This window comes from Cellulomonas sp. EB106-03-03-XG116 (assembly GCF_058792015.1).
The window spans coordinates 1-57,241 of record NZ_JBYTEP010000015.1; the positions used below are offsets into that span (position 1 = coordinate 1).

Annotated in this window: 51 protein-coding genes (1 of these 51 cut by a window edge); 31 read left to right on the forward strand and 20 right to left on the reverse strand. The window is 76.2% G+C overall.

Features of this window, described 5'->3' with window-relative positions; genetic code table 11:
• Positions 1-452 precede the first annotated feature (452 nt).
• The 5 genes from hpf to mtrA form a co-directional block, all read right to left on the reverse strand.
• Positions 453-1,145 carry a ribosome hibernation-promoting factor, HPF/YfiA family gene (gene hpf / locus AC3WUG_RS07895; protein ID WP_492327174.1) on the reverse strand — a complete coding sequence of 231 codons (693 nt, stop codon included), beginning with the start codon at positions 1,143-1,145 and terminating at the stop codon, positions 453-455.
• A 163-nt stretch (positions 1,146-1,308) separates the two neighbouring features.
• Entirely contained in the window at positions 1,309-2,085 is a 777-nt protein-coding gene (locus tag AC3WUG_RS07900; RefSeq protein ID WP_492327175.1) for a ComF family protein, read from the reverse strand.
• A gap of 133 nt (positions 2,086-2,218) precedes the next feature.
• Positions 2,219-3,973 (reverse strand): LpqB family beta-propeller domain-containing protein, encoded by a 1,755-nt coding sequence (locus AC3WUG_RS07905; RefSeq protein ID WP_492327176.1) that lies wholly within the window; start codon positions 3,971-3,973, stop codon positions 2,219-2,221.
• Entirely contained in the window at positions 3,970-5,805 is a 1,836-nt protein-coding gene (gene mtrB, locus AC3WUG_RS07910) for an MtrAB system histidine kinase MtrB (protein ID WP_492327235.1), read from the reverse strand. Before mtrB ends, AC3WUG_RS07905 begins: the two co-directional genes overlap by 4 nt.
• 86 nt (positions 5,806-5,891) lie before the next feature.
• Entirely contained in the window at positions 5,892-6,575 is a 684-nt protein-coding gene (mtrA, locus tag AC3WUG_RS07915; RefSeq protein ID WP_217615566.1) for an MtrAB system response regulator MtrA, read from the reverse strand.
• Positions 6,576-6,742: 167 nt separating this feature from the next.
• On the opposite strand from mtrA, the gene AC3WUG_RS07920 reads away from it, so the two are divergent.
• From AC3WUG_RS07920 to AC3WUG_RS07950, 7 genes are all read left to right on the forward strand, one after another.
• Positions 6,743-8,146, forward strand: a complete 1,404-nt coding sequence (locus AC3WUG_RS07920) for a DUF7847 domain-containing protein (RefSeq protein ID WP_492327177.1) — start codon at positions 6,743-6,745, stop codon at positions 8,144-8,146.
• The gene (locus AC3WUG_RS07925; RefSeq protein WP_492327178.1) at positions 8,143-8,781 is read left to right on the forward strand and encodes a DUF4129 domain-containing protein; all 639 of its coding nucleotides are present in this window, start codon (positions 8,143-8,145) and stop codon (positions 8,779-8,781) included. Before AC3WUG_RS07920 ends, AC3WUG_RS07925 begins: the two co-directional genes overlap by 4 nt.
• On the forward strand, positions 8,778-10,019 hold the full coding sequence (locus AC3WUG_RS07930; protein WP_492327179.1) for a DUF4350 domain-containing protein: 1,242 nt from the start codon (positions 8,778-8,780) through the stop codon (positions 10,017-10,019). The genes AC3WUG_RS07925 and AC3WUG_RS07930 overlap by 4 nt, the downstream gene beginning before the upstream one ends.
• The gene (locus AC3WUG_RS07935; protein WP_492327180.1) at positions 10,016-11,203 is read left to right on the forward strand and encodes an AAA family ATPase; all 1,188 of its coding nucleotides are present in this window, start codon (positions 10,016-10,018) and stop codon (positions 11,201-11,203) included. The genes AC3WUG_RS07930 and AC3WUG_RS07935 overlap by 4 nt, the downstream gene beginning before the upstream one ends.
• A 10-nt stretch (positions 11,204-11,213) precedes the next feature.
• Complete coding sequence (locus AC3WUG_RS07940) at positions 11,214-12,506, forward strand: DUF58 domain-containing protein (RefSeq protein WP_492327181.1); 1,293 nt, start codon at positions 11,214-11,216, stop codon at positions 12,504-12,506.
• A gap of 130 nt (positions 12,507-12,636) precedes the next feature.
• The gene (locus AC3WUG_RS07945) at positions 12,637-13,842 is read left to right on the forward strand and encodes a winged helix DNA-binding domain-containing protein (RefSeq protein ID WP_492327182.1); all 1,206 of its coding nucleotides are present in this window, start codon (positions 12,637-12,639) and stop codon (positions 13,840-13,842) included.
• 142 nt (positions 13,843-13,984) lie between these two features.
• Positions 13,985-14,971: a malate dehydrogenase gene (locus tag AC3WUG_RS07950; protein ID WP_492327183.1), complete on the forward strand. Its 987-nt coding sequence runs from the start codon at positions 13,985-13,987 to the stop codon at positions 14,969-14,971.
• A 62-nt stretch (positions 14,972-15,033) separates the two neighbouring features.
• Here the strand turns inward: AC3WUG_RS07950 and AC3WUG_RS07955 are convergent, their stop codons facing one another.
• A complete protein-coding gene (locus tag AC3WUG_RS07955; RefSeq protein ID WP_492327184.1) occupies positions 15,034-16,920 on the reverse strand; it encodes an ABC transporter ATP-binding protein in 1,887 nt (628 codons plus the stop codon).
• Between the two features lie 70 nt (positions 16,921-16,990).
• Here AC3WUG_RS07955 and AC3WUG_RS07960 point away from each other — a divergent pair, with 70 nt between their 5' ends.
• A complete protein-coding gene (locus tag AC3WUG_RS07960; protein ID WP_492327185.1) occupies positions 16,991-17,473 on the forward strand; it encodes a MarR family winged helix-turn-helix transcriptional regulator in 483 nt (160 codons plus the stop codon).
• A gap of 109 nt (positions 17,474-17,582) precedes the next feature.
• Here the strand turns inward: AC3WUG_RS07960 and gdhA are convergent, their stop codons facing one another.
• Complete coding sequence (gdhA, locus tag AC3WUG_RS07965) at positions 17,583-18,923, reverse strand: NADP-specific glutamate dehydrogenase (RefSeq protein WP_492327186.1); 1,341 nt, start codon at positions 18,921-18,923, stop codon at positions 17,583-17,585.
• A gap of 93 nt (positions 18,924-19,016) precedes the next feature.
• Entirely contained in the window at positions 19,017-19,841 is an 825-nt protein-coding gene (locus tag AC3WUG_RS07970; RefSeq protein ID WP_492327187.1) for an RDD family protein, read from the reverse strand.
• 72 nt (positions 19,842-19,913) lie between these two features.
• Between AC3WUG_RS07970 and AC3WUG_RS07975 the strand changes: the two genes are divergently transcribed.
• Positions 19,914-20,903 (forward strand): stage II sporulation protein M, encoded by a 990-nt coding sequence (locus AC3WUG_RS07975; RefSeq protein ID WP_492327188.1) that lies wholly within the window; start codon positions 19,914-19,916, stop codon positions 20,901-20,903.
• On the opposite strand, the gene AC3WUG_RS07980 is transcribed toward AC3WUG_RS07975, so the two are convergent.
• On the reverse strand, positions 20,879-21,643 hold the full coding sequence (locus tag AC3WUG_RS07980) for a hypothetical protein (protein WP_492327189.1): 765 nt from the start codon (positions 21,641-21,643) through the stop codon (positions 20,879-20,881). The two genes, AC3WUG_RS07975 and AC3WUG_RS07980, sit on opposite strands and share 25 nt — an antisense overlap.
• A 481-nt stretch (positions 21,644-22,124) precedes the next feature.
• Here AC3WUG_RS07980 and AC3WUG_RS07985 point away from each other — a divergent pair, with 481 nt between their 5' ends.
• The 9 genes from AC3WUG_RS07985 (at position 22,125) to AC3WUG_RS08025 (ending at position 31,906) form a co-directional block, all read left to right on the forward strand.
• Positions 22,125-23,759 carry an ABC transporter substrate-binding protein gene (locus AC3WUG_RS07985; protein WP_492327190.1) on the forward strand — a complete coding sequence of 545 codons (1,635 nt, stop codon included), beginning with the start codon at positions 22,125-22,127 and terminating at the stop codon, positions 23,757-23,759.
• A gap of 121 nt (positions 23,760-23,880) precedes the next feature.
• The gene (locus AC3WUG_RS07990; RefSeq protein WP_492327191.1) at positions 23,881-24,903 is read left to right on the forward strand and encodes an ABC transporter permease; all 1,023 of its coding nucleotides are present in this window, start codon (positions 23,881-23,883) and stop codon (positions 24,901-24,903) included.
• Positions 24,900-25,766 (forward strand): ABC transporter permease, encoded by an 867-nt coding sequence (locus AC3WUG_RS07995; RefSeq protein ID WP_492327192.1) that lies wholly within the window; start codon positions 24,900-24,902, stop codon positions 25,764-25,766. Before AC3WUG_RS07990 ends, AC3WUG_RS07995 begins: the two co-directional genes overlap by 4 nt.
• Positions 25,763-26,584: an ABC transporter ATP-binding protein gene (locus tag AC3WUG_RS08000; RefSeq protein WP_492327193.1), complete on the forward strand. Its 822-nt coding sequence runs from the start codon at positions 25,763-25,765 to the stop codon at positions 26,582-26,584. Before AC3WUG_RS07995 ends, AC3WUG_RS08000 begins: the two co-directional genes overlap by 4 nt.
• A 1-nt stretch (position 26,585) precedes the next feature.
• Positions 26,586-27,404: an ABC transporter ATP-binding protein gene (locus AC3WUG_RS08005; protein WP_492327194.1), complete on the forward strand. Its 819-nt coding sequence runs from the start codon at positions 26,586-26,588 to the stop codon at positions 27,402-27,404.
• Positions 27,401-28,477, forward strand: coding sequence for an LLM class flavin-dependent oxidoreductase (locus AC3WUG_RS08010; RefSeq protein ID WP_492327195.1), 1,077 nt, complete (start codon positions 27,401-27,403; stop codon positions 28,475-28,477). Before AC3WUG_RS08005 ends, AC3WUG_RS08010 begins: the two co-directional genes overlap by 4 nt.
• Positions 28,474-29,667: a M24 family metallopeptidase gene (locus AC3WUG_RS08015; protein ID WP_492327196.1), complete on the forward strand. Its 1,194-nt coding sequence runs from the start codon at positions 28,474-28,476 to the stop codon at positions 29,665-29,667. The genes AC3WUG_RS08010 and AC3WUG_RS08015 overlap by 4 nt, the downstream gene beginning before the upstream one ends.
• Positions 29,664-30,935: a pyridoxal-phosphate dependent enzyme gene (locus AC3WUG_RS08020; protein ID WP_492327197.1), complete on the forward strand. Its 1,272-nt coding sequence runs from the start codon at positions 29,664-29,666 to the stop codon at positions 30,933-30,935. The genes AC3WUG_RS08015 and AC3WUG_RS08020 overlap by 4 nt, the downstream gene beginning before the upstream one ends.
• The gene (locus AC3WUG_RS08025) at positions 30,935-31,906 is read left to right on the forward strand and encodes an LLM class flavin-dependent oxidoreductase (protein WP_492327198.1); all 972 of its coding nucleotides are present in this window, start codon (positions 30,935-30,937) and stop codon (positions 31,904-31,906) included. Before AC3WUG_RS08020 ends, AC3WUG_RS08025 begins: the two co-directional genes overlap by 1 nt.
• Positions 31,907-31,980: 74 nt before the next feature.
• On the opposite strand, the gene AC3WUG_RS08030 is transcribed toward AC3WUG_RS08025, so the two are convergent.
• Positions 31,981-33,300 (reverse strand): PucR family transcriptional regulator, encoded by a 1,320-nt coding sequence (locus AC3WUG_RS08030; RefSeq protein ID WP_492327199.1) that lies wholly within the window; start codon positions 33,298-33,300, stop codon positions 31,981-31,983.
• A gap of 137 nt (positions 33,301-33,437) precedes the next feature.
• Between AC3WUG_RS08030 and AC3WUG_RS08035 the strand changes: the two genes are divergently transcribed.
• Positions 33,438-34,421 carry a TIGR03557 family F420-dependent LLM class oxidoreductase gene (locus AC3WUG_RS08035; protein WP_492327200.1) on the forward strand — a complete coding sequence of 328 codons (984 nt, stop codon included), beginning with the start codon at positions 33,438-33,440 and terminating at the stop codon, positions 34,419-34,421.
• Between the two features lie 113 nt (positions 34,422-34,534).
• Here the strand turns inward: AC3WUG_RS08035 and AC3WUG_RS08040 are convergent, their stop codons facing one another.
• From AC3WUG_RS08040 to AC3WUG_RS08070, 7 genes are all read right to left on the reverse strand, one after another.
• Complete coding sequence (locus AC3WUG_RS08040) at positions 34,535-35,122, reverse strand: hypothetical protein (RefSeq protein WP_492327201.1); 588 nt, start codon at positions 35,120-35,122, stop codon at positions 34,535-34,537.
• A complete protein-coding gene (locus tag AC3WUG_RS08045; RefSeq protein ID WP_492327202.1) occupies positions 35,104-35,688 on the reverse strand; it encodes an epoxide hydrolase family protein in 585 nt (194 codons plus the stop codon). The genes AC3WUG_RS08040 and AC3WUG_RS08045 overlap by 19 nt, the downstream gene beginning before the upstream one ends.
• 72 nt (positions 35,689-35,760) lie before the next feature.
• The gene (locus tag AC3WUG_RS08050; protein ID WP_492327203.1) at positions 35,761-37,017 is read right to left on the reverse strand and encodes an acyltransferase family protein; all 1,257 of its coding nucleotides are present in this window, start codon (positions 37,015-37,017) and stop codon (positions 35,761-35,763) included.
• A gap of 121 nt (positions 37,018-37,138) precedes the next feature.
• Positions 37,139-37,405, reverse strand: coding sequence for a hypothetical protein (locus AC3WUG_RS08055; RefSeq protein ID WP_492327204.1), 267 nt, complete (start codon positions 37,403-37,405; stop codon positions 37,139-37,141).
• 94 nt (positions 37,406-37,499) lie between these two features.
• Entirely contained in the window at positions 37,500-38,072 is a 573-nt protein-coding gene (locus AC3WUG_RS08060) for a hypothetical protein (RefSeq protein WP_492327205.1), read from the reverse strand.
• Positions 38,073-38,239: 167 nt separating this feature from the next.
• Positions 38,240-38,905 carry a LuxR C-terminal-related transcriptional regulator gene (locus tag AC3WUG_RS08065; protein ID WP_492327206.1) on the reverse strand — a complete coding sequence of 222 codons (666 nt, stop codon included), beginning with the start codon at positions 38,903-38,905 and terminating at the stop codon, positions 38,240-38,242.
• A gap of 46 nt (positions 38,906-38,951) precedes the next feature.
• Positions 38,952-40,394, reverse strand: a complete 1,443-nt coding sequence (locus AC3WUG_RS08070) for a sensor histidine kinase (protein WP_492327207.1) — start codon at positions 40,392-40,394, stop codon at positions 38,952-38,954.
• Between the two features lie 539 nt (positions 40,395-40,933).
• On the opposite strand from AC3WUG_RS08070, the gene AC3WUG_RS08075 reads away from it, so the two are divergent.
• The 3 genes from AC3WUG_RS08075 to AC3WUG_RS08085 all read left to right on the forward strand — a co-directional run bounded on the left by AC3WUG_RS08075 (position 40,934) and on the right by AC3WUG_RS08085 (position 44,219).
• The gene (locus tag AC3WUG_RS08075) at positions 40,934-42,301 is read left to right on the forward strand and encodes a quaternary amine ABC transporter ATP-binding protein (RefSeq protein ID WP_492327208.1); all 1,368 of its coding nucleotides are present in this window, start codon (positions 40,934-40,936) and stop codon (positions 42,299-42,301) included.
• The gene (locus AC3WUG_RS08080; RefSeq protein ID WP_492327209.1) at positions 42,298-43,197 is read left to right on the forward strand and encodes an ABC transporter permease; all 900 of its coding nucleotides are present in this window, start codon (positions 42,298-42,300) and stop codon (positions 43,195-43,197) included. The genes AC3WUG_RS08075 and AC3WUG_RS08080 overlap by 4 nt, the downstream gene beginning before the upstream one ends.
• A gap of 98 nt (positions 43,198-43,295) precedes the next feature.
• Positions 43,296-44,219: a glycine betaine ABC transporter substrate-binding protein gene (locus AC3WUG_RS08085; protein ID WP_492327210.1), complete on the forward strand. Its 924-nt coding sequence runs from the start codon at positions 43,296-43,298 to the stop codon at positions 44,217-44,219.
• 204 nt (positions 44,220-44,423) lie between these two features.
• On the opposite strand, the gene AC3WUG_RS08090 is transcribed toward AC3WUG_RS08085, so the two are convergent.
• Together AC3WUG_RS08090 and AC3WUG_RS08095 are read right to left on the reverse strand one after the other, a co-directional pair.
• The gene (locus AC3WUG_RS08090) at positions 44,424-45,155 is read right to left on the reverse strand and encodes a TetR/AcrR family transcriptional regulator (protein ID WP_492327211.1); all 732 of its coding nucleotides are present in this window, start codon (positions 45,153-45,155) and stop codon (positions 44,424-44,426) included.
• Positions 45,148-46,413, reverse strand: a complete 1,266-nt coding sequence (locus AC3WUG_RS08095; RefSeq protein ID WP_492327212.1) for a metal-dependent hydrolase family protein — start codon at positions 46,411-46,413, stop codon at positions 45,148-45,150. Before AC3WUG_RS08095 ends, AC3WUG_RS08090 begins: the two co-directional genes overlap by 8 nt.
• A gap of 254 nt (positions 46,414-46,667) precedes the next feature.
• Between AC3WUG_RS08095 and AC3WUG_RS08100 the strand changes: the two genes are divergently transcribed.
• The 9 genes from AC3WUG_RS08100 to AC3WUG_RS08140 all read left to right on the forward strand — a co-directional run bounded on the left by AC3WUG_RS08100 (position 46,668) and on the right by AC3WUG_RS08140 (position 56,960).
• Entirely contained in the window at positions 46,668-48,284 is a 1,617-nt protein-coding gene (locus AC3WUG_RS08100; RefSeq protein ID WP_492327213.1) for an ABC transporter substrate-binding protein, read from the forward strand.
• A 93-nt stretch (positions 48,285-48,377) separates the two neighbouring features.
• The gene (locus AC3WUG_RS08105) at positions 48,378-50,117 is read left to right on the forward strand and encodes an ATP-binding cassette domain-containing protein (RefSeq protein ID WP_492327214.1); all 1,740 of its coding nucleotides are present in this window, start codon (positions 48,378-48,380) and stop codon (positions 50,115-50,117) included.
• Positions 50,114-50,998 (forward strand): ABC transporter permease, encoded by an 885-nt coding sequence (locus AC3WUG_RS08110; protein WP_492327215.1) that lies wholly within the window; start codon positions 50,114-50,116, stop codon positions 50,996-50,998. Before AC3WUG_RS08105 ends, AC3WUG_RS08110 begins: the two co-directional genes overlap by 4 nt.
• Before the next feature lie 73 nt (positions 50,999-51,071).
• The gene (locus AC3WUG_RS08115; RefSeq protein WP_492327216.1) at positions 51,072-52,070 is read left to right on the forward strand and encodes an ABC transporter permease; all 999 of its coding nucleotides are present in this window, start codon (positions 51,072-51,074) and stop codon (positions 52,068-52,070) included.
• 36 nt (positions 52,071-52,106) lie between these two features.
• Positions 52,107-52,748, forward strand: a complete 642-nt coding sequence (locus AC3WUG_RS08120) for a cysteine hydrolase family protein (protein WP_492327217.1) — start codon at positions 52,107-52,109, stop codon at positions 52,746-52,748.
• Positions 52,749-52,757: 9 nt separating this feature from the next.
• Positions 52,758-53,594, forward strand: a complete 837-nt coding sequence (locus AC3WUG_RS08125; protein ID WP_492327218.1) for an urea amidolyase associated protein UAAP1 — start codon at positions 52,758-52,760, stop codon at positions 53,592-53,594.
• A gap of 2 nt (positions 53,595-53,596) precedes the next feature.
• The gene (locus AC3WUG_RS08130; RefSeq protein WP_492327219.1) at positions 53,597-54,271 is read left to right on the forward strand and encodes an urea amidolyase associated protein UAAP2; all 675 of its coding nucleotides are present in this window, start codon (positions 53,597-53,599) and stop codon (positions 54,269-54,271) included.
• Positions 54,268-55,680, forward strand: a complete 1,413-nt coding sequence (locus AC3WUG_RS08135; protein ID WP_492327220.1) for an allophanate hydrolase — start codon at positions 54,268-54,270, stop codon at positions 55,678-55,680. Before AC3WUG_RS08130 ends, AC3WUG_RS08135 begins: the two co-directional genes overlap by 4 nt.
• Entirely contained in the window at positions 55,677-56,960 is a 1,284-nt protein-coding gene (locus tag AC3WUG_RS08140) for an MFS transporter (protein ID WP_492327221.1), read from the forward strand. The genes AC3WUG_RS08135 and AC3WUG_RS08140 overlap by 4 nt, the downstream gene beginning before the upstream one ends.
• Before the next feature lie 104 nt (positions 56,961-57,064).
• On the opposite strand, the gene AC3WUG_RS08145 is transcribed toward AC3WUG_RS08140, so the two are convergent.
• Positions 57,065-57,241 carry the 3' end of a cation diffusion facilitator family transporter gene (locus AC3WUG_RS08145; RefSeq protein WP_492327222.1) on the reverse strand. It continues 747 nt past the right edge of the window, so 177 of the gene's 924 nt are visible here — the last part of the coding sequence; its start codon lies off the right edge, out of view; it ends in the stop codon at positions 57,065-57,067.

Here is a 57,241-nt window from a genome sequence, read left to right on the forward strand (position 1 = left end):
CACCCCACCCCCCCCCCCGTGGGAAGGAGACGGCGACCACCGAGATCGACACTCCACGGCCTTCGGCGGAAGCGTCAGATGGGGAGAAGAGACAGGGCCGCGGGCGGGACGGCGGCGGTCGGCGCGGCGTCGGTGCTGGTGGCCATCGCCCCATCGTGCCGCCCCCCACCGACACGCGCCGCGGGTGACCGAGGGCGCCGGCTGCGAGGTCGTCCCCGCGACGAGGTCGTCACACGCTCGTGAGGTCGTCACACGCTGGTGAGGTCGTCACACGCTGGTGAGGTCGTCACAAGCTCGTGAGGTCGTCACGAATGAGTGCCGACCTCGTCGGCTCGTGACGACCTCACGCCCGCCGCGGCGACCCCGCACCCGCCCGGCGCGCACGACCGCGCCCGCCGACCGGAGGGTCGTCGGCGGGCGCGGTGCGGTGGTGCTGCGGGCGGTGCCGGGCGTCAGCGCTGCGCGGCGGCCCCCGCGGGGGCGGCGACGCCCCCGGCCTGCGGCGCGGCGGCCGCGCGCTCGCCCGCGCCGATGCTGGTCACCGCGGCGTCGAGCTTGATGATCCCGTAGCTCCAGCCGCGCCGGCGGTACGCGACGGACGGCTGCGCCGTCTCGGCGTCGACGAACAGGAAGAAGTCGTGGCCGACGAGCTCCATCTCGTAGAGCGCGTCGTCGATCGTCATCGGCTGGGCGACGTGCACCTTCTCGCGGATGACGACGGGCGAGTCGCCGAGCGTGGTCTCCACGACCCCGTCCTCGGAGGGCTCGGGCGCGGCGGGCTCGGGCTCCAGGTCCTCGAGCGGCGGCAGCGGGTCGCTCACCGGCGTGGGGACCTTGCCGCGGTGGCTCTTGCGCCGGTCGCGGGCCCGGCGGAGGCGCTCCGCGAGCTTGTCGATCGCCAGGTCGAAGGCCCCGTACCGGTCGTCCGCGCACGCCTCGGCACGGATCACCGGTCCCTTGCCCACCACGGTCAGCTCGACCCGCTCGGCGGCCGCGGCCTGCCGGGGGTTGGGCTCGTGGGTCACCTCGACGTCGATGCGCTGCGCCCGGGGGGCGAGCTGCTCGAGCCTGGCGAGCTTGTCCGTCACGTGCTGACGGAAACGCTCGGGGACGTCGGTGTGGCGGCCGGCGACGACGATCTCCATGGGGTACCTCCTGGAGGTCCGGGGGCGGGTCGGTGCCCGCCCGGCAGCATGCTCGGAGCGCCCTCGCGGGGCGCTGGTCTGCGGCACCACCTCCTCGTGCGGGCACGCCCGTCGAGTCCCGGTACCGGGGGACGACGTCGCCTCCCGGTGCTGTGGGACCACGCTAGCCCGGGTCGGCCGAGGCTTCCAACCAGCCGGTCGGCGAACCCGGCGGACGGGTGACGGCCAGCACCGTCGCGCCGACGACCTGCGCCCCCGCGGCCTCCAGCGCCGACCGGCAGGCCGCCAGCGTGGCGCCCGTCGTCAGCACGTCGTCGACCAGGAGGACGCGGGCACCGGCCAGCGCGGCGCGCGCCCGCGGCCGGACCCGGACCCGGCCGGCGAGGTTCGCCGCGCGCCCCCGGACGCCGAGCCCGACCTGGTCCCGACCCGCCCCGGCGAGGCGCAGCGCGGGCAGCGCGACGGCACCGCCGAGCCCCGCGGCCGCCGCGCGCGCCAGCGCCCCCACGAGGTCCTCCCCGCGGCGCGCCCGGCCCCGGGGCGACGCCGGCGCGGGCACGACCAGCAGGGGCACCGGCGCGCCGCCGGCCACCCCGTCCGGGAGGGCGCGGCGCACGGCCGGGCCCGCCCGGCGCAGCACCGCCCCGAACCACGGCGTCACGTCCGCCCGCCCCCGGTCCTTCCACCCGACGACCGCCCGCCGCACGACGCCGTCGTTCTCCGCGAGCGCCCACACCGGCACGGTCGTGCCGTCCATCCGGTCGAGCCGACCCGCCGCGCGCTCGCACCGCCGGGGCGGCCCGGCGAACGCGTGCAGGCAGCCGGGGCACAGCGGCCGGCCGGGGACGCCGCAGCCGGCGCAGGTCACGGGGAGGACGAGGTCGAGGAGCTCGCGGGCGGCGCGCCCGGGCGAGCCGCCCTGCGCGGTGGTGGTCGGCACGGGACCAGCCTCGCGCCGCGGCCCCGGCGGGCGCGGGCCCCGTCCCCAGCCGGGGCACCGGGCGCGCGCCGCCGGCCCCTGTGGACGTCCCGGTGCCCCGGGACGCCGCCGGACGCCGCGGCCCGGCGCCGGGTCAGCCCGCGAAGGACGGGTCCCGCACGCCCGACCCGACCGAGGCCCAGCTCGACCCCGCGCGTGCGAACAGCTCGCCCTCGGCCGTCGCCAGGTACAGCGCGCTGTCGCCCTTGCCGCCGGCGATGTCCACCGCGTCCGCGAGCGCCGGGCGCGTCTGCACCTCCCCGGCGAGCGGGACCAGGTGGTAGACCGCGGTGGTGGTGCTGCCGGACCGCCCGAGCACGCCGAGCGTCGACTCGTCGACCCAGACCACGCGGGTGGCGTCGGTGAGACTCACCCCGGTGCGCGACGCCTCGCCGAGCACCTGGGGCGTCCCGGAGTCGTCGCGCACCACGGAGGCCACGTCGACCCGCACGCCGTCGGACCCCGACGACACCACGGCCACCCGGGTGGCGTCCCGGGCGACGCGGACGGACCGCACCGCCCGGTCCTGCAACCACTCGGCGGCGACGTCGACGACGGTGCCGCGGTCGTCGACGGCGAGCAGCTGCCCGCTCGCGGAGGGCGACGCGGTCCACACCCAGCCGAGCCGGTCGACCGACGGCGCGACCAGCGCGGGGGCCTGGAGCAGCCCGACGGACGAGGCGGTGGCCGTCGGGACGGTCACCAGCCGGTCGGGCCCCGAGAGCATGACCCGGAGGTCGCCGGACCCGTCGCGGGCGGGGTCCCGCGCGTCCAGCCCGGCGAGCGGTGCGACCCCCTCGACGGGCTCGAGCTCGCCCGCGGACATCTGCACGAGCGTGCCGTCCTGGAGCGCCTCCAGCGCCCCGCCCCAGTCCTGCCCGCGCTCCAGCTCCGCCGCCTCGGTGCCCATCGCCACGCCGCCCGCGCTCACCTCCACGGTGCGCACGCGCGCGATCCGCAGGGACGCCTCCAGCTGCGCCTGCATCCGGGCGCGCTCGTCCGGCTCGGTCGGCAGGCCGCCCGCGCCGAGGCTGACGGTCGCGACGCCGTCCGCGTCGACGGACACCGCGTCCGGCTGCAGCACGGCGCCCTCGGGGACCGCGCTGCGCACGGCGTCCCGCAGCCACCCCGACGGGCCGGCGATGATCGCGCGGACGATCGACGTCGCCAGGTTGCGCACCGGGAACCACCGGGTCTCCGGGACCAGGAACTGCTCGTCCTGGGACAGGAAGTACAGGGTCGCGGACCGGTAGATCGCCTCGAAGTTCGGCTCGGAGAGCACCACGCCGTCCTCCAGGCCGGAGATGCGCCACTGCCCCTCGCTGTCCTGCACGAGGTCGAAGGTCAGCGACTCCTTCGCGTCCGGCCCCGCCTGGGCGTACCGCCCGTCGGCGTCCACCCGGGCGGCGACCCGCACGTCCACCTGCACCTGGGACTCCCCGACCAGCTCGATGTCGGGGCTCGACGCGGTCGCGTACACCACCACGCGGTCCCGCGGGCTCCACGACCGCCGGGTCTCGCCGGACAGGTACTCGCGGGCGTTGCGGAAGTCGTCGGTCGCGTCGGCGGACGCGGAGGCGCGGCTGAAGCCCGCGGCGCTCGCGCCGAGGAACCCCCGCACGATGTCCTCGGGCGCGCCGTCCTGCGGCGGCGGGTCGCCCAGCGGCTCGACGACGCCCTGGTCGGTGACACCCTCGACGCCGACGCCGACCGGCCCGGACGTCGGGATGCCGACGCACGCGGACAGTGCGGCCAGCACGACGGCGAGCAGGGCGGCGGCACCCGCGCGGCGCCCGGCGGGGCGGCACCGGGCGACGGACCCGGCGCGGGGACGGGACGGCGCGGTCATCGGGTCTCCCCCGGTCGGTCGGGGCCGCCGCGACGGGCGGGCTCGGGGTCGTGGGGCGTCCCGGCGTCCGGCCGCCGGGACGCCGGCTGCACGGCGTCCGGCGCCCCGTCGGACGCCCCGTCCGGCGTCCCGGGCGCCCCGGCCCGCTCCTGCTCGCGCCGGCGCGCCACCGCACGCTGCGCCTCCCGCGCGCGCTCGACCACGTCGAACGACCCGGTGGTCGGCGGCAGGTCCGGCAGCGCCGCGGGGTCGGGACGGTCGACGTCGCGCTCGCGTGCGACGGGCCGGTCGGGCTCCGCCGGCGGCTCGAGCGGCAGCGGCGAGGACTCCAGGGTGATCCCGGCGCGCCGGGGCAGCGTGAGCCGGAAGCACGCGCCCTGCCGGGGCCGGCCCCACGCCTCCAGCCAGCCGCCGTGCAGGTGCGCGTCCTCCAGCGAGATCGCGAGGCCGAGCCCCGTGCCGCCGGTCGTGCGCGCGCGGGCGGGGTCGGCCCGCCAGAACCGGTCGAACACGTGGGCCGCCTCGTCCCGGGTCATGCCCACGCCGCGGTCCCGGACGGTCACGGCGACCGCGCGGTCGTCCGCGCCGACCGTGACCTCGACGTCGCTGCCCTCGGCGTGCTCGATGGCGTTGACCAGCAGGTTCCGCAGCACCCGCTCGACCCGCCGCGGGTCGACGTCGGCGACGCACGGCGCCTCGGGCTGGGTCACCGAGAGCCAGGAGCCCTTCGCGCCGGCGAGCGGCACGGCCTGGTCGACCGCCGCCGCGACGACGTCGCGCAGGTCGCGGGCCTCGGCGTCCAGGACCGCGGCCCCCGCGTCGAACCGGCTGATCTCGAGCAGGTCGCCCAGCAGGTCCTCGAACCGGTCGAGCTGCTGCTGCAGCAGCTCGGCGGACCGGCGCACCACCGGGTCGAACTCGTCGCGCGACTCGTAGATCATCTCGCCGGCCATCCGCACCGTGGTCAGCGGCGTGCGCAGCTCGTGGGACACGTCCGAGACGAACCGGCGCTGCATCGCGGACAGGTGCTCCATGCGGTCGATCTGGTCCTGGAGGCTCTCCGCCATCTCGTTGAACGACCGGCCGAGCCGGGCCATCTCGTCCTCGCCGCGCACCGGCATCCGCTCGGTGAGGCTGCCGTCGGCGATCCGCTCCGCGACGTGCGCGGCCTGGCGGACCGGGCGGACGACCTGCCGGGTCACCAGCCAGGTCATCGACACCAGCAGCCCGACCAGCGCCACGGCGCCGATGCCGAGGACGCTCTGCAGGAACTCCAGCCGGTCCTGCTCGGCCTGCAGCGAGTACAGGAAGTACAGCTCGTAGGACCCCGCCGCGGGCACGGTGACGAGCTGTCCCACCATGACGCCGGGCTCCACCCGGCCGGTGTCGGTCGACGTCGCGGGCCACGCGACCGACTCCCAGCGCTGCCCCTCGCCCTCGGCGGTGGCGGTGCGCAGCGGCTCCGAGACCAGGCCGACGAGCGTCGACTCGGTCACCGCGCTGGTGACCAGGATCGGCTGCTGCTGGCCGCGGGTGCGCAGGATGAACACCTCGCGCTCCCCCGACCCGCCGGAGCGCAGCGCGCGCACCATGTCGTTGAGCAGGAGCTGGACCTCGGGCGCCGTGGTCGCCGTCGAGGCGTCGAAGGTCTCCTGGGCCTGGGCGGCGCTGCGCGCCGACTCCGCGAGCACCTGGTCCACGCGCTGCGTGAACAGGCCGTCCCGCACGCTGACGGACAGGTAGCCGCCGAGCACCGCGAGCGCGAGCAGCCCGACCACGAGGGTGAGCGTCAGGACCCGCGCCTGCAGCGACCCGCGCCAGGCGCGGACCATCCGGCGCGCGCGGGCCCCGGCCCGCACCGTGGCGAGCCGCCACGCGCGCGCCGCCCGCCCGGCGACGCCGCCGCGGGGGGAACCGGTCACGGGGGCGTCGCGCCCGCCTTGTAGCCGACGCCGCGCACGGTCACGACGATCTCGGGACGCTCGGGGTCGGCCTCGATCTTGGACCGCAGCCGCTGGACGTGGACGTTGACCAGCCGGGTGTCGGCGGCGTGCCGGTAGCCCCACACGCGCTCGAGCAGCACCTCGCGGGTGAACACCTGCCACGGCTTGCGGGCGAGCGCGACCAGCAGGTCGAACTCCAGGGGCGTGAGGGAGATCGGCGCGCCGTCGCGGGTGACGCGGTGCCCGGTCACGTCGATCGACAGGTCGCCGATGCGCAGGTGCTCGGGGGCCGGCTCGTCGCTGCGGCGCAGCCGCGCGCGCACGCGGGCGATCAGCTCCTTCGGCTTGAACGGCTTGGCGATGTAGTCGTCGGCGCCGGACTCCAGCCCGAGGACCACGTCGACCGTGTCGGCCTTGGCCGTCAGCATGACGATCGGCACGCCCGACTCCGCCCGGATCAGCCGGCACACCTCGGTGCCGTCCTTGCCCGGGAGCATGAGGTCGAGCAGCACGAGGTCCGGCTGCGTGGACCGGAAGGCCTCCAGGGCCTCGTCCCCGTCCGCGCAGAAGACCGGCTCGAACCCCTCCGACCGCAGGACGATGCCGATCATCTCGGACAGGGCGGTGTCGTCGTCGACCACGAGAACGCGTCCCTTCATCTGCACATGATCGCATCACGGCGGCCCGCACCGGGGCACCACCGGCGCGGGACCTCCGGACGGAGCAGCGGCCCGCACCCGGACCTGACGTGGCACGATGGCCGTCAGCAGCGCCCGGCGCCCCCGACGGGGGTCCCGGCGCACCCCGCCGCGACCCGAGGAGCACGATGAGCACGCCTCACGACGAGGGCCGCCCCGAGGACGCGCCGCGGCAGGACGAGGACCAGCGGCCCGCGCCCCGGTACGGGCAGTACGCCCCCGCGGGGTGGCAGCCGCCCACGGACCCCGCCGCGGGCGCGCGCCCCGCGAACCCGTGGGGCGACCCGGGCACCCACCCGGGTGGCGGCCGACCGGGTGACGCCGCCGGGCAGCCGGGTGCCGGCCCGGCCGGTCCGACCCCGCCCGGGTACGGGCAGCAGCCGGGGTACGGGCAGCAGCCCGGCTACCCGACCCCGCCCGGGCAGGCGCCCGCGCCGGGGTACGGCCAGCAGGGCTACGGGCAGCAGGGCTACGGCCAGCAGCCCGGCTACCCCGTGGCGCCCGGCCAGGGCCCGCAGGGGTACGGCCAGCAGCCCGGCGCCGCCCCGTACGGCTGGGGCGCGACGCCCTACCAGCCGGCGGCCGCGCAGCCCGGGATCATCCCGCTGCGCCCGCTGAGCATCTGGGAGATCTTCGACGGCGCGTTCCGCGCGATCCGGCACAACCCCGCGACGATGTTCGGCCTCACGGCCGTCGTCGTCGCGGTCGCCACCGCGATCGGCGCGCTGGTCCAGTGGTACCTGGCCGGCATGTTCGCCGGTGCCGTCAACGACCTGTTCACCGGCAGCGCCGGCCTCACCACCGCGGACACCGAGCTGCTGGGCGACTCGTTCGGCACCTCGCTCGCGAGCGTGGCGAGCATCCCGCTCACCGCGCTGGCCACCACGATCCTCACCGGCCTGCTCATCCTGTCGGTGAGCCGCTCGGTGATCGGCCAGCGGATCTCGGCCCGCGACGTCGTGCGCGGCCAGGGCAAGCGCATCGTCTGGGTCATCGGCTTCAGCCTGCTGCTCGGCCTGGCGACGTCCGTCGCGGTGGCGGCGCTGGTCGGCCTCGTGGTCCTCGTCGGGACGGCCGGCGACAGCGTGGGGCTCACCGTGCTGGCCGCCCTGCTGGCGGCGGCCGTCGCCGTGGTCGGCGGGTTCTGGGTGACCATCCGCACGCTGCTCGCCCCCGCGGCGATCATGCTCGAGGGCGGCGGGTTCTGGGCCTCCGTGGCCCGCGCGTGGCGGCTGACCCGCGGGTCCTTCTGGCGCCTGCTCGGCCTGTACCTGCTGGTGTCGATCCTCGTCGGGATCATCGCGCAGATCGTCGTCGTGCCGGTCACGCTGATCTCCCAGCTCGTGCTGAACGACCCGCTGATGACCAGCGGGCCGTCCATCGCGCTCACCGCGATCGGCACCGCGATCGCGACCACGATCACGACCGTCTTCATGGCCGGCGTCATCGCGCTCGCCTACATCGACGTCCGGATGCGCCGCGAGGGCCTGGACGTCGAGCTGGCCCGGGCCGCGGAGGGCGCCGGCCGGTGACCGTGCCCGTCGTCCCGGACGCCGAGCAGGCGCGCCGCTGGCTCGAGCAGGAGCTCGCCGACCCGGTCTACCACCAGCAGCCCAGCCTGCTGCAGCGGTTCCTGGACTGGCTCGGCCGGCTGTTCGACGGCGCCGACGGCCTGCCGATCGGCGACGTCGGCACGCTCCTGGCGGTCCTGGCCGGGCTGGCGGTGCTCGTGACGGTGGCGTTCCTCGTCACCGGCCCGGTGCGCCGCAGCCGGCGGGTCGCGGGGGCGCGGGGCGTGCTCGACGCCGACGACCGGCGCACGGCCGCGGAGCTGCGGGCCGCCGCCGACGCCGCCGCCGCGCGCGGCGACTGGGCCGCGGCCGTCGCCGACCGGTTCCGGGCCGTGGTGCGGTCGCTCGAGGAGCGCGCCGTGCTCGAGGAGCAGCCCGGGCGGACCGCGCACGAGGCCGTCGAGGCCGCCGGTCTCCGGCTGCCCGCGCACGCGGTGGACCTACGCGTCGCCGGGCGGCTGTTCGACGACGTCGTCTACGGCGAGCGCATCCCGCGCGCCGAGGACGACGCCGCGCTGCGCGAGCTGGACGCGCGCGTCGCGGCGACCCGGCCGACCCTGCCCGCCGGGCTCGCCGTCGCGGGGGTGGACGCGTGACCGCGCCGGCGACGACCCGCACGCCGACCGGCCCGGACCGCGCCGACAGCGTCGTCCTCGGCGACGGCACGACCGCCCGGACCCGCGCGGGCGCGCGCTGGCGCCGGGTGCGCTGGCTCGTGGCCGTCGCGGTCGTGCTCGGGATCGGGGTGCTCGCCGCGCTGCTGCCCGCCCCCACCCGCTCCGCCACGGCCCTCGCGCCGGACAACCCGCGGGAGAACGGCGCGATGGCGCTCGCCGAGGTGCTGCGCGACCAGGGCGTCGGGATCACCTACGTGCGCTCCGCGGGCGCGGCGGTCGCCGCCGCGGAGGCCGGCACGACGCTGCTGGTCACGTCCGACTGGCTGCTGTCCGGCGACCAGCTCACGGCCCTGGCCGGGACCGCCGCGGACCTCGTGCTGCTCGACCCCTCCTACCTCGTCGACCGGACCGTCCCGGGCCTGACCACCGGCTGGTCGGGCGGCGCGGAGCCCGCGTCCGTCGCCGCCTCCTGCGCGGACCCGGACGCCGCTGCCGCCGGCACCGTCTCGGCGACCGGCGCCGGCGTCACGCCGCTCGGCGAGAGCGCCCCGGCGGGCGCCACCCTCTGCTTCCCGGTGCCCGACAGCTCCCCGCAGGCCTTCCTGTACGCGACGTCCGAGGCGGACGGCCGCCGGGTCACCGTCCTGGGCGACGCCGGGCTGATCACCAACGCCCGGGTGACGGACGAGGGCAACGCCGCGCTGGCGCTGCGGACGCTCGGCCGGAACGCGGAGCTCGTCTGGTACGTGCCGTCCGCCGGCGACCTCGGCGCCGACGAGGCGGCCGGCGGCCCCGGCCTCGGCGACCTGCTGCCCCCGGTCGCCCGGGTGCTGCTGCTGCAGGCCCTCCTGGTGGTCGTCGCCATCGCGCTGTGGCGCGGCCGCCGGCTCGGCCGGGTCGTCGCCGAGCGGCTCCCGGTCGTCGTCCGCCCCGCCGAGACCACCCGCGGGCGGGCCCGCCTCTACCGGACGTCCCGGTCGTACGGGCACGCCGCCGCCTCCCTGCGAGCCGGCACCGCCGCCCGGCTGGCCCGCCGGCTGGGCGTCCCGCGGTCCGCCGCCGCGCCCGACGTCGTCACCGCGGTCGCGCGGGCCGCGCGCCGGGACGAGGCCGACGTCCGCGACCTGCTGTACGGACCACCCCCCACGTCAGACGCGGGCCTGGAGCACCTGGCCCGCCGGCTCGACCAGCTCGAGAGCGAGGTTCACCCCACGTGACCGACCACCCCGCCCCGAACCCGTGGCCGCAGGGCGGCACGCCCGCCGGGTACCCCGCCCCGCAGCCCGCCGGGCCCGAGCAGCCCGCGACGCCGCCCGCGCCGGGACCCGCGCAGCCCGCCTGGGAGGCGCAGCAGCCCGCGTGGGCGCAGCAGCCCGCGCCCGCCGCACCGGCCGCCGCCGCCGCTCCCCCGGCGCCCCCCGCCCCCGCGGCCCCGGCCGTCCCGGAGCCGTCCCCGGAGCTGCGCGAGGCGCTCGGCGCGGTCCGGACCGAGGTCGGCCGCGCGGTCGTCGGCCAGGACGCCGCCGTCACGGGCCTGGTGATCGCGCTGCTCTGCCGCGGCCACGTGCTGCTCGAGGGCGTGCCCGGCGTCGCGAAGACGCTGCTCGTCCGCACGCTGTCGACGGCCCTGGACCTCGACACCAAGCGCGTGCAGTTCACGCCGGACCTCATGCCCGGCGACGTGACCGGCTCGCTGGTCTACGACGCGCGGACCGCCGAGTTCTCGTTCCGCGAGGGCCCGGTGTTCACCAACCTCATGCTCGCCGACGAGATCAACCGCACGCCGCCCAAGACCCAGGCGTCGCTGCTCGAGGCCATGGAGGAGCGCCAGGTCTCGGTCGACGGCACCCCGCGCCCGCTGCCCTCGCCGTTCGTCGTCATCGCCACGCAGAACCCGGTCGAGTACGAGGGCACCTACCCGCTGCCCGAGGCGCAGCTCGACCGGTTCCTGCTCAAGCTGACCCTCCCGCTGCCCGAGCGGCACGAGGAGATCGAGGTGCTCGCGCGGCACGCGGCCGGCTTCGACCCCCGCGACCTCGCCCGCGCGGGCGTGCGCCCCGTCGCCGGCAAGGACGTGCTGGAGCGCGCCCGCGAGGAGGTCGCGCGGGTGCAGGTCGCGCCCGAGGTGCTCGGCTACGTCGTCGACGTGGTGCGCGGCACCCGGCAGTCGCCGTCGCTGTCCCTCGGCGTGTCCCCCCGCGGCGCCACCGCGCTGCTCGCGACGGCGCGGGCGTGGGCCTGGCTGCAGGGCCGGTCGTACGTGACCCCGGACGACGTGAAGGCGCTCGCGCACCCGACGCTGCGGCACCGCGTGCAGCTGCGCGCGGAGGCCGAGCTCGAGGGCGTGACGGCGGAGTCGGTGCTCGACACCGTGCTCGCGTCCGTGCCGGTCCCCCGCTGAGGCCCGCGGCGTGGCGATCACCTGGCGCGCGGTCGCGCTGACCGCGGTCGGCGCGCTGCCGGTGCTGCTCTGGCCCGTGCCCGGCACGGTGCTGGCCTGGGCGGTGCTGGTCGTGCTGCTGTGCGTGCTCGACGTCGCCCTGGCGGCCTCGCCGCGCGCCGTGGCGATCCGCCGCGAGGTCACCGGCGCGGTCCGGCTGCACGAGCCCGCGCGGTCCCGGCTCACCCTCACGCACACCGGCGCCCGGCGGCTGCGCGCCCTGGTCCGGGACGCGTGGCCGCCCTCGGCCGGCGCGGTCGGCAACCGGCACCGGGTCGACCTGCCGCCCGGGGAGTCGCGCCGCGTCGACACCGGCCTGCGCCCGAGCCGCCGCGGAGACCTGCGCGCCGACCGGGTCACCATCCGGGCGGCCGGCCCGCTCGGGCTCGCGGCCCGGCAGGCGTCGATCGCCGTGCCCGGCACCCAGCGGGTGCTGCCGGAGTTCGCGTCCCGCCGGCACCTGCCCAGCCGGCTCGCCCGGCTCCGCGAGATGGACGGCCGCGCCGCGGTGCAGGTCCGCGGGCAGGGCACCGAGTTCGACTCGCTGCGCGAGTACGTGATCGGCGACGACGTGCGCTCCATCGACTGGCGGGCCAGCGCCCGGCGGAACGACGTCGTGGTCCGCACCTGGCGTCCCGAGCGCGACCGCCGGGTGCTGATCGTGCTCGACACCTCGCGCACCAGCGCCGCGCGCACCGGCGAGGAGCCGCGCCTGGAGCCGTCGGTCGAGGCGGCGCTGCTGCTCGCCGCGCTGGCCTCGCGGGCGGGCGACCGGGTCGAGCTCCTCGCGTACGACCGGACGGTGCGGGCCCGGGTGGCCGGCGCGTCCGGGCCGCGGCTGATGCCCGCGGTCGCGGACGCGCTCGCCGACGTCGAGCCCTCGCTGGTCGAGGCCGACTGGCCCGGCGTCGTCGCCCAGGTGCAGGAGCGGCTGTCCCAGCGGGCGCTGGTCGTGCTGCTGTCCGCCCTCGAGCCCGCGGCCGTCGAGAACGGGCTGCTCCGCGTCGTCGACCAGCTCGCGTCCCGGCACCAGGTGGTGCTCGCGTCGGTGCGGGACCCCGAGGTCGAGCGGCTGCGCACCGGGCGGGAGGACGTCGCGGCCCTGTTCGACGCCGCGGCGGCCGAGCGGACCGAGCTCGAGCGGGCGGCGGTCGCGCAGCGGCTGCGGAGCCACGGGGTGGAGGTGGTCGACGCGCTGCCCGACGACCTGGCCCCGCGCCTCGCCGACGCGTACCTGGCCCTCAAGGCCGCGGGCCGGCTCTAGGACGGCCGGGCGACCCTGCTGCACACCCGACAGTGGAAGGTTGTGACGGACACGCCGCTGGCGTGTCCGTCACAACCTTCCACTGAGAGCGGTGGCCGACGTGTCGGGGCGCGCGCGTAGCCTCGGCACCGTGACGGGTGACGGGGACCTCGCGGGCGGCGGCACGATCACCACGCGCGGGCTCGGGCGCGCGCTGCTCGCGCGGCAGCACCTGCTCGACCGCACGGACGCCCCGGCGGTCGACGTCGTACGGCACCTGGTGGCCCTGCAGTCGCAGAACCCGTCGTCCGCCTACCTGGCGCTGCACGCGCGGGTCGCCGGCCTCGCGCACGCCGACCTGGCCGACGCGATGACCGACCGCCGGGTGGCCCGCCTGGCGCTGCTGCGCGACACGGTGCACCTGGTGACCGCCGACGACGCGCTGGCGCTGTGGCCGCTCCTGGCACCCACGCTGCGCCGGCACCTCACCGCCAACGTCTCCGCGGCGCCGACGCTGCGCCAGGTCGACCTCGACGACCTGCGCACCGCCGCGCTGGACGCGCTCGCCGACGGTCCGCTGACCGCGCGCGACCTCGGGGCACGGCTGGCGGCGACCTGGCCCGACCTCGACCCGGGGGCGCTCGCCCTCGGCGCGCGCGGGGTGCTGCCGCTGGTGCAGGTGACCCCGCGCGGGGTCTGGGGGCGCAGCATGCCGACCACCTGGACGACCGCGTGGGCGTGGTTCGGCGTCGACGGGCCGGGCGCGGACCCGGGGGACGAGGAGCGCGTCGCCGCCCTCGCCGCCCTGGTCCGCCGCTACCTCGCCGCCTACGGCCCCGCCGCCGTCGCGGACGTGCAGCAGTGGTCGGGCCTCACCCGGCTCGCGCCGGTCGTCGACCGGCTGCGGCCGGAGCTCGTCGAGCTCGTGCACGTCGACCCGGCGTCGGGCCGGCCCCGGGTCCTGCTCGACCTCCCCGACGCCCCGCGCCCGCCCGAGGACGCCCCGGCCCCCGTGCGGCTGCTGCCGGACTTCGAGAACCTGCTGCTGAGCCACGACGACCGCAGCCGCGTGATCCCGCCGGCGATCCGCCCGGCGCTGGCGAGCCGCAACGGGATGCCGCCGGGGACGGTGCTGCTCGACGGGCTGGTGGCCGGCTCCTGGGCCGTGCGGCGCGAGCGCCTCCCCTGGCCGGCCGGCGCGCCGCGGGCCCGCCGGGAGCGCGCGACGCTGACCGTCACCCCGCTGCGGCGGTGGACCGCGGCGGAGCGGCGGGCGGTGCTGCCGGAGGCCGACCGGCTCGTGCGGTTCGTGGCCGACGACGCCGCCGAGCACGCGGTGGCGGTCGCCGGGGCCTGACGCCCCTCGACCGGCGGGGCGACACGGCGGCACCGCCCTTGAACTGCGCGGGGACCGCGCCTACCGTCGACGGCGGACCGTCGCGGCCGACGCTCCTGACGCCGACGCCCCGCCCCTGACGCCGACCCACCAGGAGTCTCCCGTGCCCCGTCCCGCCGTCACCCTCACGCTGTCCGGCGCCGCCGGCCAGATCGGCTACTCGCTGATGTTCCGGGTCGCGAGCGGGGAGCTGCTCGGCCCGGACACGCCGGTCCGGGTGCGGATGCTCGAGCGGCCCGAGGCGCTGCACGCCGCGCACGGCGTCGCGCTGGAGCTGCAGGACGTCGCCTCGCCGCTCCTGGTCGACGTGGACGTCACCGCCGACCCGCGGGCCGCGTTCGACGGCGCGGACATCGCGATCCTGGTCGGCGCGCAGCCGCGGACCGCCGGGATGGAGCGCGCCGACCTGCTGGAGGCCAACGCGGGGATCTTCCGCGCCCAGGGCGCGGCGATCAACGACGTCGCCGCGGACGGCATCCGGGTGCTCGTGATCGGCAACCCGGCCAACACGAACGCGATGATCGCGGCCGCGCACGCGCCGGACGTGCCGGGCGACCGGTTCACCGCCCTGACCCGGCTGGACCACAAACGCGCGCTCGCCCAGCTCGCGCTGCGCACCGGCGTGAACCCGCGGGAGATCACCCGCGTCACCGTGTGGGGCAACCACTCGCGCACCCAGTACCCCGACCTGCGGCACGCGCTGGTCGCCGGGCGACCCGCGCTGGAGGTCGTCGACCGGGAGTGGGCCGAGGGCGCGTTCATCGACACCGTCGCCCAGCGCGGGGCCGCGATCATCGCCGCCCGCGGCGGGTCGTCGGTCGCCTCGACCGTGAGCGCGATCATCGACCACGGCCACCTGCGCCGCGGCGGCACCCCGGCCGGCGACTGGACGTCGGCCGGCCGGGTGTCGGACGGGTCCTACGGGGTGCCCGAGGGGCTGGTCTGCTCGTTCCCGGTGACCGCCGCCGACGGGGTGTGGCGGATCGTGCCCGACCTGGAGGTCGACGCGTTCTCGCGGGCGCGGATCGACGCGTCCGTCGCGGAGCTCGCCGAGGAGCGGGACGCGGTGCGGCACCTCGGCCTGATCTGAGGCGCGGGACCGGCGGGGGCGCCTCGCCCGGCCGGGACGCGACGCCGGCCGGGCGTCCGCCCTCAGCGCGCCGTCGCGTACTGCGTCTCGTACAGCTCCGCGTACAGCCCGCCCGCGGCGAGCAGCTCGGCGTGCGTGCCCTGCTCGGCCACCCGCCCGCCGTCGAGCACCACGATCGAGTCCGCCTCGCGGATCGTCGACAGCCGGTGCGCGATCACGATCGCGGTCCGGCCGACCAGGGCCTCGGCCAGCGCCCGCTGCACCGCGGCCTCCGACTCGGAGTCCAGGTGCGCGGTCGCCTCGTCCAGCACCACGATCGGCGGGGCCTTGAGCAGCAGCCGGGCGATCGCCAGCCGCTGCCGCTCGCCGCCGCTGAGCCGGTAGCCCCGGTCCCCCACGACGGTGTCCACGCCGTCGGGCAGCCGGGACACCAGGTCCCAGATCTGCGCGCGGCGCAGCGCCTGCTCCAGCTCGGCGTCGGACGCGCCGGGCCGGGCGTAGAGCAGGTTGGCGCGGATGGTGTCGTGGAACAGGTGCGCGTCCTGGGACACGATGCCGATGGCGTCCCGGAGGCTCTCCTGGGTGACCTCGCGGACGTCCTGGCCGGCGACGCGGACGGTGCCGGACGTGACGTCGTACAGCCGCGCGACCAGCGCCGAGATCGTGGTCTTGCCCGCGCCGGACGGCCCGACGAGGGCGACCAGGTGGCCGTGCGGCACCGTGAACGAGACGTGCTCGAGCGTCGTGCCGGGCACCTCGGTCTGCAGCCGGGCGACCGACTCCAGCGACGCGAGCGACACCTCCGACGCGGCCGGGTACCGGAACGACACGTCGTCCAGCTCGACGCTCGCGGTGGTGGCGAGGTCGGCGGGCAGCGGCCGCGCCTCGGGGGCGTCCGCGACGGTCGGCTCCAGGTCCAGCACCTCGAGGACCCGCTCGAAGGACACCAGCGTCGTCATCACGTCGACCTGGACGTTCGACAGCGCGGTGATCGGTCCGTACAGCCGCGTCAGGTAGGACGTCAGCGCGACGACCACGCCGACCGTCAGCGAGCCCTGGATGGCGAGCACACCGCCCAGCCCGTAGACGATCGCGACGGCCACCGCGGCGATCAGCGTGAGGCCGATCCGGAACACCGCGGCGTACATCGCGGACGTGATGCCGATGTCCCGCACCCGGGCGGCGCGGGAGGCGAACTCCGCGGTCTCGTCCTCGGGCCGGCCGTACAGCTTCACCAGCTGCGCGCCCGCGACGTTGAACCGCTCGGTCATCGTCTGGCCCATCGCGGCGTTGAGCGTGTAGGACTCCTGCGTCACGCCCGCGAGCCGCCGGCCCATCGCGCGCACCGGGAGCACGAACGCGGGCAGCAGCACCAGGGACAGCAGCGTGATCTGCCACGACAGCGACAGCATCGCGGCGATGACCAGCACGACGGTCAGCACGTTGGACACGACGTTCGACAGCGTCGACGTGAACGCCTGCTGCGCGCCGAGCACGTCGCCGTTGAGCCGCTGCACGAGCGCGCCGGTCTGCGTGCGGGAGAAGAACGCCAGCGGCATCCGCTGGACGTGGTCGAACACCTGCGTGCGCAGGTCGAGGATCAGGCCCTCGCCGATCCGCGCGGAGAACCAGCGGGACGCGAGCGTCAGCCCGGCCGAGACGACCGCGAGCAGCGCGACGACGCCGGCGAGCCCGAGCACCAGCCCGGTGCGGCCCTGCGCGATGCCGTGGTCGATGATCTGCCGGAACAGCAGCGGCGTGACCGCGCCGACGGCGGCGTCGAGCGCGACGACGACCAGGAACACGGTGAGCAGCCCGCGGTAGGGGCGGGCGAAGGCGAGGATGCGCCGCAGCACGTCGCGGGTGATGCGACGCCGGGCGACGGACGGGTCGAGGCGGAACGACCGGTACATCGCCGGTCCGCCGCCCCCTCCTCCGTGCATGGACATGTGGCCTCCAGGGGGACGATTCCGATAGAGAGGGTACCTCTCTATGTGCGGAACTCGCTATCGTGGGCGCATGACGCCCGTCACGCCCGCCCCCGCGCACCACCACCCCGCCCCGGGCAACCCCGGCGACGAGCTGTTCTGGCTGCTCCGCCGGGCCCTGCACACGATGCGGCGGGACGTCCGGGAGCGCGTGGACCTCACGCCGTCGCGGCACCGGCTGCTGCGCGTCGTGGCGCGCGCGGAGCCGCAGCGGCAGACCGCGCTGGCCGCCGCGCTCGACGTGGTGCCGCGGTCGGTCACGTCGCTGGTCGACGACCTCGAGCGCGCCGGCCTGGTCGAGCGCCGGCCCGACCCGACCGACCGGCGCGCGACCCTCGTGGCGGCGACCGACGAGGGCCGCGCCGTGCTCGCCGAGGCGGACGCCGAGCGGCGCCGGCACGCGGAGGAGCTCCTCGCGCGGCTCGCCCCCGGCGAGCAGGACGACCTGCTCCGCCTCCTGCACCGCCTGGTCGACGACCCGGCGGGCGCCCCCGCGGAGTGCGCCCGGGACTGACCGGCGCGGACACCACGGTTCGCCGAGATAGGACCTGCGCGCCGAGATAGGACCCAGGACGGTCCTACCTCGGCGGAACGGTCCTACCTCGGCGCGCGCGGCGTAGGCCTCAGACGACGCCGAGGGCCAGCATCGCGTCGGCGACCTTGAGGAAGCCCGCCACGTTCGCGCCGAGGACGTAGTCGCCCGGGGCGCCGTACTCGTCCGCCGTCGTGGCGCACCGGTCGTGGATGTCCCGCATGATCGTCGCGAGCCGCTGCTCGGTGTACTCGAACGACCAGGAGTCGCGGCTCGCGTTCTGTTGCATCTCCAGCGCGGAGGTCGCCACGCCGCCGGCGTTGGCCGCCTTGCCCGGGCCGAACAGCACCCCGGCCTCGCGCAGCACCGCGACCGCCTCCGGGGTCGTCGGCATGTTCGCGCCCTCGGCGACGGCCACCAGGCCCGAGTCGACCAGCGCGCGGGCGTCGTCGGCGTCGAGCTCGTTCTGCGTCGCGCACGGCAGCGCCACCGTCGCACCGACCTCCCAGACCCGCCGGCCGGGCACGTACCGCGACGAGCCGCCGCGCCGCTCCGCGTAGTCCGCCAGCGAGCCGCGCTCGACCGTCTTCACCTGCTGCAGCAGCGGCAGGTCGAGACCCGCGTCGTCGACGACGTAGCCGCGGGAGTCCGAGCACGCGACGACGTCGGCGCCGAGCTGCTGCGCCTTCTCGATCGCGTACAGCGCCACGTTGCCCGAGCCCGACACGACCACGCGCTGACCGTCCAGCGACCGGTTCGCCGCGCGCAGCATCTCCTGCACGAACAGCACGGCCCCGTACCCGGTCGCCTCGGTGCGGACCAGCGAGCCGCCCCAGGTCACGCCCTTGCCGGTGAGCACGCCCGACTCGTACCGGCCGGTCATGCGCTTGTACTGGCCGAACAGGTAGCCGATCTCCCGGCCGCCGACGCCGATGTCCCCCGCGGGCACGTCCACGTACTCGCCGATGTGCCGCGCCAGCTCCGTCATGAACGACTGGCAGAACCGCATCACCTCGCCGTCCGAGCGGCCGCGCGGGTCGAAGTCCGAGCCGCCCTTGCCGCCGCCGATCGGCATGCCGGTGAGCGAGTTCTTGAAGACCTGCTCGAAACCCAGGAACTTCACGATGCCGAGGTTCACCGACGGGTGGAACCGCAGCCCGCCCTTCGACGGGCCGAGCGTGGTGCTGAACTGCACCCGGAACCCGCGGTTGATCCGCACGCGGCCGGCGTCGTCGACCCACGGCACCCGGAACACGATCTGCCGCTCGGGCTCGCACAGCCGCTCCAGCACCGCCGCGTCGACGTACCGGGGGTTCCGCTCCAGCACGGGCCCCAGGCTGCCGAACACCTCCCGCACCGCCTGGTGGAACTCGGGCTCCCCCGGGTTCCGCGCCAGCACCTGGTCGAGCACCGCTCCCAGCTGGTCCTGCACGTGCCTCACCTCGTCGTGTCCGCGCCGGCTGCTCCCGGCGCCGTCACCGTACGAGGGGTTCCGGGGCCGCCGCCGGGGCGTCCACGAGGTGGTTCAGCGGCTGGGGTCCGGCACGCCGTGCGGCAGCCGGTGCAGCGTCACGGCCTCGGTCGCGGAGCGCTGGGCCGCGCGCGTGGCCGCGGCGTACTCGCGGTCCCGCCGGGTCGCGAGCACCGCGGCGAGGAACGCCTCCGGGTGGGTCCCGGCGGGCGGCCCGGGCGCGACGTACCGGGCGACCTCCCCGGCCAGCTGCTGGCCGAGCGCATACCGCGAGCCGGGGTGCAGCCGGGGCGCGCGGCCGAGGAACTGGCGGGCGGACAGCGCGAGGCCGTCGGGCAGCCGGGCCACGTCGGCCTGCTGCGCCCAGGGCGCGAGGAACGGCGGCATGACGACGACCGCGCGGTTCTCGGTGCGGCCGCGCACCCGGACGGCGTACGTGCCGGCCAGGATGTCGCCGAGCCGCTTGCCCTGCGGGTTGACCAGCGAGGTGATGAGCGCGACCGACCCCAGGGTCAGCCACAGCTCCAGGATGCCGACCAGCGCCCGGACGAACGCCTGCCGGAACCGGATCGGACCGCCGTCGTCGCGCACCACCCGGATGCCGACGGCGAGCTTGCCGAGCGACCGGCCGCGCGTCAGCGTGTCCACGGTCGTCGGGATGACCACCAGGACCGTCACCATCACCACGACGAACGTGATCTGCAGGACGTCCTGGCTCGGCGCGACGGCCACGAACCGGCTGAGCACCCAGGCCACCGCGATCGCCACCAGCCCGAGCGCGATCAGGTCGATCACCGCGCCGGCGAGCCGGGTGGCGAACGAGGTCGGGCGCGCGTCCAGCAGCACGCCCTCGCCGATGACGATGCCCTCGTCCTGCACGCCCCACCTCCGCCGACGTCCCGCCCCAGGTCACCCGGTCGGGGCCGGGCCTCGTGTGGCAGGGTATCGGGCGTGGACCTGGACGCCTTCTCCGCCGTGCGCGAGCCCGCCTGGGCGCGCCTGGACGAGCTGTCCCGGCGGCGCGGCCTCGACGGCGCCGAGGCGGACGAGCTCGTCCGGCTCTACCAGGCCGCCGCGACCGACCTCTCGACCATCCGGTCCTCGGCGCCCGACCCGGACGCGGTCGCCCGGCTGTCCCAGCTGCTGGCCCGCGCCCGGTCCCGGATCGCCGGCACGCACGAGCCGGCCTGGCGGGACGTCCGCCGGTTCGTCGTGCTCTCGCTGCCGGCCGCCCTGTACCGGCTGCGCTGGTGGACGGTCGGTGTCATGCTCGCGTGCGTCGCCGTCGCGGTCGTCGCCGGCTGGTGGGTGGCGACGAACCCCGACGCCCTGGCCGCGATGGGCACCCCCAGCGAGCGGCAGCAGTACGTCGACGAGGCGTTCGCGACCTACTACGACCCCGGCGCGGGCTTCGCCGCCGTCGTCTGGACGAACAACGCCTGGGTCGCCGCGCTCTGCGTCGCGCTCGGCATCTCCGGGATCGGCACGCTGTACGTGCTCGCGAACAACGCGGTGAACGTCGGCGCGACCGGCGGCATGATGGCGGCGCACGACAGCCTGGGCATCTTCTTCCAGCTCATCACGCCGCACGGCCTGCTCGAGCTGACCTCGATCTTCGTCGCCGGCGCCGCGGGGCTGCGGCTGTTCTGGGCGTGGGTCGACCCGCAGGGGCGGCCGCGGGCGCGCGCGCTCGCCGAGGAGGGCCGGGCGCTCGTCACCGTGGTGATCGGGCTTGCCGCGGCGCTGCTGCTGTCCGGCGTCGTCGAGGGCTTCGTGACCGGCTCGACGCTGCCGTGGTGGCTGAAGATCGTGATCGGCGCGCTCGCGCTGGCCGCGTTCTGGACCTACACGATCGTACTGGGCCGCCGCGCGGTGGCCGAGGGCGAGACCGGCGACCTCGAGGAGGACGCCGCGGGCTACGCGGTCGCGATCGCGGCCTGAGCCCGGGCGGGCGCGCCGTCGCGCCCGGGCCCTCCGGAGCGCCGCGCGCCGAGCCAGAGCGACGCCGCCCCGAGCGGCGTGCGCGCCACCTCCGCGAACCCGAGCGCCCGCAGGTCCGCCACCTGCGCCGGGTCGACGGTCACCGCCAGCACGTCCCGACCCCCGGCCGCCTGCTCGGCCGCGACGGGCGCCAGCAGGTCCGCGAGCAGCGCCTCCCGCTCCGCCGCGTCCGCCCGGCCGTCGTCGGCGAGCAGGACGAGCACGCGCTCCGCGCCCGACTCCCGGACCAGGGCGAGCGTGCGGGCGGTGGCCTCGGCGATCGCCCGCAGCGGGGCGCGCGCGGGCTTCGGGTGCCGGTCGGGCCGGACGCCGAGCTCGCGGGTCACCACGCGCTGGAGGTCGGCGCCGAGGCGGTCGGCGTCGGGCGGGAGCCAGACGGCGACGGCGGCGACCTCGGCGGACGCGGCACCCGCGTCCGCGAGCCACACCTCGCCGTGCTCCATCGCGCCGAGGCTCAGCATGAGCCGGGTCGCCGGCCCCGCCTGCTCCGGGTCCGGGCCGGGGTCCGGCTCGCCGTCGCCGTCGAGGTCGACGAACGGCCGGTGCGCGGCGATCATCCGGGCCAGCGGGTTGACGTCGAGCAGCCCCGCGCGGCGGACCCGCCACGGCCGGCGCGTGCCGCCGTCCTCGACGGGGGCGGGCAGGGCGGTGGTCCGGCGTCGGGTCGGCTCGTGCAGCACGCGTCCAGCCCAGCACCCGGACCTGGGAGCGCGCTGGGAGCCGGCGCCCCGCGCCCCGGGTCCGCGCGGCACCCAGGCCCCGCGCGTGAGGTCGTCACAACGGCGTGAGGGCGTCACTCACGAGTGACGACCTCACCGCCTTGTGACGACCTCACCGCCTTGTGACAGCCGCACCGCGCCGGTGCGGGCGGCCCGGCGTGACGCCGGCGCGACAGACCGGTTACACGGGCGTTTCCGCCCGGGCCCCGGCGCGAAACACGGGCCTGCCTACCCTCGTCGCCGGGCCGGACCGGGGGACGGGGGCGCTCGGGGGTCACGACAACCCCGGGCCGCGCGGTTTGGCCCGGCCGCCGATGTCCCGGCCCACCGGCCGCGGCGAGGCTGTCCGTGGCGCGGCACCCGCGCCGCTCCCCGACGGCGCGGACCCCGACGGTCGTCGTGCCGGGCGGGGCCGCCCCACCCGACCGTGCTAGGAGCCCTCGTGAAGCGACCCCTCCCCCGCCGGCGCCGCGCGACCGCGGCGTCCTCCGCCGCAGTCGTCGTGGCGCTCGCCCTCACCGCGTGCGGCGCGGGCGGCGACGACACCGCCGGCGACGACAGCACCTCGACCTCCGGCGGCACGCAGCCGCTCGTCATCAGCCTGGACAGCTCCGTCGACCTGCTGGACGCCCAGGCGTGGCGCACGCCGGCGGCGATGGTGGCGACCGGGTCGCTGGTCGAGCAGCTGATCGAGCAGACCTACGACACCGACGGCCTGGTCCGCACCGGCACCACCGAGTTCGAGGGCGCCCTCGCGGAGTCCTGGGACGTGTCGGCGGACGGCCTGACGACCACCTTCCACCTGCGGGACGGCCTCGCGTTCGCCGACGGCACGCCGCTCACCGCGCAGGACGTCGTCTGGTCCTACCAGCGCAGCCTGCTCGGACCCGGGTACGTCAAGGCGCTGCTGCCGTTCGCGGGCGTCGCGACGCCCGACGACGTCACCGCGCCGGACGACAGCACCGTCGTCGTGACCAGCACGTTCGCCAGCCCGCTGCTGACCAAGATGGAGGCGATGCAGCCGCTCGGCGTGTTCTCGCAGGCCACCGGCGAGGCGAACGCGACGGCCGACGACCCGTGGGCGGGCGCGTACTTCCGGGAGAACGCCAACTCCTCCGGCCCGTACACGGTGGCGTCCTACGACCCGACGCAGCAGCTGGTCCTGGAGCCGAACGAGCACTACTACGACCAGGACCGGATCGCGAACGCCGGCGTGACGATCCAGTTCGTCTCGGACGCGTCGCAGCGCGCGCTGCTGCTCCGCTCGGGCGAGATCGACCTGGCCCAGGGCATCCCGCTCGACCAGGTGCAGGCGATGGAGGACGAGGACGGCCTGACCGTCGTGTCCGAGGCGTCCAACCGCCTGGAGTACCTGGGCTTCAACACGACCGAGGCGCCGTTCGACGACCCGCTGGTCCGCCAGGCCGTCGCCAAGGCCGTCCCGTACGAGGACCTGGTGGACCAGGTGCTGTACGGCTACGCGAACGAGTCGACGGGCGTCGTGCCGGCCACGATGGAGACCCACTCCGACGAGGCGGGGACCTTCGAGGAGGACCTGGACGCGGCGCAGGACCTGCTCGCGGAGGCCGGGCTGGCGGACGGCTTCAGCTCGACCCTCTACTTCAAGCAGTCGAACGCGGTCGAGGCCGCGGCGGCCGTGCTGGTGCAGGCGAACCTCAAGGAGATCGGGGTCGACATCGACCTCAAGCCCCTGACGGACGCCGACTTCACCGCGCAGACCAACGCCCGGGCGCTGCCGATGTACCTGAACAACTTCCTGGGCTGGGGAGCCGACCCGTTCTACCAGATGTACTACCTGGCCGGGTCGGCCGCGGGCACCAACTTCACCTCGTACGCGAACGCGGACCTGGACGCCCTGCTCCAGGAGGGCGCCGCGACCGCCGACGAGGCGTCCCGCGAGGAGATCTCGGCCGAGGCGCAGCAGGTCATCTACGACGACATGCCGTTCATCCCGGTCTACAACCCGAACTGGACCTTCGTGGTCCGGGACGGCGTGTCCGGCCTCACCAAGGACAACACCGAGCAGCTCCGCCTGCAGTACCTCACCCAGGAGTGAGCCGCCCGGTGTGACGACGGGCGCCGGTGCCCGGCCGCGGGGCCTCCCTGACCCCCGCGCCCCGGGTGCCGGCGCCCCCGCACCCGCAGTCCCCCCGTCCCCTCCCGACAGGAGCCCCGACGTGACCCGCTACGTCCTGCGCCGCCTCGGCGTCTCGGCGCTGACGGTCCTCGGGCTGGTCCTGGTCGTCTTCCTCGTCACGCGCATCCTGCCCGGCGACGCGGCGGCGGCCCGGCTCGGCCCCGAGGCCACCCCCGAGGACATCGCGGCCCTCCGCGCCTCCTACGGCCTGGACGACCCGCTGCCGGTCCAGCTGCGGGACTACCTCGTCCGCCTGGCGCAGGGCGACCTCGGCCAGGCGGTCTCCACCGGCCGCGACGTCGGCACCGAGCTGTTCGCCCGGCTGCCCGCCACGATCGAGCTGGCGCTGGCCGCCCTGGTGGTCGCCCTCCTGATCGGCGTCCCGGTGGGGGTGCTCGCCGCCGCCCGGCGCGGGCGCACCGCCGACGCCGCCGCGCGGGTGTACGCCGTGCTCGGGTCGTCGATGGCCCCGTTCTGGCTCGGGCTGCTGCTGATCTACGGGCTGTTCTCCCTGTGGCACCTGCTGCCGGGCCCCATCGGCCGGCTGCCGGTCGGCACCACCCCGCCGCCGGAGGTCACCGGCCTGTACGTGCTCGACTCGCTGCTGGCGGGCGACCCGGCCACCGCGGGGCAGGCGCTGCGCTACCTCGTGCTCCCGGCGCTGACCCTCGGGATCGGGGCCTCGGCGGCGGTGGTCAAGATGGTCCGCTCCGCGCTGATCGCCACCGCCGGCACCGGGTACGTCCGGACCGCCCGCGCGTTCGGCGTCGCCCCGGGCACCGTGCTCTGGCGGGACCAGATGCGCAACGCGATGCTCCCGATCCTCACCTCGCTGGGCCTGGTGTTCAGCTTCCTGCTCGGCGGCAACGTCATCGTCGAGCAGCTGTTCTCCTGGCCCGGCACCGGACGGCTCGCGTACGACGCCGTGCGGGCCAACGACCTCGAGATCCTGCAGGGCTACGCGATCGTCATCGGGATCGTCTACATCGCCCTCAACGTCCTCATCGACCTGGCGTACGGCCTGATCGACCCCCGCATCCGGCTCGGAGGTGCCCGCGCATGACCGCCGTCGCCCTGCCCGCCCCGCCCACCCCCGCCGCGCCCGCGCCCGCCGACGCCGCCCGGGCCCGCTCCCGGCGCCCGCGGCCGTTCCTGTGGACCGGGCTCGGCGTCCTCGCCGTGCTGGTCGTCCTCGGCGTCGTCGGGCCGTTCCTCGTCGCCGACCCGCTCGCGGTCGAGCCGTCGGCCGCGCTGCAGGCGCCGTCGGCCACGCACTGGTTCGGCACCGACTACTACGGCCGCGACGTGTTCGCCCGCGCCGTGCACGCCATCCGGCTCGACCTGCTGCTCGGCGTCAGCATCGCCCTGCTCGCGATGGTGGTGGGCTCGGCGCTCGGCGTGGTGTCCGGCTACCTCGGCGGCCGCGTCGACGACGTGGTCATGCGCTGCGTCGACGTGCTGATGTCGTTCCCCGGTTTCGTGCTGGCGATGGTGCTGCTGCTCGCGGTCGGCGAGACCACGCCCAAGCTCGCCCTGGCGCTCGCGGTGGCCGCCGTGCCGCCGTTCGTCCGGCTGGTCCGGGCCGAGGCGCTGGCGCAGCGCGAGCTGGAGTACGTCGACGGCGCCCGGGTGTCCGGGGCCGGGTGGGCGCGGATCGCATTCGGCCACGTCCTGCCCAACTCGCTGCGGCCCGCGGCGGTGCAGTTCACGCTCGTCTGCGGCTACTCGATCCTCAACGTCGCCGGGCTCGCGTACCTCGGCATCGGCATCCACGCCCCGACGCCGGAGTGGGGCGTCATGGTCGCCGAGGGCGCGCAGAACATCCTGACCGGACAGTGGTGGACGGCGTTCTTCCCCGGCCTCCTGATCGCCCTGACGGTCATGGGCCTGCACTTCGTCGGCGACGACCTGGGGGGTGACCGGTGACGACCGCGACCTCGACCTCGACCGCCACCGGGGCGCGCACCGTGCCCGTCCTGGAGCTCGACGGCCTGTCCGTCGGCGTGACCCGCACCGGCGCCGCCCTGCTGCGCGACGTCAGCCTGATCGTGCGCCCCGGCGAGATCGTCGGCCTGGTCGGCGAGTCGGGATCGGGCAAGTCGATGACCTCCCTGGCCGTGATGGGCGTGCTGCCCGACGGCATCGCGATGACCGGCGGCCGGGTGCTGGTCGGGGGCGCGGACGCCACCGGCACCGCGCGGCGGTCCGTCGCGCACCGGTTCGCGATGATCTTCCAGAACCCGAAGGACTCGCTGAACCCGCTGATGCGGGTCGGCGAGCAGATCGCCCGCATGGTCCGGCTGCACCAGGCCGACGGCGCGGGCGCCGACAAGCGGTCCGCCCGGGCGGAGGCCGAGCGACTGCTCGGCCGGGTGCACATCGCCGACCCGGCGCGCGCGGCGCGCGCGTACCCGCACCAGCTGTCCGGCGGCATGTGCCAGCGCGTGATGATCGCGATGGCGCTGGCCTGCCGGCCGACGCTGCTGATCGCCGACGAGCCGACCACCGCCCTCGACGTCACCGTGCAGGCGCAGATCCTCACGCTGCTCACCGAGCTGGCGGACGAGACCGGCTGCGGCGTCCTGCTGATCACGCACGACCTCGGCGTCGTCGCGGAGGTGTGCGACCGGGTGGCGGTGCTGTACCGCGGCGACCTGGTGGAGACCACGGGCGTCGTCGAGCTGTTCGAGTCCCCGCAGCACGAGTACACGCGGTACCTGGTGGCCGCGGGCGAGGAGGCCTGACATGGCGCTGCTGGAGCTGCGCGACGTCACCAAGACGTTCAGCGCCCGGGGTCGGACGGTGCACGCGCTGCGCGGCGTCGACCTCGAGCTGGACACCGCCCGCACGCTCGCCCTGGTCGGCGAGTCGGGGTCGGGCAAGTCGACGCTCGGCCGGGTGGTCGCCGGCCTGCACGGGGCCACGTCGGGGACGGCGATGTTCGGCGGGTTCGACCTGCTGGGGTCCTGGGACCGCGAGCGCCGCCGGTCGGTGCAGATGGTGTTCCAGCACCCGTACCAGTCGCTCGACCCGCGGTGGACGGTCGACCGGATCCTGCGCGAGCCGCTCGCCCGGCTGACCGGGGTCCGCGGCGCGGCGGCTTCCGCGCGGGTGGCGGAGCTGCTCGACCTCGTCGGGCTGCCGGCCGAGATGCGCACCCGGCTGCCGGCCGAGCTGTCCGGCGGGCAGCAGCAGCGGATCGCGATCGCCCGGGCCCTCGCGCCGGAGCCCGACCTGATCGTGCTGGACGAGCCCACGTCGGGCCTCGACCAGTCCGTCCGGGGGCGGGTGGTCCGGCTGCTGCGCGAGCTGCAGCAGAGCACCCAGGCCGCCTACCTGTTCATCACGCACGACCTCTCGGTGGTCCGGCAGATCGCCGACGAGGTGGTCGTCCTGCACCAGGGGCTGGTCGTCGAGCGCGGCCGGACCGCCGCCGTGCTCGACGCGCCCCGCGAGGAGTACACCCGCACGCTGCTGGCCGCCGTGCCCGTGGCCGACCCGCGCCGCCGCGCGCGCCGCCTGCCGGGCGTCGTCCCGCAGCCCACCCCCGAGGAGATCGCATGAAGTTCGGACTGGGAGTCCCCACCGGCACCGAGGGCCTGATGTACCCGGTGCCCTACGCCGACCCCGACCAGGCGGTGCAGATCGCCGTCGAGGCCGAGCGGCTCGGCTTCGACTCGGTGTGGGGCAACGACCACGTGACGACCCAGCGGTACGTGCGCGCGGAGTTCGACGCGCCGCCGCGGTTCTACGACCCGTACCTCTACCTGGCGTTCGTCGCCGCCCGGACCACCCGGCTCCGGCTGGCGACCGCCATCACCGTCATGGCGTTCCGGCACCCCGTCGTCGCCGCGAAGCAGGCCGCCACCCTCGACCAGCTGGCCGGCGGCCGGTTCGTCCTGGGCGTGGGGATCGGCGCGTACCGCGAGGAGACCGACGCGATGTGGCCGGGGAACACGCTGCACCGCGGCCGCCAGGCGGAGGAGTTCCTCGCCTCGCTCGAGACGCTGCTCCGGGACCGCCGGTCGTCGTACCAGGGCGAGTTCATCCGGTTCGAGGACGTGGAGTCCTACCCGAAGCCCGTGCAGGCGCCGCTGCCGATCCTGTCCGGCGGCAACGCGGTCGGCTCGAAGCAGCGGGCCGCGCGGTACGGCACCGGCTGGCTGCCCGCCGTGCTCAGCCCGGCCGAGGTGGCCGCCGGCCTCGCGGACATCCGGCGCGAGGCGGAGGCGATCGGCCGCGAGCTGCCCGCCGACTTCGACGTCGCCCCGCAGCTGTCCGTCGCCATGGGGTCCTCCGAGGCCGACGCGATGGCCCGGTTCGAGACCACCCAGCTGCACCAGCACATGCGGTCGCTCTCGGGGTCGACGCTCAAGGGCCAGCAGGACGGGTTCGCCGCCCGGAACCTGGTCGGCTCGACGGCGCAGATCCAGGACCAGGTGCACGCGTACGCCGAGGCCGGGGTGACGACGCTGTCCGCGCTGCTGTTCGCGTGCAACACCGTCGCCGAGACGTACGACCAGATGGCGCGGTTCGCCGAGGAGGTCATCGCGCCCGTGAACGCGGGGACACCCGACGCGCTCCCGCCGCTCGGCGCGTCCGCCACCGCCCCCACCACCGCAGGAGCCGCGCTGTGACGCTCACCCCCGCCCCCCGCCCGGCACTGGTCGCCGAGCGCGCCGCGCGGCTGCTCGCGCACCTCGCGGACGCCCCGTTCGACGCGGTGGTCGCGCTGTCCACCGCGAACGTCGACTACGCCACCGGGTACCGGTCGATGTCCGGCGCGGTGCACGGCACGTCGTCCGTCGCCGCGGTCGTCACCGGCGGGCGGACCGTGCTCGCCGGCCCCGTCGCCGACTCCGCGCCGGCGTTCGACGCCGGGATCGGCGAGGACGACTTCGTGGCGTTCGGCCGGTTCTACTTCGAGTCGGCCGGGTCGGCGGCGACCGCCACCCGCCTCGTCGACGAGCACCCGGGCGCCGCGGAGGCGGTCGCGGCGGCCGTGGCCCGCGCCGGGGCGGCGTCCGGGACGCTCGGGATCGACGAGGCCGCGTGCCCGGCGCCCCTGCGCGCCGCGCTCGCCGCGGCGCTGCCCGACGTCACCTGGGTGGACGCCAGCGCCTGGCTCGCGGGCGTCCGGGCGCGCAAGCTGCCCGGCGAGGTCGCGCTGCTCGCCCGCTCGGCCCGGCTCGCCGAGGCCGGGATCGTCGCCGCGCTCGCCGTGGCCGCGCCGGGGGTCACCGAGGCGGAGCTCGCCCGGGTCGTCGCCCGGACGATGGTCGACGGCGGCGGGCTGCCGAAGTTCACGGTCGTGACCACCGGGCCCCGGTCCGCGCTGGCCGACGCCATCGCCACCGACCGGCCGCTCGCCGTCGGCGACCTGCTGCGGTTCGACGTCGGCTGCCTGCTCGACGGCTACTGGTCCGACATCGGCCGCACGGCGGTGGTCGGCGCGCCGACCCCGCTGCAGGCGCAGCGGTACGACGCGATCCTCGACGGGTTGGACGCCCAGCTCGCGGCGGCCCGGCCCGGGGTGTCGGCGGCGGCGCTGTTCGACCTCGCGGTCGACGTGACCGAGCGCGGCGGGCTCGCCCCGTACCGGCGGCAGCACTGCGGGCACGGCATCGGCCTCGACGTGTACGAGGCGCCGATCGTCCGGCCCGGCGAGGACGTGCCGCTCGAGGAGGGCATGACGTTCTGCTTCGAGACCCCGTACTACGAGCTCGGCTGGGGCGGGATGATGGTGGAGGACGCGCTGGTGGTCACCGCCGACGGCGTGCAGCCCCTCACCGCGCTGGCCCGCGGCCTGACGGAGGTGCCCGCGTGACCGCGCTGCCGCTGACCGCGTCCGCCTACGCCGGGGTGCTGCGCGACGGCGTCACCGGCGCCGACGTCGCGGAGGCCGACGCGTACCTGCCGTCCGCCCCGGCGCTCGGCGCGGGCGTGCACGCGTACGCCTCCCCCGTCTACGACCTGGCCGCGGCCGGGCTCGGCGGGGCGCTGCCGGCGCCCGGGTCCGGCCCGGGCGTGTTCCGGTTCGCCCCGCTGCTGCCCGTCGACCCGGCCGGCCCGCTGGTCTCGCTCGGCGAGGGCGGCACCCCGCTGGTGCCCGTGCCGCGGGCCGCCGCCGCGGCCGGGCTGCACGGGGGCGCGCTGCTCGTGAAGGACGAGTCGCGGAACCCGACCTGGTCGTACAAGGACCGGCTGGCAGCCGTCGCGGTGACCAAGGCCGTGCAGCAGGGCCACGACACCGTGGTCGTCGCGTCGACCGGCAACCACGGCGCGGCCACCGCCGCCTACGCCGCCCGCGCCGGGCTGCGCTGCGTGGTGCTCACCGTCGCCTCGGTGCCCGAGACGATGAAGACCCTCATGCAGTCGTACGGCGCGGACGTCGTCGCGTTCGACGACCCCCGGGACCGGTGGGTCGTGATGCGCGCCGGCGTCGAGGAGCGCGGCTGGGTGCCGGTGTCCGGCTACCTCAGCCCGCCGTCGGGGTCGAACCCGTTCGGCGTCGACGGCTACAAGACCATCGCGTACGAGGTGTGGGAGCAGCTCGGCGGCGCCGTGCCGGACGCCGTGGTCGCCCCGGTGGCCTACGGGGACGGCATCGCCGGCATGGTCCGCGGGTTCCGCGACCTGGTCGCGCTCGGGCTCGCCGACCGGGTGCCGCGCATGGTCGCCGCCGAGCCGTTCGGCCCGCACGAGGCGGCGCTGCGCGACGGGTTCGTCCCGGGCGCGGCGGTGCCGGCGGGTCCGACGGTCGCGTTCTCCATCGGGTCGTCGATGGCGACCTGGCAGGCGTGGGACGCGCTGCGCTCGACCGCCGGCGCCGCGGCCACCGCCGACGACGAGGCCGTCATGCGCGCGCAGGCGGCGCTCGCCGCGACCGAGGGGCTGTACCTGGAGGCCTCGTCGGTCATCACGTACGCGGTGCTGCCCGCGCTCGTCGCGCGCGGCGCCGTGGCGCCGGACGAGACCGTCGTGCTGCTCGGGACGTCGACGGGGCTCAAGGACGTCGGCGCGACCGCCGCGCGGCTGGCCGCCGTGCCGGTGATCGCGCCCACGCTCGCGGCCTTCGACGCGGCGACTGCCTGATGCGGGTCGCGTACGCGCCCGCGGGGCGCCGGGACGCCGCGACCGCCGTGCGGCTCGCGCGGCAGGCCGAGGACCTCGGGTTCGCCGAGGTCTGGCTGAGCGAGGACTACCTGGAGCGCGGCGCGTTCGCCGTCGCCGGGGCCGTCGCCGCGTCGACCTCCCGGGTCGGTGTCGGGCTCGGCGTCATCAACCCGTGGACCCGGCACGTCGCGCTCACCGCGATGGAGTGCTCGGCCCTCGACGAGGTGTCCGGCGGCCGGCTGGTCGTCGGGCTCGGCGCGAGCAACCGCGGGTGGATGGAGGGCCGGCTCGGCATCCCGTTCGCCCGGCCGATCTCCACGCTCGAGGCGTACACCGCGGCGCTGCGGCGGCTGCTCGCCGGCGAGGTGCTGCGCGAGGACGTGAACGGGCTGACCCTCGACGCCGGGCTGTCGTTCACGCCGCTGCGCACGGACGTGCCGGTGTACCTGGGCGTCAAGGGCGAGCGCGCGCTGGCCGTCGGCGCCCGGATCGCGGACGGCCTCATGCTCTCCGTGCTGTCGACGCCGGCCTACGTGCGCTGGATCCGGGAGCAGCACCCGCGCCCCGACCTGCGGCTCACCGGGTACGCGGCGTTCTCCTGCGACGACGACGGCGCGGTCGCCCGGGACCGGGTGCGGTCGCGCACCGCGCGGTTCCTCGGCATGCACGGCGCCGCGCCCATCACCGCCGTGCCGGGCCTGCCCGCCGACCAGGCCCTCGCCCTGCGGGACCGGGTGCTCGCCGGGGCCGACGGCGCCGACCTGGTCGACGACGACGTGCTGCGCACGTTCACGCTCGCCGGGACGCCGGACGAGGTCGCCGGCGGGATGCGCGCGTTCGCGGACGCGGGGCTGGACACCCTGGTCGTGATGGACGACGGGGTGTCGCCGGCGGAGGAGTCGCTGGCCCGGGCCGCCGCGTGCGCGCGGGACGCGGGCCTGCTGGCGTGAGCGGCGGGGCGGGCGCGGGCGTGAGCGGCGGGGCGGGTGCGGGCGGGCGCGGCGGGGCCGGAGGGCGCGGCCGGTCAGGCGCGGGGCGCGGGCTCCTCGTCGAGCGCCTTGCTGCCGTGCGACTGCGCGCTGATGCCGAGCCCCAGTCCCTCGACCGCCAGCACCGCCCGGGCCACGTCCCGGACGCGGTGCAGGTCGAGCCCGCTGAGCTCGGACACCCGGCGCAGCCGGTACGCGACCGTGTTCGGGTGCACGACCAGGCGGCGCGCCGTCTCGGGCACCGACAGGTCCGTCGCCAGGTGCACCCGCAGCGTCTCGACCAGGTGCTCGTGCGCGGCGATCGGCCGCAGGTAGCGGTCCTGCAGGTTCACGACCATGCGCGGGTCCCGCAGCGCGAGGACCTCCAGCAGCACGTCGGCGAACAGCACCACCTCGCGGTCCGCGCCGCGCCGCCGTCCGACCGCGAGCGCCCCGATCGCCTGCCGGCACGACCCGCCGACCGCGGCGAGCCCGCGCCGCGGCTCCCCCACCGCGCCCACGGCGGCCACCGCGACCCGGCGCCGGTCCAGCCCGGCGGCGATCCGCGCCCCGAGGTCGGACACGGGTCCGTCCCAGGGCACGGCGAGCACCACGACGGGGGCGCCGCCGTCCTCGCGCACGACGCCCGACAGCGGCGTGCCGCCCGTGACCGCCGCCAGGTGCGCGACGGCGTGGTGCCGGATGTCGGCCACCTGCTCCGGGTCGACGTCGCGGTCCGCGTCCGGCGCGCCCGCTTCGCCCGGAGCCCCCGCCGGACCCAGCGCCAGGCCGACCACCCGGGTCTCGTCGTCCACCGCCAGGCCGAGCGTCCGGACCAGCCGCGCCAGGTCGGCGGGGTCGATCGGCTCGCCGCTGACCAGCCGGTTCATCAGGTCGGGCTCGGTCAGGACGGTCCGGGTCGCGATCCGCTGCTGCATCTGCGCGTAGGTGCGGAGCATCGCGCCCTCGAGCTGGTCGAGGATCGCCACGATCTGCTGCTGGCCCGCCCGCAGCGCCCCCACCGGCACCTGCATCCGCGCGCACCGGGCCTGGAACGTGTCGACCAGGCTCCGCTCCGCATTCCGGTACGACTGGATGATCGCGGCCTGCGCGACCCCCTGGAGCGCCCGGCGCTCGCCGTTGACCGCCGCCGTCTCCAGCTCCGCGGCCGACGGCGGCCGGTCCTCCATCAGGCACACCAGCACGTTGAGGATCGAGTCCCGCACCTGGCCGGACAGGTCGCCCCGGTCCACGACCACCTGCGGGTAGGCCGGCACGCTGCGCCAGACCCGCTCCGTGATCTCGCCGATGATCTCCTCGAAGTCGGCGACCATCGACCGCGCCACCCGCAGCACCGCGTCGGGGCTCCTCGCCATCACGCCTCCCGTCGGTCCGCCCCCGCGCGCCGGGCGTCCGCGCGACGCCCGCCCCGGGGCCATCGTCGCCGCCCCAGATGTCTGGCCGGTTTCGCGGCCCGCCCCTGCTCCCGCCCCACCACCACCCGGAGGACCGCATGACCGCCCGGATCGGCTACGCCGCCATGAGCGAGCAGTTCCACCCCACGGAGCTCGTCGACCTGTGCCGCACGGCGGAGGCCGCCGGCTTCGTCGGCACCATGGCCGCCGACCACTTCCAGCCGTGGGTGCCCGCCCAGGGCCACGCGCCGTTCGTGTGGAACCTGCTCACCGCGATCGGCGCGGCCACCACCACGGACCTCGGCCCCGGCGTCACGTGCCCCTCGTTCAAGATGCACCCCGCGATGGTCGCCCAGGCGTCCGCGACGCTCGCCGCGATGTACCCGGGCCGGCACTGGCTCGGGCTCGGCTCGGGCGAGGCGCTCAACGAGCACGTCGTCGGCGGCTACTGGCCCGAGGCACCCGACCGGCTCCGCCGGATGTGGGAGGCGGTCGACATCATCACGAAGCTGTTCTCCGGCAAGGAGGTCAAACACCGCGGCGAGTTCTTCACGCTGGAGAAGACGAAGCTCTGGACGCTCGACGACGCCCCGCCGATCTACGTCGCCACGGCCGGACCGATCACCGCGCGGCGCACCGGCCGCGAGGCCGACGGCATCATCACCCCCGGCGCGACCGTCGAGAAGGTCGCCGGCCTCCTCGGCAGGTTCGCCGAGGGCGCCCGCGAGGCCGGCAAGGACCCCGACACCATGCCGAAGATCCTCCAGCTGCACCTGTCCTGGGCCCCGACCTACGAGGAGGCGCTCGCGAACGCGATGACCGAGTGGCCCAACGGCGGCATGAAGTTCCCCAAGGGCGACGTGCGCTCCCCGTACGACTTCGAGCAGATGGCGCGGCTGGTGCGGCCCGAGGACTTCGAGGGCCGGCTCCTGATCTCCGAGGACCCGGACGCGCACCGGGCGGAGATCCAGCGGTTCCTCGACGCCGGGTTCACGCACGTGTACCTGCACAACGTCGGGCGGAACCAGCAGGAGTGGATCGAGGTGTTCGGGCGGGACGTGCTGCCGGCGCTGACGCGCTGAGGCCGGGGACGCGCGTGAGGTCGTCACGACGCGGTGAGGTCGTCACGACGCGGTGAGGTCGTCACTCGTGAGTGACGACCTCACGCGGTTGTGACGACCTCACGGACCGGGGCTCACCCCGGCGGGCGCGCCGCGCGGAACGCGCGGAACGAGGCCCGCAGCTCCCGGACGAACACCTCCGGCTGCTCCCACGCCGCGAAGTGCCCGCCGCGCTCCGGCTCCGACCAGTACCGCAGGTCCGGGAACCGCCGCTCGACCCAGCGCCGAGACGGCCGGGGCAGGTCCCGGAACACCGCGGCGCCGGTCGGCACGGTGACGACGTCGGACGACCTGCGGGTGAACCAGCCCTGGACCGTCGCGATGCTCTCCCGGTACAGCCGCGCCGACGACGACGCCGTCCCCGTCAGCCAGTAGAGCGTGATGTCGTCGAGCAGCTGGTCCCGGCTCAGGACGGTGAACACGTCGCCGTCGTGGTCGGACCAGGCGACGACCTTCTCCCCGATCCACGCCGCCAGCCCGACCGGCGAGTCCGTCAGCCCGTAGCCGAGCGTCTGCGGCCGGGTGGCGTGCAGCGCCGAGTACGCCGAGCCGTCCGCCGACCCCTCGACGGCCGCGACCGCCGCCCGCTCGGCCGGGGTGAGGTCGCCGAGCGTGGCCGGGTCGGGGGCGACCAGCGGCGGCGTCAGGTGCAGGCCGAGCACACGATCGGGTGCCGGAGCCCGAGCACCGTGCTGACGCTGGTCCCCCAGCCCCCGCCGCTCGCGCCGAACCGGTCGTATCCGAGTGCCGCCATGAGCGCCGCCCACGCGTCGGCGACGCGCTCGATCCCCCAGCCCGGCGCCGCGGGCTTCTCGCTGAACCCGTACCCCGGCAGCGACGGGACGACGACGTGGAACGCGTCCGCCGGGTCCGGCGGGTCGGTGAGCGGCCCGAGGACGTCCAGCAGCTCGACGAACGACCCCGGCCACCCGTGCGTGAGCACCAGAGGCGTCGCGCCGACGTGCCGCGACCGGACGTGCAGCGCGTGGACGGCGAGCCCGTCGACCCGCACCAGCACCTGCGGGACACCGGCGAGGCGGCGCTCCAGCCGGCGCCAGTCGTACTCCTCGGCCCAGTAGCGGGCCAGGTCGCGCAGCCAGTCGAGCGGGACGCCCTGCGCCCAGCCGTCCTCGGTGGCGGGTTCTGGCCAGCGCGTGGCGCGGACGCGGCGGCGGAGGTCGTCGAGGTCCGCCTCGGGCACGGCGACGGTGAACGGCGAGACCTGCACGGGCGGCTCCTCCCCCGAGACGTCCGGTCGGGCGTGCTGCTCACCGCACCGTACGACCGGGGTCCGACACCCTCACCCGGCGCGGCGCCGCCGCAGCGCCGGCAGCCGCCGGTCGACCGCGCCCGCCGCCACGACCAGCCCCGCGAGGACCACCCCCGCCGCCCCGAGGTACGACGCCCGGGTGACCCACCAGTCCCACGTCCACGGCTCCGGCAGCACCTTCCCCGCGCCGAGGAGCACGACGCCCGACACCGCGAACATCGCCGTCAGGTGCCACAGGTACAGCCCCATCGACCGCGACCCGGCCCAGCGCACCAGCCGCGAGCAGGCGGCCCACCGGGCGACGGCGTCCCGGACGAGCAGCGCCGCCGCGACCTGCGCCACCGCGAAGCCCACGACCGGGGCGGTCGGCGGGGCGAGGTTGGAGATCGCGTCGCCGGGCATGCCGATCAGCGACCGCGGGTACGGGCCGACCGCGAGCAGCAGCACCGTCGTGGCGAGGCCGCCGAGCGCGAGCAGCGCCAGCGCGGTGCGCTCCGGCACGAGGTCGCGCGCGGCGACGTCCTCCGGCGCGGCGAGCCGGCGGGCGGCGTAGACGAGGCCGCCCAGGTACGGCACCGCCCAGACGAGCAGCACGTTCGGCGCCCCGGGCAGCCCGACCTCGTCGGAGAACCGCAGCAGGTCGACGACCACCGGGAGCGCGGCCGCGACCACCAGCACCCGGGCGGCGCCCCACCGGCGCAACGCCCGCAGCAGCAGGGGGGTCAGCGCGAGCAGCCCGATCTGCACGCCGAGGAACCACAGCGGCTGCGGCACGATCCGGGCGACCCGGTCGACGGCCGCGGCCGGGACGCCGAGCCACGGCAGCGCCGCGACCAGCAGCGCCCACACCCCGACGAACACCGCCACAGGGCGCGCCATGCGCAGCAGCCGGACGCCCGCGAACCGCCAGCCGGGCTCGCCGGGGTGCCGGTCGAGGTCGTACCGGGCCGCGGCGCCGGCGGCGAAGAACAGCAGCGGCAGCGGCTGGAGCCAGGTCAGCAGCCACGCGCCGCCGTGCGCCAGGGCGTTGCCGACGGCGAGCGTCTTGCCGTCCCAGGTCGCCTCGACCATGAGCCAGTGCAGCGCCACGACGAGCAGGATCCCGACGGCGCGGACGCCGTCGACGAACGGGTCGCGGCGGGGGCGGGGCGACGTGGCGGCCGCGGGTGCCGGTGCGGGCGCGGGTGCAGGCGCGGGGCCGGGGCGGGCGGGCCGGGCGGACCCCGGGCCGGTGGAGAGCGCGAGGGTGTTGCTCTCGCGGGGCGGTGCGGGCAGGACGGTCGACATGGCGGCGCTCCCGAGGGGACCGCGCGGCCTCCCGCGCGGATGCCCGGCGATCGGGCACGGCACCAGCCTGGCGCGCAGAACCGCAGGTCAGAACGGGTACGACCCCCGTCCTGCGCGGCGGTCAGCCCGACGTCGGGCGGGGGCTGTCCCCCGGCTCCGCACTCGCGCCGGCGGTCCGCCGCACACCCGCGAGCACCAGCGAGCCCGCGACCAGTGCTGCGCCGAGCACGGTGAGCCCGATGGCCGCCGCCGACAGGAACGCGAACGCCTCCGGCGTCGCCCAGAGCCGGTCCACGTAGAGCACCTGGGCGCCGGCGCTCCCGACGACGCCCAGGACCACCGCCACCAGGCCGGTCCAGAACAGCTGGGGCGCGGTGAGCTGGGGCAACGAGGTCCTCCCGGTTCGCGGTCGACGCCGGGAACGGCCCCGGCCACGTCCTCGACCGTAGCGCCGGGCGCCCTGGTCACGCAGGCGTTCCGGGTCAGCGGTCACCCGCCGACGGGGTCGGGCGGTCCGGCTCGGCGGCCTGCTGCGGCGCGGGTTCGCCGGACGACGAGGGGGCCGGGTACCCGCTCTGCTGGGGTGCGGGCGCCCGCGACGGCGGGGCGTACCCGTCCGACAGCGGTGCGGGGCCGTACCCGCCGGGGGCCGGCACGGGGTGGCCGCCGGCCGGGGCGCCGAACCCGCCGCCCGAGGGAGCGCCGTACCCGCCCGGCTGGGGAGCGGAGCCGGCGGCCTGCGCGGGAGCGGGGTACCCGCCCGCCCCCGGGTACCCGCCGTACGGCTGCCCCAGCGCGCCCCCGTACGGCTGCGGCTGCGCCGGCCGGGGCGCCGCCGGACCGCGCTGGAGCGCGCCCACGACGAACGCCCCGCCGATCATCGCCGCGCCGACCACGGTCAGCGCGCTGCCCACGGTCTGCGCGAACCCGTACAGCCAGGACGCCCGGTAGAGCAGCTCGATGAACAGCGCCTGCCCGATCCAGCCCCCGATGATCCCGACGACGACGAGCACGACGCCCGTCCAGAGCAGCTGCGGTTCGGTGAGCTTCGGCATGGCGGGGTCCCTCCGTCGGCTGGCGCGGGCGCGCTCGACCGACGCTAGCGCGAGGTCGTGGCCTCCGTCCGCGGGAGGGGGTGCGGAACCACCGACCTCGGGCGCGACCGCCGACCTCGCCGGATGCGCCGGCGCCGGCGCACCGTGGCGTGCACCGGGGCGCCGGGTCAGGCCTCCAGGTTGAGGTAGCGGAGGACCGCCAGGACGCGGCGGTGGTCGCCGGCGTCGGGGGCCAGGTCGAGCTTGCCGAAGATCGACGTCACGTGCTTCTCGACCGCCCCGTACGTCAGCACGAGCGCGTCGGCGATCGCCCCGTTGGACCGGCCCTGCGCCATGAGCTCCAGCACCTCGGACTCCCGCGGGGTGAGCCGCGTGATGCCGGGGTCGACGCGCGCGGCGCCCATGAGCTGGGTGACGACCTCGGGGTCGAGGACCGTGTGCCCGGCGGCGATGCGTTCCAGCGCGTCGAGGAAGTCGGAGACGTCGGCGACCCGGTCCTTGAGCAGGTAGCCGACGCCGCGGGCGTCCCCGCCGAACAGCTGCGCGGCGTACCGGGTCTCGACGTACTGCGAGAACAGCAGCACGCCGAGGCCGGCGTGGGTCTCGCGGAGGGTGAGCGCGGCGCGCAGCCCCTCGTCGGTGAACCCGGGCGGCATCCGGACGTCGACCACGGCGATGTCCGGCAGCGCGCCGTCGTCCGCGAGCGCGGCGACCTCCTTCACGAGCGCGTCCCCGTCGCCGACCGCCGCGACCACCTCGTGGTTGCGGCGGGCGAGCAGCGCCGCGAGCCCGTCGCGGAGGATCACGGAGTCCTCGGCGATCACGACCCGCACGGCGCACCCCCTACGCGGACGTGCGACGGGCGGGGATCCGGTCGGCTCATCGGGCGCTCAGCGGCAGGTGCACGGTGACCACCGTAGGGCCTCCGGCCGGGCTGTCGACGTCGAGCTCGCCGTCCACCGTCGCCACCCGGTCGGCCAGGCCCGCCAGCCCGGAGCCGCCGGACGCGCCGGGCAGGCCGAGCCGCGCGCCGCCGTGGCCGTCGTCCCGCACCCGCAGCCACAGCGCCCGGCCGTCGGCCTCGACCCGGACGTAGGCCCCGGTCGCTCCCGAGTGCCGGACGACGTTCGTGAGCAGCTCGGCGACCGCGAAGTACGCGATCGTCTCGACCTCGGGCGCGGGCCGGGCGGTCGCCAGGTCCACGTCGACGGTCACGGGCACCGGGCTCCGCGCGGCCAGGGTCTCCAGCGCCACCGCGAGCCCGTTGTCGAGCGCCGGCGGGTGGATGCCCCGGGCGATCTCGCGGAGCTCGGTCAGCGTGTCCTTGAGCGCGCCGTGCGCCTCGTCGAGCAGCCCGAGCGTGGCCGGGTCGGCGCCGGGCTCGTGCGCGAGCCGGTCACGGGCGTCGCCGATCTGCATGGCGACCGCCACCAGCCGGGCCTGGGTGCCGTCGTGCAGGTCGCGCTCGATGCGGCGCAGCCGGGTGTCGGCGTCCGTGACCGCGGTGCCGCGGGTCTGCTCGAGGTGGGCGACGCGCAGGCTGGACCCGGTCGGGCCGAGCAGGCTGGTGCTGAGCAGCCGGAACAGGTGCGCGAACCCGAGGGTGAGCCGGTGCCAGGCCAGGAACGCCAGCAGGCCGACCGCGATCAGGATCCACTGCCGCGGCGCGGTGTCGATGAAGTAGTCGGTGCCGAACGACGCCCCGCGGTGCAGCGTGCCGTCGGACGCCTCCTGCAGCGGGAGCCAGCGGTACCAGAACCAGTGCGTCGTGCCGCCGAGCGCGACGGCGAGGAAGGTCGTCGGCACCACGAACCCGACGATCGCGAGCGGCAGCGACAGGGCGCCGAACGCGACCCCCCGCCAGCCCGGCGCGTCGCCGAGCAGCACCCCGAGCCGGCGCCAGAACCCCCGGCGCCGTCGGCGGGGCATCGGCGCGGCGATCGACGTGCCGAGCATCCCGCGGGCCATCCCCCGGTAGAGCGCCGCCCACATGCGGCCGCCGACGATCACCCAGCCGGCGACGAACAGGCCCACGACGGTGATCGCCACCGACGGCGGCAGCACGACCGCGACGACCGCGTACATGAACGCGAACGGCGCGACCAGCAGGGCCAGGAACAGGTAGCCGTACTCCCGCCAGGCCCGCCCCATGACGCCGGGCGCCCAGATCGCGCCGGTGGGCAGGTCCGCGGTGAGGTGCACCGGGACGGTCACGACCGGCGCCCCGGGGGCGTACGCGGCGGGGTGCGGTCCACCGGGGTGCGGCGCGGCGGTGCCGGCGGGTCCGGCGGGTCCGGCGGCGGCCGGCGGGGTGGCGGACATGGCGGGCTCCTCGTGCGGGGTCGGGCGCGGCCGAGGCGCGCCCGGGTCGGTCGGACCGCACCATCGTCCCGTGCCCGGCGCACCCGGGGGCACCCGGTGCGCCACCCACCCGCCCGGGGGGACGTCCCCCGGGTCGGCACCCCGACATCCCGACCGCCAGGTCACAAAGCGGTAACGATCCAAGAAATGGTAAAGTCGCAGGTCACGGTGACTTTACCTGGGTAAAGTCGTCCCACGATGCACCGTTTCGGCACGTCCCGGCCTCGCGTTCCCCGCCGAGATGGGGCACGGTGGATCCCGACCAGATCGACGAATGGTCGGCGCGCGACGCCTGCCTCCGGCCCTCGCAGCGCCCCTCACCCGGGGTGCGGCAGCGAGGGCCGAGGCGTGTTCCGCCGCCGCAACCGGCCCCCTCCGGGCGGGCCGCGCGGCGCTGCCGACCGACGCTGCGCCCCCGGCGCGCCCCATCCCCGGGGCGCATCCGACCTCCGCCCGCGGAGGGGATGGGGCCGCGCGTCATGACGTGACGAGGTGGATGAGTGACAGGACTGCGCGTCGAGGGCGTGTACAAGGTGTTCGGCCGCCGGCCGAACGAGGCGGTGAAGCGGCTCCGCGACGGGTCGTCCCGCGAGGACGTGCGCCCGTGGGGCACGGCGGCGGTGATCGACGCCGACCTGGAGATCCGCAGCGGCGAGACGTTCGTGGTGATGGGGCTGTCCGGCTCCGGCAAGTCGACCCTGATCCGGATGCTGAACGGCCTGCTCAAGCCGACGGCCGGGCGCGTCGTCCTCGGCGACGACGACCTCAGCGCCGTGAGCGCGGCCCAGCTCCGGTCCATCCGGCAGCGCAAGGTCAGCATGGTGTTCCAGCACTTCGCGCTGCTGCCGCACCGCACGGTGCGCGACAACGCGGCCTACCCGCTGGCGCTGCAGGGCGTGGACAAGGCCGAGCGCCGCAAGAAGGCCGACGAGGCCCTCGAGATGGTCGGCCTCGGCGAGTGGGGCGACTCGCTCCCCCACGAGCTGTCCGGCGGCATGCGGCAGCGCGTCGGCCTGGCCCGCGCGCTCGCCGCGGACACCGACATCCTGCTGATGGACGAGGCGTTCTCCGCGCTGGACCCGCTGATCCGCCGCGAGATGCAGGACCAGCTGCTCGAGCTCCAGCAGACGCTGGGCAAGACCATCGTGTTCATCACGCACGACCTGAACGAGGCCATGTACCTCGGCGACCGGATCGCCGTCATGCGCGACGGCCGCGTCGTCCAGGTGGGCACCAGCGAGCAGATCCTGTCCGCGCCCGCCGACGACTACGTCGCGCAGTTCGTCGCCGACGTGGACCGCACCCGCGTGCTGACCGCGTCGTCCGTGATGCGGCGGCCCGCGGCCGTCGCGTTCGCCGGGGGCGGCCCGCGCCTCGCGCTGCGCACCATGCGCGACGCGCAGGTCGCCGCCGCCTACGTCGTGGACCGGACCCGCGTGCTGCGCGGCATCGTCCGGGACGCCGACGCCGTGGACGCGACCCGCGCGGGCAAGGACACCCTCGAGGGCCTGATCGACGACAGCCTGACGTCGGTGTCCGTCGACACCCCGCTGGCCGAGGTGTTCGCGCCCGCCGCGGAGTCTCCGCTGCCGGTCCCCGTGACCGACGACAAGGGCCGCCTGGTCGGCGTCATCCCCCGCGCGATCCTGCTCGAGGCGATGGTCCCCGTCGACACCAGCACCCCGCCCAAGGGCACCCCGACGGCCGACCAGGCCGCCACGTCCACCGCGGCCGCCCCCGGCGAGGCCGACCCGACCGCGGCCACCGCCCCGGCGCCGGGAGCCGACCCGCTCGGCACGCCCCCGGACGCCACCACCGCCGCCCCCGGTGCGGGCCGCGCGGCCGACACGACGGAGGTGCGCGCGTGACCGCCCCGATCCTCGCCCTCGACACCACCGACCAGGGTGTCCCCCGCCTGCCGCTCGGCGAGTGGGTGGACGTCGCGGTCGACTGGGTGACCACCACGTTCCGCGGCCTGTTCTCCGCGATCAAGAGCATCTTCGAGGGCGCATACGACGGCCTCGACACCGTGCTCAGCGGCCCGCCGTTCTGGTTCATCGCCGTCGCGCTCGCGCTGATCGCGCTGTTCGCGAAGGGCTGGAAGCTCGCCGTCGGCACGCTGGCCGGGCTCGTCGTCGTCGCCGGCGTGAACCAGTGGGAGAACGCCATGGACAGCCTGGCGCTGGTGATCCTCGCCAGCGTCGTGGCCCTGGTCATCGCGATCCCGCTCGGCATCTGGGCGGCCCGCGACGACCGGGTGTCCCGGGCCGTGCGGCCGGTGCTCGACTTCATGCAGACGATGCCCGCCTTCGTCTACCTGATCCCGACCGTCGTCATCTTCCGCGTCGGCGTCGTCCCCGGCATCGTCGCGACCGTCATCTTCGCGATGGCGCCCGGCGTCCGGTTCACCGAGCTGGGCCTGCGCCAGGTCGACCGCGAGGTCGTCGAGGCCGGGCACGCGTTCGGCTCCTCCGACGGCCGCATCCTCCGGCAGATCCAGCTCCCGCTGGCGATGCCGACGATCATGGCCGGCGTCAACCAGGTGATCATGCTCGCCCTGTCGATGGTGGTCATCTCCGGCATGGCCGGCGCCCCCGGCCTCGGCGGCGACGTCGTCCAGGCCCTGCAGCGCGTCAACGTCTCGCTCGGCTTCGAGGCCGGCCTGGCCGTGGTCATCCTCGCGATGTTCCTCGACCGCGTGACCTCGGCGTTCGGCACCCGCTCGAAGACGGCCCGCGCGGTCGCCGCGGCGACGAAGGCCTGACGCCTCCCCCTTCCACCGGGGCCGCTCGGCGGTCCCGCGCCCCACCCACCCCCACCCGGGCGACGGCACGATGCCGCGCGCCCACGGAAAGGACACGCATGCGCACCCGCACCCGCCGTTCCGCCCTCGCCGCCTCGGCGCTCGTCGCCGGCCTGGCCCTGACGGCCTGCGCCTCCGACGGCGGCTCGGGCGCCTCCGACGAGGAGCGCCTCGAGAACGGCGACCTGCCCACCGTGTCGATCGGCGTGCACTCCGGCTGGGACGAGGGCATCGCCGTGTCGGCGCTGTTCCAGACCATGCTGGAGGAGGACGGCTACACGGTCGAGTCGCAGGAGGCGGACGCCGGCGTCGTGTACACCGGCCTGGCCGGCGGCGACTTCGACGTGAACTTCGACATGTGGCTGCCCACGACGCACGAGGACTACCTCGAGCAGTACGGCGACGACATGGAGCAGCTCGGTGTCTGGTACGACGACGCCCGCCTCACCATCGCGGTGAACGAGGACGCGCCCATCACCTCGATCGACGAGCTCGCCGAGAACGCGGACGCGTTCGGCAACCGGATCGTCGGCATCGAGTCCGGCGCCGGCCTGACCCGGATCACCCAGGACGAGGCCATCCCGACCTACGGCCTGGACGACATGGAGTTCGTGGTCTCGTCCACGCCGGCGATGCTCGCCGAGCTCAAGGGCGCGACCGACGCGGGCGAGAACATCGCCGTCACGCTGTGGCGCCCGCACTGGGCGTACGACGCCTACCCCGTCCGCGACCTCGAGGACCCCGAGGGCGCCATGGGCGAGGCCGAGGAGATCCACACCGTCGGCCGCACCGGCTTCGCCGAGGACTACCCGACGCTGACCAAGCTCATCGAGGCGTTCGAGCTGACCGACGAGCAGCTGTTCTCCCTGGAGAACCTCATGTTCAACGAGGACGGCGGCTCGGACCCGACCGCGTCGGCCGCCGCGTGGCTCGACGAGAACCCGGACTTCGTCACGGACCTCAAGGAGCAGGCGGGCGTCTGACGCCCCCGCGCTCCGGCCTCACGACGGCCCCCGCCCCTCCGGGTGCGGGGGCCGTCGCCGTCCCGGGCCTCGCCACCGTTCGCCGAGATAGGACCTCCGCGCCGAGATAGGACCCTGCAGGGTCCTATCTCGGCTGAGAAGTCCTATCTCGGCGCGAGCGGGGAGGGCGAGCCGGGGGCGGGCCGGGGCGGGCGGAGAGAGGGGTCAGTCCGGTTGGGGGACCTCGGCGCGGAAGCGGGCGGCCAGGGCCTCGCCCGCCGCCACGGCGCCCGCGATCGCCGGCTCCGGGACGTGCACCAGGCGCAGGCAGCCGCGGACCACGGCCTCGGCGTACGCCGCGCGGGTGCCGTCGTCGCCCCACTGCCGCTGGCTGATGATGCCCTCGACCAGCCCGAACGCCAGCTCCAGGTCCGTCTCCGGCAGCGCCGCCGCGTCGACGCCCTGCTGCTCCAGCACCGCCACGGACAGCGCGCGGTAGTGCCCGCGCAGCGCGACCTGGCTCTCCCGGGTCTCGGCGAACTCGGTCTCGGCGATGTCGAGCAGCCGGTAGACGACGTGCAGGTTCCACCGGTCGCGGAGCAGGCCGTCGAGGTCGTAGCGCGCGAGGGCGGCCAGCGCGACGGTCGGGTCCACGGGGCCGCCCTCCGAGCCGGCCGTGCGCAGCCAGTCCGCGAACTGGACCGACGGCGCGACGGTGCCCTTGAGCAGCGAGCGCAGGATCTGGCTCTTGTCGGCGAAGTGGTAGTACAGCGACGCCTGCTTGATGCCGACGGCGTCGGCGATCTGCCGGGTCGTGGTCTCGGTGTAGCCCTGCGAGCCGAACAGCGACGCCGCCGCGGCCAGGATCTCCTCGCGGGTGCTCAGCGAGGAGTTCGCCCGGGGCGCGGAGCGGGGGCGGCCCCGGCGGCGCGGCGCGGCCTCGGTCTGCTCAGCCACGGTCCACCGTCCTCCCGTCGTCGGCCCGGGCGTCCTTGACGACCCGCCCATCCTGCACCACCACCCGCACGTTCCGCGGGTCCGCCAGCGCGTCGATGCTGGTGAGCGGGTCGACGCCCGTCAGCACCAGGTCGGCGCGCAGGCCCGGCGCCACGGTGCCCACCTGGTCCGCGAGGCCGAGCATCCGCGCCGCCCCGGAGGTGCCCGCGACGATCGCGGCGGCCGGCGAGAGCCCGTGCTCGACCAGCAGCGCCAGCTCGGTGAGGTTCGTGCCGTGCGGGGCGATCCCGGCGTCGGTGCCGAGCGCGACCGGCACGCCCGCCGAGATCGCCGCGTGCAGCCGCTCCCGCGCGGCGTCCGTCAGGGCGCGGCGCTTGGCGGCGACCCACGGCGCGACCCCGTCCGCCACGGGCCGGGTCAGCGTGGACAGCGTCGGCACCAGCCAGGTGCCGCGCTCCCCCATGAGGTCGATCGTCGCGTCGTCGACGAGGTAGCCGTGCTCGACGCTGCGCACGCCCGCGCGGACCGCGGCGGCGATACCCGCGGCGCCCTGCGCGTGCGCGGCCACCCCGACGCCGCCGTGCCGGTCGGCCTCCTCGACGACGGCGCGGAGCTCGGGCTCGGACAGGCCGCCGGACTCCGGGTGGCTGCGCGGGCTGCCCATGCCGCCGGTCGCGGCGACCTTGACCCAGTCGGCGCCCTGCCGCAGCACCTCGCGGACCGCGCGCACGAACTCGGCGGGCGAGTCGGCGACGGCGCCGGCGCCGGGCCCGGTGTCCAGCGCCACCCCCTCGATCGTCCGCCAGTCGCCGTGCCCGCCGGTGATCGACAGGATCCGGATGGCGACCTGGAGCCGCGGGCCGCGCACCAGACCCTGCTCCAGGGCGTCCCGGAACCCGGAGTCCGCCCCGGCCAGGTCGCGCGCGGTCGTCACGCCGGCGTCGAGGGTCGCGGACAGGTGCGGGACGGACCGCAGGGTGAGCAGCGACTCCGGCGCCAGGACGGTGCCGAGGGTGTCGCCGCCGGGCGACGTGCTGACGTGCACGTGGCAGTCGAGGAACCCGGGCAGCAGGGTGCGGCCGGACCCGTCGAGGACGGCGAGGCGGGCCGGGTCGGCGGTCGCGGCGCCGGGCACCACGGTCCCGGAGGGCCCGACGGCGGCGATCAGGCCGTCCGAGACCAGCACGTCCGTGCCCGGGCGCGGGTCGGCGCCGGTGCCGTCGATCAGGCGCACGTCGCGCAGCAGCAGGTCGGTCACGGGCGGGCTCCTCGGGGTCGGGAGCGGCCAGGCTAGCCCATTACCTGTCACAGACAGATTTTACGTCCCGGCAACACCGCGCAACCCCGTGGCAACGCCCCGGGTCTACTTTTCCGGTCACCGACAGGAAATGCGTCGGCCGCACCACGGCGCGGATCGCAGGGTCCGCCCTCCCCCGCACCTCCCCTCCCCTCGGCGTCGCGGCCCCCTCCTCCCGCACCCGTCGACGCACCCCCGACCGAGAGGCACCGAGCATGAGCCCGAGCACCGCCCGCGCCACCACGCGGACCGCCCGCCGCCCCCGCACCGCCGCCCGCACCCGCGCGACCGCCGCGGCCGCCGCCGTCGCCGGGCTGCTGGCCCTGACCGCGTGCGGCCAGAGCGGCACCGTCGGCGGCGGGTCCGCCGACGGCGACGACACCTTCACCGCCGTGATGCTCACCGGGTACACCACGCCGCCGGACCCGGACGTCAACTACGACGGCCCGGGCCTCAACATCATCGAGAACACCTACGAGGGCCTGGTGGCGTACGCCGACGGCGTCGAGGAGCCGACGATCGTCCCGGAGCTCGCCGAGGAGTGGACCGTCTCGGACGACGGCCTCACCTACACGTTCACCCTGCGGTCGGGCGTCACGTTCCACGACGGCACCGAGCTCACGTCGGAGGCCGTGAAGGCGTCGTTCGAGCGGCGTACCCAGGTCGACGCCGGCCCGGCGTACATGGTCGGCGACGTCGTGTCCGTCGAGACCCCGGACGACCTGACCGCCGTCGTCACGCTGGCCGCCCCGAACGCCGCGTTCCTCGACTACCTGGCCTCGCCGTTCGGCGTGAAGCTGCTCAGCCCGACCGTGCTGGCGGACGAGGCCGGCGACGACGTCGCGCAGACCTACCTCACGACGCACGACGCCGGCACCGGCCCGTACGAGCTGACCGCGGTCGAGACGGGCGAGCGCTACGAGCTCACCGCCTACGACGGCTACTGGGGCGACGCCCCGGAGCTCACGTCCATCGAGATCCAGGTCGCCGAGAACGCCTCCTCGGCGCAGCTGCAGCTCGAGCGCGGCGAGATCGACGCGATCCTCGGCAACCTCAACAAGACCTCGTTCGAGTCGTTCGAGGGCAGCGAGGACGTCACGACGTCGACCTTCCCGAACTTCACGACGCAGATGGTCTACGTCAACCCGGGCTCGGCCTGGCTCGCCGACGTCGCGGACCGCGAGGCGCTGTTCGCGGGGATCGACAAGGAGTCGATCATCGCCGAGGCCATGGGCAGCCTGGAGGTGCCGACCGACCAGCTGTTCCCGCAGGGCATGGTCGACGCGGGCATCGACGACCAGGGCATCACCTACGACGAGGGCGCCTGGGACGCGCTCGGCACGCCGGACTCCGGCACGGTGCGCATCGCGTACGCCGGGTCCAGCGCGGACGGCAAGGCCGTCGCCGAGGAGCTCGGCTCGCGGCTGAGCACCGCCGGCATCCCCGCCGAGGCCGTCGCCTACTCGGCCGGCACCATCTACGGCATCGCCGACGAGGGCGCCGACGGCCCCGACCTCGCGGTGTTCTCCGTGTTCCCCGACGCCGGCCACCCGGACGCCTGGGCGAGCATCATCTACACCCCGGCCGGCGGCCTGGACCTGTTCGGCGCCGAGGTGCCGGGCCTGACCGACCTGCTCGACACCGCCCGCGCCAGCGGGGACATCACGGCGTACGCCCCGGCGGCCGACGCGATCAACGCCACGCGCTACTGGTACTCGATCGGCTCGCTCAACACCACCCTGCTGACCACGCCGGACGTCACCGGCACGACCGAGGCGCAGAACGTCCTCGAGTACGACGTGCTGCACTTCGCGGCGCTCGGCCGGGGCTGACCCCGCGCCACCCCGACCCCGGGGCGGGGTCGCGACCCCTGACCGGCCCCGCCCCGGGCTCCACCCCTCCTCCGCCCTCCCAAGGAGACCGCCATGCCTGCTGCCGAGAGCCCCGTGCTCCGCGTCGACGGCCTCGACGTCCGGCTGACCCGCGACGGCGAGACCGTGCACGCGGTCCGCGGCGTCGACCTGACCGTCGAGCGCGGCGAGGTCGTCGGCCTGGTCGGCGGGTCCGGCTCGGGCAAGAGCATCCTCGGCCTGTCGGTCATGGGCCTGCTGCCCGCCTCCGCCCGGCCCGTCGTCTCCGGGGCCGTCGACCTGGCCGGCACCGACATGATCGGCGCCCCCGACGCGGCCCGGCGCGCCGCCCGCCGGCAGCACGTCGGCGCGGTGTTCCAGGACCCGATGACCTCGCTCGACCCGACCATGACGATCGGCCGGCAGCTCGGCGAGGTCACCCGCGACCGCGCGTACGCGCTGTCCCTGCTGGAGGACGTCGGCATCCCCCGCGCCGCCGACCGGCTCAAGGCCTTCCCGCACCAGCTGTCCGGCGGCCTGCGCCAGCGCGTGATGATCGCGCTCGCCGTCGCCCGCCGCCCGTCCCTGATCCTCGCCGACGAGCCGACCACCGCCCTCGACGTCACGGTGCAGGCGCAGATCCTCGACCTGCTGCTGACGCTGCGCGAGGACATCGGCTGCTCGATCGTGTTCGTCACCCACGACCTCGGCGTCGCGGCGCAGGTGTGCGACCGGATCGCCGTGATGCAGCAGGGCCGGATCGTCGAGTCCGCCGGGGTGGACGAGGTGTTCGGCAACCCGACGCACGCGTACACGAAGAACCTGCTGCGGTCGCGGATCGACCTCCGGACGCCGCGGGACCGGCCGCTGGCGGCGATGCCGGTGGCCACTGCGGGCGCTGCGACGCCCGCGACCACCGCCCCGGCCCCCGCGGACGACGACGTCGCCGTCGGCGCCGACGGCGTCCTCGACCTCGCGCCCGGCGCCCCCGCCCCCGAGCTCCCCGCGGTGTGGCCCCCGGTGGTCCTGCGCGACGGCGCCGCCGTCACCGTGCGCGACGCGCACCGCGTGTTCCGCAGCGGGCCGCCGTGGCGGCGCCGCGAGCTGCCCGCCCTCCGTGGCGTCGACCTCGAGGTCCGCGCCGGCGAGGCCGTCGCCCTGGTCGGCGAGTCCGGCTGCGGCAAGTCGACGCTGCTGCGGGTGGTCGCCGGTCTCGAGACCACCACCGCCGGCGAGGTGACCGTGGCCGCGGGCGCCGCCCCGCAGATGGTGTTCCAGGACGCCGGGTCGTCGCTGACGCCGTGGCTCCGGGTCGGCACGATGCTCGACGAGCGGCTGCAGGCCCACGTCACGGGCATGTCCCGGGCGGAGCGCACCGACCGCGTCCTCGACGCCCTGCGCACGGTCGGCCTGCCGCCGGAGACGGCGCGGGCCCGCGGCGACCAGCTCTCCGGCGGCCAGCGGCAGCGCGTCGCGCTCGCCCGCGCGGTGATCGTCCCGCCGACGGTCCTGCTGTGCGACGAGCCGACGAGCGCGCTCGACGTGTCGCTCGCGGCCACCGTGCTCAACCTGATCGGCCGGCTGCGCCGCGAGCTCGGGATGTCCGTGCTGTTCGTGACGCACGACCTCGCGGCAGCACGGATCGTCGCCGACCGGGTCGCCGTGATGCGCGAGGGCCGGATCGTCGAGATCGGCCCGACCGACGACGTCTGCGAGCGCCCGCAGCACGAGTACACCCGCACGCTGCTCGGCGCGATCCCCGGCCCGCAGCACCGCCGCGGCCGCGTCGCCACCACCACGGGAGCCGCTCGATGACCACCGCCGACCTCGCCGTCTCCCCCGGCGGCGCCACCACCCGCGCCGCCCGCCGCTGGGCCCGCGTCACCGCCGTCCGGCACCGCGCGCTCGGCGTCGACCTGGCCGCGATCGGCGTGCTCGCGCTGATCGTGGTGGTCGCGCTCGCCGCGCCGGTGCTCGCGCCGCACTCCCCCGTCCTGCGCAGCGGCGACGCGTTCCTGCCGCCGCTGAGCCCCGAGCACCTGCTCGGCACCGACGCCCTGGGCTACGACATCCTGTCCCGGCTGCTGTTCGGCATGCGGTCCAGCCTGGTCGCCGCGGCGATCGTGATCGCGTCCGGCGTGCTGGTCGGCGGCCTGGTCGGCCTGCTGGCGGGCGCGCTGCCCGGCTGGGTCGACGCGCTGCTGATGCGCACGACCGACCTGTTCCTCGCGCTGCCCGGCCTGGTCATCGCGATGGCGGTCGCCGCGGCGCTCGGCGCGTCGTTCACCTCGGCCCTGGTCGGTGTCGCCGTCGTCTGGTGGCCGCTGTACGCGCGGCTGGTCCGCGGCGAGGTCCGCGCGTGGGCCGCGCGCCCGCACCTCGAGGCGGCGCGGCTCGCGGGGACGCCGTGGGGCACCCGGGTCACGCGGCACCTGCTGCCGGGGGTGCGCTCGACGATCGTCGTCGCCGCGAGCCTCGACGTCGGCGGCCTGGTGGTCGCGCTGTCGGGCCTGTCGTTCATCGGCCTGTCGTCGCCCGCACCCGCGCCGGAGCTCGGCGCGATGGCCGCCCAGGGCATGGCGTACCTGCTGCAGGCGTGGTGGGTGCCGATCTTCCCGGGCCTGGCCGTCCTGGTGATCGCGCTGGCGGCGAACCTCGCCGGCGACGGCGTCCGCGACCTGATGCGGGGGCGCTGATGCTCAGCCCCGCCCGCGCCGCGCGCCGCCCCGCCGTCCCCCGCCCGTCCCGAGCCGCCGAGGAGGCCCTCGCATGGTGATGTTCCTGGTCAAGCGCGTCGCCGCGACGATCGGCGTGCTGCTCGCGCTCACGATGGCGCTGTTCGGCCTCCAGGAGGTCAGCGGCGTCGACCCCGCCAAGGCGTACGTGGGCGCCAACGCCTCCGCCGACGCGGTGGCCGCCGCCCGCGAGCGCCTCGGCCTCGACGAGCCCCTGGTGCAGCGCTACCTCACCTACCTGCAGGGCCTGCTGCACGGCGACCTGCAGAACTCGCTGCGGAGCCGCACCCCGGTCGCCGACAACCTGGCGCAGGTGCTGCCGGCCAGCCTCGAGCTCGCGGCGTGGGTGCTCGGCATCGCGCTGGTGCTGGGCGTGGCGTTCGCGGCCCTCACCACGCTGCGGTGGCGCGGCGCCGGCGTCGTGCGGGTCGTCCTGCTGAGCGGCGCCGCCGCTCCGACGTTCCTGCTCGGGATGGTCGCGCTGCTGGTGTTCTACGGCAACCTCGGCTGGTTGCCGTCGGGCGGCCGCACCGGCCTGCGCGACGCCCCGGCCGGGCCCACCGGGTTCCTCGTGCTCGACGGGCTGCTCGCCGGCCGGTTCGACGTCGCCGGCGACGCGGTGGTGCACCTGGCGCTGCCCGCGCTGTGCGCCGCCATCTCGCCCGCCGTCGCCATCGGCCGGGTGCTCGTCGACGGGCTCAAGGCCAACATGGCCGCCGACCACGCCCGCACCGCCCGCGCCGCCGGCATGGGCGAGCGGCAGATCCTCGTGCGGCACGCCGTGCGGAACTCGCTCGGCCCGACGCTGTCGATGGTCGGCATCCAGGCGGGCATGCTCCTGGCCGGCCTGGTGGTCGTCGAGAAGATCTTCGACTGGCCCGGCGTCGGCTCCTACCTCGACAAGTCCGTCGCGGCCTCCGACTTCCCCGCCATCGCGGGCGTCGCCCTGCTGCTCGGCGTCGTCTACGTCCTGCTCAACACCGTCGTCGACGTGCTCCAGGCCGCCGCCGACCGCCGCATCGCCCTCGCCTGAGCGCGGTCGCACCACCCCCCGGAAGGAACCACCCCCATGAACGTCACCGGCAACGCCGTGCTCATCGTCGTCGACATCCAGGGCGGCGACGTCGAGCGCGCCGAGTCCCGCACCGAGATCCCGTACATGCCCGGCCGGACCGAGCGGGCGCCGCGGGTCCGGAAGATGATCGCCACCTGCCGCGAGCAGGGCATCCCGGTCGTGTGGATCCAGGAGGTGCACAAGCCCTCGCTGATCGACATCGGCCGCGAGCTCGACGGCGCCGAGGGCCCGCACTGCGTCGAGGGCTGGCCGGAGACCGAGCTCGCGCAGGGCCTGGACCCGCGCCCGGACGAGTTCCTGATCCGCAAGCGCCGCTACTCCGCGTTCTTCGGCACCGAGCTGGAGATCGTGCTCAAGGCGTACCGGGCCGACACCGTGATCCTCATCGGCGGCCTGACCGACGTGTGCATCCACTACACCGCGGTCGACGCGCACCAGCACGACTACCGGGTGCGGGTCGTCACCGACGCGGTCGGCGGCTCGACCCAGGAGGCGCACGACGCCGCGCTGCGCGCCATCGACTACCTGCAGCGCGACGCCCTGGTCACCGCCGAGGACGTGCAGCAGTGGCTCACCACCGCCACCCCGAACCCCGAGGTGCAGCGCGCGCTCGCCACCACCGCCCAGGCCGTCTGAGGAGGACCGATGACCAGCATCTCCACCGCCTCGCCGCTGGGGGCGCGCGACCACGCGCGCGCCCAGGGCGGCACGGTCGTCGACACGATGCCGACCGTCCCGGCGGCCGGCGCCGCCGACTGGCCCGCCGACGTCGCGCCGGCGGACCGGCTGCACGCCGAGACCGTCGCCGGCGGGAACTACACCACCGTCGTGCTCGCCCGCGGCTCCGTCCTCGAGCTGACCGACCTCGAGGGCGACGCGTGCGCCCACCTCGTGCTCACCAACGCGGCCCAGGTCGACGAGCGGCTGAACGTCGCCGACACCGTCAAGATCCAGTGGCAGGCCTACCTCGGCACCGGCTCGATGCTGCTCTCCGACCGCGGCCGGGTGCTCGCGACCGTCGTCGAGGACACCTCGGGGCGGCACGACACGTTCGCCGGCACGTCGTCGAAGGCCGCGAACGAGGCCCGGTACGGCGACGGCTCCCCGCAGGGCGGCACCCCCGCCGGCCGCGAGCTGCTGCTGCTCGCCGCGCTGAAGAACGGGCTGGGCGCGCGCGACGTGCCGCCGAGCCTGTCGTTCTTCCAGGGCGTCCGCATCGCCGACGACGGGACCACGGAGTTCACCGGGTCGGCCGGCGCGGGCGCGCGGGTCCGGCTGCGGCTGGAGCTGCCGTGCGTCGTGCTGCTCGCGAACGTGCCGCACCCGGTCGACCCGCGCGAGGAGTACGTGTCGACGCCGCTGCGGGTGCGCGCCTGGCGCGGGGCGCCCGCGGGGCCCGACGCTCCCGAGGCCACGGCCGGCCCCGAGGGGATGCGCGCCTTCGCCAACACCATCGACTACGCCCGCGCGAGGGGACTGTGACCATGACCGCCGCTCCGACCTCCCCCACCCCGTCGACGGACGCGCTGCCGGCGCGCCTCGACGGTGCCGCCGTCGTGCTCGACCAGGTCGTCCCCCGCCGGTCGCCGTGGTCGGCCGTCGTCCGCGCCGGCCAGGAGCTCACCATCGTCGACCTGGAGGGCAACCAGGCCGTCGACTGCCTGCTCTACGACGCGCACGACACGTCCGTCCGGTACTCCGCGTCCGACACGATCGCCGCGCAGCGCAACGTCTACCTGGTGCAGGGCTCCGTGCTGCGGGCCGGCACCGGCGACGCGCTGATGACGCTCGTGCACGACGAGGTCGGCCGGCACGACACGATCGGCGGCGCCTGCTCCAAGGAGTCGAACTCGCTGCGGTACGGCCACCACACCGTGCACCAGCACGCCTGCGTCGAGAACTTCCTCGCCGAGGGCGCCCGGTGGGGGCTCGGCAAGCGCGACCTGGTGTCGAACATCAACTGGTACATGAACGTGCCGGTCGAGGCGGACGGCGCGCTGGGCATCGTCGACGGCATCTCCTCCCCCGGCCTGTCGCTGACGCTGCGCGCCGAGCGGGACGTCCTGGTGCTGGTGTCGAACTGCCCGCAGATCAACAACCCGTGCAACGGGTTCGACCCCACCCCGGTGCGGATGATCGTGACGGAGGGGGCGGCGTGAGCGTGGGCGTGGGCGTGGGCGCGGGGTCCGGGGTCGGGGTCGACGGGCTCGCCGCGGTCGACCGCGCCTACGCCCGGATCGCCGAGGTCGACCGGCCCGAGGTGTGGATCCACCTGCGCCCCCGTGCCGACGTCGAGGCCGAGGTGCGCGCGCAGGCCGACCGGGCGGCGGCGGGCGCGGACCTGCCGCTGCTCGGCCGCCTGGTCGCGGTCAAGGACAACATCGACGTCGCGGGGCTGCCGACCACCGCGGGCTGCCCCGGCGTCGCGTGGACCGCGACCGCCGACGCCACCGCCGTCGCCCGGCTGCGCGCCGCCGGCGCCGTGGTGCTGGGCAAGACGAACCTCGACCAGTTCGCCACCGGGCTCGTCGGCACCCGCAGCCCCTACGGCGCGGTGCGGTCCGCCGAGCACCCCGACCGCATCTCCGGCGGGTCGTCGTCCGGGTCGGCCGTCGCCGTCGCGCTCGGGATCGTCGACCTCGCGCTCGGCACGGACACCGCCGGGTCGAACCGGGTGCCGGCCGCGCTCCAGGGCGTCGTGGGGGTCAAGCCGACGCCCGGCCTCGTGCCGACCACCGGCGTGCTGCCGGCGTGCCGGTCGCTCGACTGCGTGGGGGTGTTCGCGCGGTCGCTGCCGCTGGCCGCCCGCGCGGTCGAGCTGATGGCGGGGCCGGACGGGGTCGACGCGCTGGCGCGGCCGGTGCCGGCCGACGTCGCGGCGCCCGCGCCGGACGCGCCGGTGCTGGCCGTGCCCCGGGCGGCGGACCTCGACGCGCTCGACCCGCTGTGGCGGTCGGCGTTCGACGCGACCGTCGCGTCGCTGCGGTCCGCCGGGTGGACGCCGCGCGAGGTCGACCTGACGCCGTTCCTCGACGCCGCGCGCCTGCTGTACGACGGGGCGTTCGTCGCCGAGCGGTACGCCGCGGTCGGCGCGCTCGTCGACGCCGAGCCCGAGGGCCTGGATCCCGTGGTGGCAGGCATCATCCGCGCCGCGGGCGAGCTCCCCGCGCACCGGTACGCCGCGGACCTCGTCACGCTCGCGGAGCTGCGGGTCGTCGCCGAGGCCGCGCTCGGCGACGCCGACGCGCTGCTGCTGCCGACGACCACGCACCACCCGACGCTGGCCGAGGTGGCCGCGGAGCCGGTCGCGGTGAACTCCCGGCTCGGGACGTACACCAACTTCTGCAACCTGTTCGGGTACGCGGCGGTCGCCGTGCCGGTCGACGCCGGGGTGCCGGGCGAGCGGGTCGGCGTCTCGGTGCTGACCCGCGGGTTCGCGGACGGCGCCGCGCTGGACCTCGCGGGGCGGCTGCTGGCCGTCGCCGGGCCCGGGGCGTGGGACGTGCTGGACGGGGCGGGGGCGCCGGGGACGGCGGCGGGCCGGGTCGCGGACCCGGTGCCGGCGTGACGCTCGACGCCGCCACGCCGCCCGCCACGCCGCCCGTCGCCCCGGCCGCGCCGGGCCCCGCGCGCGGACCCCGGCTCTGGCCGATGGCGACCGGGACGTTCGCGATCGGGTTCGGCTCCTACGTCATGGCCGGGCTGGTGCCGAGCGTGTCCGCGGAGCTCGACGTGTCGGTCAGCCAGGTCGGCACGCTGGTCAGCGTCTACGGCTTCACGTACGCGGTGTCGACGCCGCTGCTCACGCTCGTCGTCGGGCGCGTGCCGCGCCGGCTGCTCATGGCCGTCGCGCTGGGCCTGTTCGCGCTGGCCACCGGCGCGACGGCGTTCGCCACCACCTACGACCAGGTCGCCGTCCTGCGCGGGCTGTCGGCGGTCGCGGCCGGCGGGTTCACGCCGACGGCCACGGTGCTGGCGGCGCGGCTGGCCCCGCCCGGGCGGCGCGGGCGGGCGGTGGCGACGGTGTTCGGCGGGCTGACCACGGCGACCGTGCTCGGCGCGCCGGCGGGCAACCTGCTCGGCCCGGCGCTCGGCTACCGCGGCGTGTACGCCCTGGTGGGCGGCCTGGCGCTGCTCGCGCTGGCGAGCGTCCTGGCGCTGGTCCGCGTCCCGCGCGCCGCCGCGGCGGCCGCCCAGAACGCCGAGATCGGTGCTTCGCGCCGAGATCGGTCCGTTGAAGCACCGATCTCGGACCGGACCACCGATCTCGGCGCGCCGCGTGCGCTGCCCGGGCTGGTCGCCGTCGTCCTGCTGGTGTCGATGCTGGAGACCGCGTCGGCGCTCATGGTGCAGACGTACTCGTCCCCCCTGCTCACCGACCTCGGTGGGCTGACCGGCCCGCTGCTCAGCGCGGTGCTGCTGGCGTACGGGGTCGCGGGGGTCGCGGGCAACGTCGTGGGCGGCCGGCTCGCGGACCGGTTCGGCGCCGCGCGCAGCATCGTGCTCGCGCTGGCGACGTCGGTGGTGGCGCTGCTGCTGCTCACCCCGGCCACGGCGACGGCGTGGACCGCGCTGGCCGTGTTCGCGCTCTGGGGGTTCGCCGCGTGGGCGATGAACTCCCCGCTGCAGAACGTGCTGCTCACGCTGGCGGGCCGGCACGGGCAGCTGGTGGTGGCGCTGAACTCGTCGATCATCTCGCTCGGCACCGGCCTCGGCGCCCTCGTGGGCGGCTGGGTCGTGGCCGGCCCGGGCTACGCGGTCCTCGGCGCCGCGGCGGCGGCGGTCATGCTCGTGGCGGTCGTCCTGGTCGCGGTCCTGTCCCGCCGCCCGGCGGTCGCGGCCGTCTGACGCTGGTCCGTCCCCACCTCGGACGACAGTGGAAGGTTGTGACGGACATGCCGACGGCGTGTCCGTCACAACCTTCCACTGTCAGGCCGGAAGAGCCCCGGGGGTCAGACCGCGGCGACCGCGTGGCGCAGGTCCGGCTCCAGGTAGATCACGCGGGCGATCGGCACCGCCGCGCGCACCCGCTGCTCCGCCGCGTCGATCGCCTCCGCGACGTCCGCCGCGGTCGACGCCGCCGGCACCTCGATCTTCGCCGCCACCAGCAGCTCGTCCGGGCCGAGGTG

Excerpts from the sequence above, each read along its gene's own strand:
- hpf (WP_492327174.1), bottom strand. The coding sequence starts at position 1,145 with ATGGAGATCGTCGTCGCCGGCCGCCACACCGACGTCCCCGAGCGTTTC.
- AC3WUG_RS07905 (WP_492327176.1), bottom strand. The coding sequence starts at position 3,973 with ATGACCGCGCCGTCCCGTCCCCGCGCCGGGTCCGTCGCCCGGTGCCGC.
- mtrB (WP_492327235.1), bottom strand. The coding sequence starts at position 5,805 with ATGGTCCGCGCCTGGCGCGGGTCGCTGCAGGCGCGGGTCCTGACGCTC.
- mtrA (WP_217615566.1), bottom strand. The coding sequence starts at position 6,575 with ATGAAGGGACGCGTTCTCGTGGTCGACGACGACACCGCCCTGTCCGAG.
- AC3WUG_RS07920 (WP_492327177.1), top strand. The coding sequence starts at position 6,743 with ATGAGCACGCCTCACGACGAGGGCCGCCCCGAGGACGCGCCGCGGCAG.
- AC3WUG_RS07955 (WP_492327184.1), bottom strand. The coding sequence starts at position 16,920 with ATGTCCATGCACGGAGGAGGGGGCGGCGGACCGGCGATGTACCGGTCG.
- AC3WUG_RS07960 (WP_492327185.1), top strand. The coding sequence starts at position 16,991 with ATGACGCCCGTCACGCCCGCCCCCGCGCACCACCACCCCGCCCCGGGC.
- AC3WUG_RS07995 (WP_492327192.1), top strand. The coding sequence starts at position 24,900 with ATGACCGCCGTCGCCCTGCCCGCCCCGCCCACCCCCGCCGCGCCCGCG.
- AC3WUG_RS08005 (WP_492327194.1), top strand. The coding sequence starts at position 26,586 with ATGGCGCTGCTGGAGCTGCGCGACGTCACCAAGACGTTCAGCGCCCGG.
- AC3WUG_RS08010 (WP_492327195.1), top strand. The coding sequence starts at position 27,401 with ATGAAGTTCGGACTGGGAGTCCCCACCGGCACCGAGGGCCTGATGTAC.
- AC3WUG_RS08025 (WP_492327198.1), top strand. The coding sequence starts at position 30,935 with ATGCGGGTCGCGTACGCGCCCGCGGGGCGCCGGGACGCCGCGACCGCC.
- AC3WUG_RS08030 (WP_492327199.1), bottom strand. The coding sequence starts at position 33,300 with ATGGCGAGGAGCCCCGACGCGGTGCTGCGGGTGGCGCGGTCGATGGTC.
- AC3WUG_RS08035 (WP_492327200.1), top strand. The coding sequence starts at position 33,438 with ATGACCGCCCGGATCGGCTACGCCGCCATGAGCGAGCAGTTCCACCCC.
- AC3WUG_RS08050 (WP_492327203.1), bottom strand. The coding sequence starts at position 37,017 with ATGTCGACCGTCCTGCCCGCACCGCCCCGCGAGAGCAACACCCTCGCG.
- AC3WUG_RS08060 (WP_492327205.1), bottom strand. The coding sequence starts at position 38,072 with ATGCCGAAGCTCACCGAACCGCAGCTGCTCTGGACGGGCGTCGTGCTC.
- AC3WUG_RS08070 (WP_492327207.1), bottom strand. The coding sequence starts at position 40,394 with ATGTCCGCCACCCCGCCGGCCGCCGCCGGACCCGCCGGACCCGCCGGC.
- AC3WUG_RS08085 (WP_492327210.1), top strand. The coding sequence starts at position 43,296 with ATGCGCACCCGCACCCGCCGTTCCGCCCTCGCCGCCTCGGCGCTCGTC.
- AC3WUG_RS08100 (WP_492327213.1), top strand. The coding sequence starts at position 46,668 with ATGAGCCCGAGCACCGCCCGCGCCACCACGCGGACCGCCCGCCGCCCC.
- AC3WUG_RS08105 (WP_492327214.1), top strand. The coding sequence starts at position 48,378 with ATGCCTGCTGCCGAGAGCCCCGTGCTCCGCGTCGACGGCCTCGACGTC.
- AC3WUG_RS08110 (WP_492327215.1), top strand. The coding sequence starts at position 50,114 with ATGACCACCGCCGACCTCGCCGTCTCCCCCGGCGGCGCCACCACCCGC.
- AC3WUG_RS08115 (WP_492327216.1), top strand. The coding sequence starts at position 51,072 with ATGGTGATGTTCCTGGTCAAGCGCGTCGCCGCGACGATCGGCGTGCTG.
- AC3WUG_RS08120 (WP_492327217.1), top strand. The coding sequence starts at position 52,107 with ATGAACGTCACCGGCAACGCCGTGCTCATCGTCGTCGACATCCAGGGC.
- AC3WUG_RS08125 (WP_492327218.1), top strand. The coding sequence starts at position 52,758 with ATGACCAGCATCTCCACCGCCTCGCCGCTGGGGGCGCGCGACCACGCG.
- AC3WUG_RS08130 (WP_492327219.1), top strand. The coding sequence starts at position 53,597 with ATGACCGCCGCTCCGACCTCCCCCACCCCGTCGACGGACGCGCTGCCG.